48 protein-coding genes and 4 tRNA genes (1 of these 52 cut by a window edge) are annotated in these 56,365 nt (G+C 67.7%); 33 read left to right on the top strand and 19 right to left on the bottom strand.

The genetic code is table 11. The features are described from left to right. Positions 1 to 181: 181 nt before the first annotated feature. The 5 genes from BW990_RS06350 (at position 182) to BW990_RS06370 (ending at position 3,906) form a co-directional block, all read left to right on the top strand. Positions 182 to 658: a CIA30 family protein gene (locus BW990_RS06350; protein ID WP_143526091.1), complete on the top strand. Its 477-nt coding sequence runs from the start codon at positions 182 to 184 to the stop codon at positions 656 to 658. A 59-nt stretch (positions 659 to 717) separates the two neighbouring features. Further along, entirely contained in the window at positions 718 to 1,563 is an 846-nt protein-coding gene (locus tag BW990_RS06355; RefSeq protein WP_076446106.1) for a methyltransferase family protein, read from the top strand. Then, positions 1,556 to 2,266 carry a bifunctional 2-polyprenyl-6-hydroxyphenol methylase/3-demethylubiquinol 3-O-methyltransferase UbiG gene (gene ubiG / locus BW990_RS06360; protein WP_076446108.1) on the top strand — a complete coding sequence of 237 codons (711 nt, stop codon included), beginning with the start codon at positions 1,556 to 1,558 and terminating at the stop codon, positions 2,264 to 2,266. Before BW990_RS06355 ends, ubiG begins: the two co-directional genes overlap by 8 nt. Beyond that, on the top strand, positions 2,263 to 2,652 hold the full coding sequence (locus tag BW990_RS06365; protein ID WP_076446110.1) for a DUF4149 domain-containing protein: 390 nt from the start codon (positions 2,263 to 2,265) through the stop codon (positions 2,650 to 2,652). The genes ubiG and BW990_RS06365 overlap by 4 nt, the downstream gene beginning before the upstream one ends. A 123-nt stretch (positions 2,653 to 2,775) precedes the next feature. Further along, entirely contained in the window at positions 2,776 to 3,906 is a 1,131-nt protein-coding gene (locus tag BW990_RS06370) for a hypothetical protein (RefSeq protein WP_143526092.1), read from the top strand. A 127-nt stretch (positions 3,907 to 4,033) separates the two neighbouring features. Here the strand turns inward: BW990_RS06370 and rimK are convergent, their stop codons facing one another. Then, positions 4,034 to 5,443, bottom strand: coding sequence for a 30S ribosomal protein S6--L-glutamate ligase (gene rimK / locus BW990_RS06375; protein ID WP_076446112.1), 1,410 nt, complete (start codon positions 5,441 to 5,443; stop codon positions 4,034 to 4,036). Between the two features lie 517 nt (positions 5,444 to 5,960). Between rimK and tgt the strand changes: the two genes are divergently transcribed. The 7 genes from tgt to BW990_RS06410 all read left to right on the top strand — a co-directional run bounded on the left by tgt (position 5,961) and on the right by BW990_RS06410 (position 11,948). Further along, positions 5,961 to 7,088, top strand: coding sequence for a tRNA guanosine(34) transglycosylase Tgt (gene tgt / locus BW990_RS06380; RefSeq protein WP_076446395.1), 1,128 nt, complete (start codon positions 5,961 to 5,963; stop codon positions 7,086 to 7,088). Between the two features lie 230 nt (positions 7,089 to 7,318). Further along, the gene (locus tag BW990_RS06385) at positions 7,319 to 7,612 is read left to right on the top strand and encodes a glucose-6-phosphate isomerase (RefSeq protein ID WP_143526093.1); all 294 of its coding nucleotides are present in this window, start codon (positions 7,319 to 7,321) and stop codon (positions 7,610 to 7,612) included. Positions 7,613 to 7,839: 227 nt separating this feature from the next. Continuing rightward, a complete protein-coding gene (locus BW990_RS06390; protein WP_076446116.1) occupies positions 7,840 to 8,277 on the top strand; it encodes a PAS domain-containing protein in 438 nt (145 codons plus the stop codon). A gap of 245 nt (positions 8,278 to 8,522) precedes the next feature. Continuing rightward, entirely contained in the window at positions 8,523 to 10,931 is a 2,409-nt protein-coding gene (gene lon, locus BW990_RS06395) for an endopeptidase La (protein WP_076446118.1), read from the top strand. A gap of 270 nt (positions 10,932 to 11,201) precedes the next feature. Then, complete coding sequence (locus BW990_RS22195; protein ID WP_234990173.1) at positions 11,202 to 11,675, top strand: HU family DNA-binding protein; 474 nt, start codon at positions 11,202 to 11,204, stop codon at positions 11,673 to 11,675. A gap of 19 nt (positions 11,676 to 11,694) precedes the next feature. Next, positions 11,695 to 11,769 (top strand) — tRNA-Val (locus tag BW990_RS06405). A 103-nt stretch (positions 11,770 to 11,872) separates the two neighbouring features. Beyond that, positions 11,873 to 11,948, top strand: a tRNA-Val gene (locus tag BW990_RS06410). A 25-nt stretch (positions 11,949 to 11,973) separates the two neighbouring features. Here BW990_RS06410 and BW990_RS06415 read toward each other — a convergent pair. The 4 genes from BW990_RS06415 to BW990_RS06430 are packed head-to-tail and all read right to left on the bottom strand — an operon-like array spanning position 11,974 to position 17,007. Continuing rightward, entirely contained in the window at positions 11,974 to 13,071 is a 1,098-nt protein-coding gene (locus BW990_RS06415; protein WP_076446120.1) for a lipocalin-like domain-containing protein, read from the bottom strand. Then, entirely contained in the window at positions 13,061 to 15,457 is a 2,397-nt protein-coding gene (locus BW990_RS06420; protein ID WP_076446399.1) for an FtsX-like permease family protein, read from the bottom strand. Before BW990_RS06420 ends, BW990_RS06415 begins: the two co-directional genes overlap by 11 nt. 2 nt (positions 15,458 to 15,459) lie before the next feature. After that, a complete protein-coding gene (locus BW990_RS06425) occupies positions 15,460 to 16,113 on the bottom strand; it encodes an ABC transporter ATP-binding protein (RefSeq protein WP_076446122.1) in 654 nt (217 codons plus the stop codon). 42 nt (positions 16,114 to 16,155) lie between these two features. Further along, complete coding sequence (locus BW990_RS06430) at positions 16,156 to 17,007, bottom strand: LytTR family DNA-binding domain-containing protein (protein ID WP_076446124.1); 852 nt, start codon at positions 17,005 to 17,007, stop codon at positions 16,156 to 16,158. Between the two features lie 214 nt (positions 17,008 to 17,221). On the opposite strand from BW990_RS06430, the gene BW990_RS06435 reads away from it, so the two are divergent. From BW990_RS06435 to BW990_RS06445, 3 genes are all read left to right on the top strand, one after another. Continuing rightward, positions 17,222 to 18,160, top strand: a complete 939-nt coding sequence (locus BW990_RS06435) for a pirin family protein (protein ID WP_076446126.1) — start codon at positions 17,222 to 17,224, stop codon at positions 18,158 to 18,160. A gap of 138 nt (positions 18,161 to 18,298) precedes the next feature. Further along, positions 18,299 to 18,375: transfer RNA gene (locus BW990_RS06440), tRNA-Asp, on the top strand. A 36-nt stretch (positions 18,376 to 18,411) separates the two neighbouring features. Continuing rightward, positions 18,412 to 18,488 (top strand) — tRNA-Asp (locus BW990_RS06445). A gap of 268 nt (positions 18,489 to 18,756) precedes the next feature. Here BW990_RS06445 and BW990_RS06450 read toward each other — a convergent pair. Then, positions 18,757 to 19,326, bottom strand: coding sequence for a YcbK family protein (locus tag BW990_RS06450; protein WP_076446128.1), 570 nt, complete (start codon positions 19,324 to 19,326; stop codon positions 18,757 to 18,759). A gap of 333 nt (positions 19,327 to 19,659) precedes the next feature. On the opposite strand from BW990_RS06450, the gene BW990_RS06455 reads away from it, so the two are divergent. The 4 genes from BW990_RS06455 to BW990_RS06470 are packed head-to-tail and all read left to right on the top strand — an operon-like array spanning position 19,660 to position 23,899. Beyond that, positions 19,660 to 21,273: a L,D-transpeptidase family protein gene (locus BW990_RS06455; RefSeq protein ID WP_234990174.1), complete on the top strand. Its 1,614-nt coding sequence runs from the start codon at positions 19,660 to 19,662 to the stop codon at positions 21,271 to 21,273. Between the two features lie 30 nt (positions 21,274 to 21,303). After that, a complete protein-coding gene (gene lpxD / locus BW990_RS06460) occupies positions 21,304 to 22,395 on the top strand; it encodes a UDP-3-O-(3-hydroxymyristoyl)glucosamine N-acyltransferase (RefSeq protein WP_076446130.1) in 1,092 nt (363 codons plus the stop codon). A gap of 38 nt (positions 22,396 to 22,433) precedes the next feature. Next, complete coding sequence (locus tag BW990_RS06465) at positions 22,434 to 22,694, top strand: acyl carrier protein (RefSeq protein ID WP_076446132.1); 261 nt, start codon at positions 22,434 to 22,436, stop codon at positions 22,692 to 22,694. Beyond that, complete coding sequence (locus BW990_RS06470; protein WP_076446134.1) at positions 22,691 to 23,899, top strand: beta-ketoacyl-[acyl-carrier-protein] synthase family protein; 1,209 nt, start codon at positions 22,691 to 22,693, stop codon at positions 23,897 to 23,899. Before BW990_RS06465 ends, BW990_RS06470 begins: the two co-directional genes overlap by 4 nt. Positions 23,900 to 24,129: 230 nt before the next feature. Here the strand turns inward: BW990_RS06470 and mnmA are convergent, their stop codons facing one another. Beyond that, positions 24,130 to 25,272, bottom strand: a complete 1,143-nt coding sequence (gene mnmA, locus BW990_RS06475) for a tRNA 2-thiouridine(34) synthase MnmA (protein WP_076446136.1) — start codon at positions 25,270 to 25,272, stop codon at positions 24,130 to 24,132. 137 nt (positions 25,273 to 25,409) lie between these two features. Here mnmA and sciP point away from each other — a divergent pair, with 137 nt between their 5' ends. From sciP to recG, 4 genes are all read left to right on the top strand, one after another. Further along, positions 25,410 to 25,688 carry a CtrA inhibitor SciP gene (gene sciP, locus BW990_RS06480; protein WP_076446138.1) on the top strand — a complete coding sequence of 93 codons (279 nt, stop codon included), beginning with the start codon at positions 25,410 to 25,412 and terminating at the stop codon, positions 25,686 to 25,688. 96 nt (positions 25,689 to 25,784) lie between these two features. Then, complete coding sequence (gene ctrA / locus BW990_RS06485; RefSeq protein WP_076446140.1) at positions 25,785 to 26,501, top strand: response regulator transcription factor CtrA; 717 nt, start codon at positions 25,785 to 25,787, stop codon at positions 26,499 to 26,501. A gap of 91 nt (positions 26,502 to 26,592) precedes the next feature. Next, positions 26,593 to 28,728, top strand: coding sequence for an NAD-dependent DNA ligase LigA (gene ligA, locus BW990_RS06490; protein WP_076446142.1), 2,136 nt, complete (start codon positions 26,593 to 26,595; stop codon positions 28,726 to 28,728). After that, on the top strand, positions 28,725 to 30,815 hold the full coding sequence (recG, locus tag BW990_RS06495; RefSeq protein WP_076446144.1) for an ATP-dependent DNA helicase RecG: 2,091 nt from the start codon (positions 28,725 to 28,727) through the stop codon (positions 30,813 to 30,815). Before ligA ends, recG begins: the two co-directional genes overlap by 4 nt. A gap of 543 nt (positions 30,816 to 31,358) precedes the next feature. Here the strand turns inward: recG and BW990_RS06500 are convergent. Beyond that, on the bottom strand, positions 31,359 to 31,811 hold the full coding sequence (locus BW990_RS06500) for an iron-sulfur cluster assembly scaffold protein (RefSeq protein WP_076446146.1): 453 nt from the start codon (positions 31,809 to 31,811) through the stop codon (positions 31,359 to 31,361). A gap of 68 nt (positions 31,812 to 31,879) precedes the next feature. On the opposite strand from BW990_RS06500, the gene hisI reads away from it, so the two are divergent. Then, positions 31,880 to 32,242: a phosphoribosyl-AMP cyclohydrolase gene (gene hisI / locus BW990_RS06505; RefSeq protein ID WP_076446148.1), complete on the top strand. Its 363-nt coding sequence runs from the start codon at positions 31,880 to 31,882 to the stop codon at positions 32,240 to 32,242. A gap of 10 nt (positions 32,243 to 32,252) precedes the next feature. Here hisI and gluQRS read toward each other — a convergent pair whose 3' ends face one another. Genes gluQRS through BW990_RS06525 form a run of 4 tightly spaced genes read right to left on the bottom strand, consistent with a single transcriptional unit; the run spans position 32,253 to position 35,541 of the window. Further along, entirely contained in the window at positions 32,253 to 33,113 is an 861-nt protein-coding gene (gluQRS, locus tag BW990_RS06510) for a tRNA glutamyl-Q(34) synthetase GluQRS (protein WP_076446150.1), read from the bottom strand. Beyond that, positions 33,113 to 33,316: a hypothetical protein gene (locus BW990_RS06515; protein ID WP_076446152.1), complete on the bottom strand. Its 204-nt coding sequence runs from the start codon at positions 33,314 to 33,316 to the stop codon at positions 33,113 to 33,115. The genes gluQRS and BW990_RS06515 overlap by 1 nt, the downstream gene beginning before the upstream one ends. A gap of 5 nt (positions 33,317 to 33,321) precedes the next feature. Then, entirely contained in the window at positions 33,322 to 34,698 is a 1,377-nt protein-coding gene (gene trmFO / locus BW990_RS06520) for a methylenetetrahydrofolate--tRNA-(uracil(54)-C(5))-methyltransferase (FADH(2)-oxidizing) TrmFO (RefSeq protein ID WP_076446154.1), read from the bottom strand. A 54-nt stretch (positions 34,699 to 34,752) separates the two neighbouring features. Then, positions 34,753 to 35,541: an enoyl-CoA hydratase gene (locus BW990_RS06525; RefSeq protein ID WP_076446156.1), complete on the bottom strand. Its 789-nt coding sequence runs from the start codon at positions 35,539 to 35,541 to the stop codon at positions 34,753 to 34,755. Positions 35,542 to 35,627: 86 nt separating this feature from the next. Between BW990_RS06525 and BW990_RS06530 the strand changes: the two genes are divergently transcribed. After that, positions 35,628 to 36,026 (top strand): PaaI family thioesterase, encoded by a 399-nt coding sequence (locus BW990_RS06530; RefSeq protein ID WP_083950502.1) that lies wholly within the window; start codon positions 35,628 to 35,630, stop codon positions 36,024 to 36,026. A gap of 224 nt (positions 36,027 to 36,250) precedes the next feature. Here BW990_RS06530 and BW990_RS06535 read toward each other — a convergent pair whose 3' ends face one another. After that, positions 36,251 to 37,156: a LysR family transcriptional regulator gene (locus BW990_RS06535; protein ID WP_076446160.1), complete on the bottom strand. Its 906-nt coding sequence runs from the start codon at positions 37,154 to 37,156 to the stop codon at positions 36,251 to 36,253. 165 nt (positions 37,157 to 37,321) lie between these two features. On the opposite strand from BW990_RS06535, the gene BW990_RS06540 reads away from it, so the two are divergent. The 3 genes from BW990_RS06540 (at position 37,322) to argC (ending at position 42,791) form a co-directional block, all read left to right on the top strand. Then, positions 37,322 to 40,744, top strand: coding sequence for an indolepyruvate ferredoxin oxidoreductase family protein (locus BW990_RS06540; protein WP_076446162.1), 3,423 nt, complete (start codon positions 37,322 to 37,324; stop codon positions 40,742 to 40,744). A 151-nt stretch (positions 40,745 to 40,895) separates the two neighbouring features. Next, on the top strand, positions 40,896 to 41,708 hold the full coding sequence (locus BW990_RS06545; protein WP_076446164.1) for a glutamate racemase: 813 nt from the start codon (positions 40,896 to 40,898) through the stop codon (positions 41,706 to 41,708). 54 nt (positions 41,709 to 41,762) lie between these two features. Then, positions 41,763 to 42,791, top strand: a complete 1,029-nt coding sequence (argC, locus tag BW990_RS06550) for an N-acetyl-gamma-glutamyl-phosphate reductase (protein WP_076446165.1) — start codon at positions 41,763 to 41,765, stop codon at positions 42,789 to 42,791. Here argC and BW990_RS06555 read toward each other — a convergent pair. Continuing rightward, the gene (locus BW990_RS06555; protein WP_076446167.1) at positions 42,782 to 43,408 is read right to left on the bottom strand and encodes a thiamine phosphate synthase; all 627 of its coding nucleotides are present in this window, start codon (positions 43,406 to 43,408) and stop codon (positions 42,782 to 42,784) included. The genes argC and BW990_RS06555 overlap by 10 nt on opposite strands. A gap of 325 nt (positions 43,409 to 43,733) precedes the next feature. Between BW990_RS06555 and BW990_RS06560 the strand changes: the two genes are divergently transcribed. The 3 genes from BW990_RS06560 to BW990_RS06570 all read left to right on the top strand — a co-directional run bounded on the left by BW990_RS06560 (position 43,734) and on the right by BW990_RS06570 (position 47,164). Beyond that, positions 43,734 to 44,483, top strand: a complete 750-nt coding sequence (locus BW990_RS06560) for an RNA methyltransferase (RefSeq protein WP_076446169.1) — start codon at positions 43,734 to 43,736, stop codon at positions 44,481 to 44,483. Positions 44,484 to 44,546: 63 nt separating this feature from the next. Further along, a complete protein-coding gene (ctaA, locus tag BW990_RS06565) occupies positions 44,547 to 45,692 on the top strand; it encodes a heme A synthase (RefSeq protein ID WP_076446171.1) in 1,146 nt (381 codons plus the stop codon). Further along, the gene (locus tag BW990_RS06570) at positions 45,689 to 47,164 is read left to right on the top strand and encodes a carboxypeptidase M32 (protein WP_076446174.1); all 1,476 of its coding nucleotides are present in this window, start codon (positions 45,689 to 45,691) and stop codon (positions 47,162 to 47,164) included. Before ctaA ends, BW990_RS06570 begins: the two co-directional genes overlap by 4 nt. Positions 47,165 to 47,425: 261 nt before the next feature. On the opposite strand, the gene BW990_RS06575 is transcribed toward BW990_RS06570, so the two are convergent. Both BW990_RS06575 and gyrA read right to left on the bottom strand, forming a co-directional pair. Continuing rightward, the gene (locus BW990_RS06575) at positions 47,426 to 48,292 is read right to left on the bottom strand and encodes a LysR family transcriptional regulator (RefSeq protein ID WP_076446176.1); all 867 of its coding nucleotides are present in this window, start codon (positions 48,290 to 48,292) and stop codon (positions 47,426 to 47,428) included. Between the two features lie 175 nt (positions 48,293 to 48,467). Further along, positions 48,468 to 51,194, bottom strand: coding sequence for a DNA gyrase subunit A (gyrA, locus tag BW990_RS06580; RefSeq protein ID WP_234990175.1), 2,727 nt, complete (start codon positions 51,192 to 51,194; stop codon positions 48,468 to 48,470). 234 nt (positions 51,195 to 51,428) lie between these two features. Here gyrA and BW990_RS06585 point away from each other — a divergent pair, with 234 nt between their 5' ends. Continuing rightward, positions 51,429 to 51,698 (top strand): usg protein, encoded by a 270-nt coding sequence (locus BW990_RS06585; RefSeq protein WP_076446180.1) that lies wholly within the window; start codon positions 51,429 to 51,431, stop codon positions 51,696 to 51,698. A gap of 109 nt (positions 51,699 to 51,807) precedes the next feature. Here the strand turns inward: BW990_RS06585 and BW990_RS06590 are convergent, their stop codons facing one another. Together BW990_RS06590 and BW990_RS06595 are read right to left on the bottom strand one after the other, a co-directional pair. After that, complete coding sequence (locus BW990_RS06590) at positions 51,808 to 52,995, bottom strand: UbiH/UbiF family hydroxylase (RefSeq protein ID WP_076446182.1); 1,188 nt, start codon at positions 52,993 to 52,995, stop codon at positions 51,808 to 51,810. A gap of 93 nt (positions 52,996 to 53,088) precedes the next feature. After that, positions 53,089 to 53,730, bottom strand: a complete 642-nt coding sequence (locus BW990_RS06595) for a pyrimidine 5'-nucleotidase (RefSeq protein ID WP_076446184.1) — start codon at positions 53,728 to 53,730, stop codon at positions 53,089 to 53,091. A gap of 99 nt (positions 53,731 to 53,829) precedes the next feature. Between BW990_RS06595 and BW990_RS06600 the strand changes: the two genes are divergently transcribed. After that, on the top strand, positions 53,830 to 54,474 hold the full coding sequence (locus tag BW990_RS06600) for a GntR family transcriptional regulator (protein WP_076446186.1): 645 nt from the start codon (positions 53,830 to 53,832) through the stop codon (positions 54,472 to 54,474). 52 nt (positions 54,475 to 54,526) lie between these two features. Here the strand turns inward: BW990_RS06600 and BW990_RS06605 are convergent, their stop codons facing one another. After that, positions 54,527 to 56,365: the 3' portion of a glycosyltransferase gene (locus BW990_RS06605; RefSeq protein WP_234990176.1), read on the bottom strand. Its footprint extends 42 nt past the window's final position; only the last 1,839 of its 1,881 coding nucleotides appear in the window; its start codon lies beyond the right edge, outside the window — the gene reads right to left on this strand; it ends in the stop codon at positions 54,527 to 54,529.

Below are 56,365 nucleotides of genomic sequence, written 5' to 3' on the forward strand. Positions count from 1 at the left end.
CCCTTCGCATCAATTCCGACAATTGATATAAGGAATAGCCCCGAGCGGGTAAAGGGCGCGTGCCGTTCTTGGCCGCACCGTGATGTCGCGCTACCTTGCGGGCATGAACCGACGCAATGCCCTTTTCGGCGGAGCCGCCGCTGCCCTTCTTGCCGCCGCTCCGGCAACCGCAGGCCCCTTGATGCAGGACAGTTTTGACGACCGCCCCGAAACCCGCTGGCGCTTCTTCACCGATGGCGTGATGGGCGGCGTTTCCTCGGGGCAGGTAACCTTCCTCTCCGAGGGCGGGCGCCGCATCGCGCGCCTGTCGGGCGAAGTGTCGACCGCCAATAACGGCGGCTTCATCCAGATGCGCCGGGCCCTGTCGGACGTGCCGCCCGGGGCCGAGGGCGTGCGTCTCGTCGTGCGCGGCAACGGCGAACGCTACTTCGTGCACCTGCGCACCGAGGCGATGTACCTGCCTTGGCAGCATTACCGCGCGGGCTTCGTCGCGGGGCCGGACTGGGGCGAGGTGCGCCTCCCGTTCGCGAGTTTCTCCGCGCAGGGCCGCCCGCTTTCGGCCACCCCCGCGCCCGAGACGCTGACCGCGCTCGGCATCGTGGCCTACGGCGCCGATTACACCGCCGCACTCGATATCCGCGAGGTGGCGCTTTACTGAGACGAAATGACCCTGCCGCGCGGCTGGACGCGCCGGGGCAGGGCCATATCTCGTGCGCCATGACAGACACGTCCCGCCCCCCCGAGCACCTCCCTGAGCACCGCACGGAACATCCCATCGCCAGGCTCATCAAGCTGGTCCTGGGCAATTTCGACGCGCCTGCCGGGGCGGGCCGGATCGCCTTCGCCCTTGTCTACGGGCTCGTGTGTCACCTGATCTTCGCGGTCGCGGTGATCTGGATGTTCTGGACGCTCTACAATGGCATGACGACCGGGCTCGGCACGCTGCCCTGGCCCTGGGCGGGGCTCGCGAACCTGCTGCTTCTGGCGCAATTCCCGGTCCTGCATTCGCTCCTGCTGAACGGGCCGGGCGCGAAGCTGCCCGCGCGGCTTTTCCCCGAACCCTACGGATCGGTGCTGGCCTCGACCTCCTACACGATCTTCGCCTCGCTGCAGCTTCTGGCGCTCTTCGCGCTCTGGACGCCCTCGGGCATCGTCTGGTGGCAGGCGGAGGGCTGGGCGCTCTGGGCGATGACCGCGCTCAACCTCGCGGCCTGGGGCTTCCTGATGAAATCCAATCTCGATGCCGGGGCGGAGCTGCAATCGGGCGCGCTGGGCTGGATGTCGCTCCTGCAGAAGATCCGGCCGCGCTATCCCGACATGCCGACCCACGGCATCTTCCGCCATATCCGCCAGCCCATCTATCTGGGCTTCGCGCTGACGCTCTGGACGGTGCCCACATGGACGCCCGATCAACTGGCGCTGGCGCTGGGCCTGACCGCCTATTGCGTCCTCGCCCCCCGCAAGCTCAAGGAAAAGCGCTACGCAAAGCGCCACGGCGCCCGCTTCACCGAATGGCGCGACCGAACGGGCTACATGTTCCCGAAAAGAGGCGACGATGGCTGAGACGCACCGCAACAACCTGAGGATCTACGACGATGTCGCCGACAAGTGGTGGTCGGACGAGATCCGCTGGGTCCGCACCCTGAAAAACCTCGTGCCCGGGCGCCTGCGCTATTTCGACCGCCACGTGGACTGGACCGGCAAGACAGTCCTCGATCTGGGCTGCGCGGGCGGCTTCATGGCCGAGGCGCTGGCCCGGCGCGGCGCCGAGGTGACGGGCATCGACCCCGCCCGCGACGCCATCGCCGCTGCGATCCGACACGCCGAGGCCGAGGGGCTGTCCATCCGCTACGACACCGGCGTGGGCGAGGCGCTGCCCTATGACGACGCAAGCTTCGACGCGGTGGTCTGTGTCGACGTGCTGGAACACGTGGCCGACCTGCAGAAGACGCTGGAGGAGGTGACCCGCGTGCTCCGGCCCGGCGGGCACTTCCTTTACGACACGATCAACCGCAACCCGATCGCGCGGCTGATGGCGATCATCATGGCCGAGGACGTGGTGCGCATCCTGCCCAAGGGCACCCATGATCCGGAGATGTTCATCACCCCCGCCGAACTGCGGGCGGGCATGAAGGCGGCGGGCCTCGACGACGTCGACATGACCGGGCTCGGACCGCGCGGCATCACCCGGCGCGGCGATCTGACCTTCGGGCCGCTGCCCCTGAAAACCGTGCAATACATGGGCATCGCGGAGAAGCCGGCATGACGACCCTCGCACTTCTCGTCACCGCGCTCCTGTTCGGCGGATCGGTGCTCTATTCCTTCGGTTTCGCGGTCTTCCTGCTGAAACACACCGAAGAGAGAGAGGCCCGCCGCCTTCTGCGCGCCGCTTTCCCGCATTTCTACACGCTGGTGATCGGTGTCGCGGCCCTCGCCGCCGCGCTCGCTCTGCCCTTCGACATGCTGTCCGCGGGCATCCTCGCGGCCATCTCGCTCAGCACGATCCCCGCGCGGCAGATGCTCATGCCCGCGATCAACGCCGCCACGGATGCCGGTGACAAGCGCCGCTTCGGGCGCCTGCACGGGCTCTCGGTGGGCTTGGGGCTCGCGCAGATCGCCGCCATGGCCTACGTGCTGACGCGCTTCGTCTGACCGGCGCTTCGCCGCCGGGCGCCGCGCCCGGGCTCGAGGAAAACCGCGTCTTCCATGATCTGCCGCAATCACCGCGCGCTGCGGACAGCGTACCCTGATCCCGTTTTGATTCAGGAGGCCGCCATGCCGCGCATTTTCACATGCCTTTTCACCATATTCCTCGCGCTGCCCGCGCTGCCAGCGCTGGCGCAAGACACCGAGGCCCTGCTCGATTTCGGCGGCGACGTGTTCCGCGCGGGACGGGATGTCGTTTACGACGGCTCGGACGCGGACGATCTCTTCATGGCCGGGGAAACCGTCGCCGCGCGCGGCGCGATTGCCGGATCGGCCTATCTCGCGGGCCGCGAGGTGCGCGTCGCGGGCGATGTCGGCGGCGATGTCTTTGCGGCCGGCGACAGCGTGACCCTCGAGGGCACGGTGACCGGCGATGCGACGCTGGCCGGGCGGGCGGTGAGCGTGCGCGCGCTCGGCGGCGATCTGCGCGTCATGGGCTCCGAGGTGACGCTTCTGGGCGATATCGCCGGCTACGCGATGATCGCGGGCGAGGATATCCGCATCGAGGGCGTCGTCGCGGGCGATGTCCGCCTGACCGGAGAACGGGTGGAATGGGGGCCCGACGCACGCATTGACGGCCAGCTCGTGCTCTACGAGGAGCGCCCGGGCAGCATCGCGGTGCCCGAAGGCATCCCGGTGGAGCGGATCGAGCGGCGCGACATCGCGGAATGGGAAGGCATCGAGGCGCCGAGCTGGGGCGAGGTGATCCTGTCCTTCCTGATGGGGGTTCTGGTCATCACGGCGATCGCGGCACTCATCGCAGCGCTGGTGCCGAAGCGCCTGGCCGAGATGCGCCGCCAGGTGCTGGCACGGCCCTTCTTCACGCTCTGGTCCGGCTTCCTCGTGCAATCGGCGCTGATCGGGTCGGGCATCATCCTCGCGATGACCCTGATCGGTCTGCTGCTGCTGCCCGCGATCGTGGCCGTGGCCCTTGCCGCGGGATTTGCGGGCTACGTGGTCGCCGCCTATTCCTTCGGCGTGGGCCTTCTGCTGGCCTTCGGGCGCGACGAGCCCGGCAGCATCGGCGCGCGGGCGCTGGCGGGGGCGGTGGGCGCGCTCGCGGCGGGGCTTCTGGGCCTCATTCCTTTCTTCGGCTGGATCTTCGTCCTCGCGCTGGTGCTGACCGGGATCGGGGCGATCACCAACCGGATCTTCCGTCCGGCCTTCTTTTCCAAGGACAGCTCTATCCCGGTGGGGTGACTCCACCGGGCTCTTGCGCAAAGCATTGTAAAGATTGGTAAAACCTTTCGCATGCGAAAGGTTTTCCGCGCGCCGGGACGGTGTGGGTCATGCCCTAAGCAACCCCGGCCCGCGGCGCTTGCGCCCGTCAGCCCAGAAGCTTGCGCTTGCGCACCGGGGTGGGGCGGACCCGCTCCTCGATATGATCGTAAAGCCGTCCCGCGATGTTCTTGCTGGTCGCCGCCTCGATCCCCTCGAGCCCGGGGGAGGAATTGACCTCCAGCACCTTCGGTCCCGCCTCGGAACGCAGAAGATCGACGCCCGCGAGGTTCAGCCTAAAGGCCTTGGCCGCGCGCAGCGCCGTCTCGCGTTCCTCCTTCGAGATGCGCACCACCGTGGCCGACCCGCCGCGATGCAGGTTCGAGCGGAAGTCGCCCTCGGCCCCGGTGCGCTTCATCGAGGCCACGACCTTGCCGCCCACCACGAGGCAGCGGATGTCCTCTCCCGCGGCTTCCTTGACGAAATCCTGCACGAGGAAATTGGCGCGCAACCCCCGGAAGGCGTCGATCACCGAGGAGGCGGCCTTCTTGGTCTCGGCCAGCACCACGCCCTTGCCTTGCGTCGATTCGAGCAGTTTCACGATCAGCGGCGCCGTCCCCACGAGCCGCATCAGGCTGTCGGTGTCCTTGGGGCTTGCCGCGAAGGCGGTGTTGGGCATGCCGATCTTGTGGCGCGCCATAAGCTGGTGCGCATAGAGCTTGTCGCGCGAGGCGGTGATGCCTTCGGAGCCGTTCACGCAGAAGGTGCCGATGGTCTCGAACTGGCGGATGACGGCGGTGCCATAGGCGGTGACCGAGGCGCCGATGCGCGGGATCACCGCGTCGTAGCGCGGCAGGCGCTTGCCGTCGTAATGCACTTCCGGGGCCATGGCGTTGATCGCCATGTAGCACCGCGTGGTGTCGATCACCTCGACCGTGTGGCCGCGCGCCTCGCCTTCCTCGACCAGCCGGCGGGTGGAGTAATTGTTCTCGCGGCTCAGGACCGCGATCCGCAGCGCGCGTTTCGGCGCGGCGGAGCGGACCTTGGTGGAGGCATAGATGTCGTAGCTGAGCTCGGGCTGCAGGAAGCGGTCGGTCGCGACGATGGCGATGTGATCCTTCAGCGCCTCGCGGCCGAGGAGCATCCGGCTCGCCATGCCGGACCGGTTGGTGAGCGTCATCTCGATGGGCCAGGCCTCGCCGCCCACGTTGATCGTGGTGCCGATCACGTAGCGGCTTTCGCCCTCGCCGTTGGAGGAGGTGACGACGCGGCGGTCGACGATCTCGGCCGAGCAGGGAATGACGAGGTCCTGCCGTTCGGGCACCGGGTGCACGGTGAAGCGCACCTTGGGTTTCCCGGCCGGGCCGAAGGTCTCGATATCCGAGGCGTGCAGCGCGGAGGTCCGCGCGCCGGTATCGACCTTGGCGCGCAGCGCGGGCAGGCCGAGATCGGGCAGCGAGACCCATTCCTCCCATCCGAAACGGATGAGGTCGGTGGCGGGATCGGTCTCTTCGGTCATGGGCAACGGCTCCTGTCGGATTTGCGCGGAGACCTAACAGCCGGTGTCGGCGGCGGCCAGTGGCCATGGGCTCCGGCCGGGCACTTGATGTCGGATCGGCGCGGGGCAGACCCGCGCCGATCCGCTGGAGGCGCTGCCTCCAGACCTCCGGAGGTATTTTCGGTCCGATAGTGAGGGGGCGACAGGGGCGCGCGGGCGGAATCGGGGCGCGGCGCGGGGATGGGGCGTTGCGGTGGGTTCCGGCCGGGCACGTGATGTCGGATCGGCGCGGGGCGGGCCCGCGCCGATCCGCTGGAGGCGCTGCCTCCAGACCTCCGGAGGTATTTTCGGTCCGATCGTGAGGGGGCGACCGGCGTGCGCGGGCGGGATCGGGGCACTGCGCGGGGATGGGGCGTTGCGGTGGGCTCCGGTCGGGCGGGGCGGGCGCGTCGGCGCCGCGGGGTGGCCCGACAGGTCCGGGGGGAGGCGGGCCGGCCGGGCTTGCGGGGGAGGTCCGTTCCGGGGCATGGAACGCGCCATGACACCTTTCTCCTTCACCCTCGAGGCCCGGTCGGGCGGCGCACGGCTGGGCCGGATCGACACCGCGCGCGGCGCCATCCGGACCCCCGCCTTCATGCCCGTGGGCACCGCCGCGACCGTGAAGGCGATGCTGCCCGAAAGCGTCGCGGCCACCGGCGCCGACATCCTGCTCGGCAACACCTACCACCTGATGCTGCGCCCGACGGCGGAACGCATCGACCGGCTGGGCGGGCTTCACCGGTTCATGAACTGGTCGAAGCCCATCCTGACCGATTCGGGCGGCTTCCAGGTGATGAGCCTCGCGGGGCTCAGGAAGCTCACCGAGAAGGGCGTCACCTTCAAGAGCCATATCGACGGCTCCAAGCACGAGTTGACGCCCGAACGCTCGATGGAGATCCAGCGGCTGCTGGGCTCCGACATCGTGATGGCCTTCGACGAATGCCCCGCATTGCCCGCGTCGCGCGACCGGATCGCCGAGAGCATGCAGCTTTCGATGCGCTGGGCCGCGCGGTCGCGCGACGCCTTCGGCGACCGGCCCGGTCACGCCCTGTTCGGCATCATGCAGGGCGGGCTCGAGAAGGACCTGCGCGAGGAAAGCGCCCGCGCCCTCACGGAGATCGGCTTCGAAGGTTATGCCATCGGCGGGCTCGCGGTGGGCGAGGGGCAGGAGGCGATGTTCGATTGCCTCGATTACGCGCCCGGCTTTCTGCCCGAGGACCGTCCGCGCTACCTGATGGGGGTGGGCAAGCCCGACGATATCGTCGGCGCCGTCAAACGCGGTGTCGACATGATGGATTGCGTGCTGCCCTCCCGCTCGGGCCGCACCGGGCAGGCCTGGACCCGGCGGGGCCAAGTCAACATCAAGAATGCCCGGCACATGGACGACTCCCGGCCCCTCGACGAGGCGTGCAGCTGCCCGGCCTGCCGCCATTACAGTCGCGCCTACCTGCATCATGTGTACCGCGCGGGCGAGATGATCTCGGGCATGCTGCTGACCTGGCACAACCTGCATTACTACCAAGAGCTGATGCAGGCCATGCGCGACGCCATCGCCGCCGATGCCTTCGACGCCTTCGAATCGGCCTTTCACGCGCAGCGCGCCGAAGGGGATATCCCGCCGCTCTGACCGGGCTGCGACCGCGCCCTGACGCGCCGCCCAGACGGCATGTCCCGCGCTTTGCAGGACCTGCGCGCTTGCGCTTCATTCCGCCGAGGTGGCGCGACAGAAACGGCGATATCCCGCCGGTTCTGCCCCGAACGGCTCGGTTATCTGATAACAATCAATCGAAATCGCCTTTCATGCGTTAGGCGATATACCGGATGAGAAAATTCTAACGGACAAAAGGAAGGTCCATCATGAAGAGATCATCGATTGCCGCATTGGCGCTTGGCGCCGCGTTCCTCGCGGGGTGCGCGAACATGTCCTCGGATCAGCGTTACGCCACGGGCGCGCTGGTGGGGGGCGCTGCAGGCCTTGCCGCGGCGGATGCCAACAAGGAGAACAACACCGGCCGCGCCGTGGCCACGCTCGTTGGCGCCGCTGCGGGCGGGGCGATTGCCGCCAATTCCGGCCCACCGGCCCAGAACACGTCGACGGTGCGCTGCGTCTATCCCAACGGCCAGCCCGCACCGTGCCCGCCGGGCTACTGAGCGCGGCATAACGATCAAGCCGCAGAAGGGCGCCGCATCGCACGCGGCGCCCTTTTTCCTGCGCGGTCGCGAGCCGCGAGCGAGGCCGAGGCGCGGCGTTGCGCGCGCGCGCCACCCTCAATTCCGGCAAGGCCCGGCTTGCGGCCCCGTGGCTTTCATTTTCGCCGGATTCGTTTAGCTGGACACCATGGCGCCCCTCCAGGCCGAAGCTGCGAAAGGACCTGGCCATGCTCGACTCGCTCAAGACCGCCCTCGAAGACATCGACGAGGCCCGCGCCACCGGCGTGGCGCTCGATGCGCGCACGGCGATGCTGATGTCCTGTTCGCGCGACTGCGTGAAGCTGATGACCCCCAATGGCAGCCTGCGCTACATGAGCCGGAACGGGCGCTGCGTGATGGAAATCGACGACCTGAACGCCATCCTCGGCAAGAAGTGGTGGTCGCTCTGGCCCGATTCGGCGCGCGGCATGCTGACCCGCGCGGTGGAGGAGGCCAGCGAAGGCCATTGCGTGAATTTCGTGGCCGAATGCCCCACCGCCAAAGGCCGCCCGGCCTGCTGGGACGTCACCGTGATCGGCGTGCCGGACCGCACGGGCGTGATCACCGAGATCATGTCGGTCTCGGCGCTGACCGAGGCACCGGCCCGCGGCCTGACCATCACCTGACCACCGCCTGACCGCCCGATCGCCCGACCGGGCGGCCGCCCGCAGCGGTTTTCCACCGCGGGCGCGGATCTGTCGCGCGGCGCGTCTTGCGCCGGCCGGGCGGCTTGGTCATTCTGCAGGGGATGCGGGGCGCCCGGGAGCTTGAATTGGCCGGGGGATCGCCCCACTTACATAGTCCAGACGGGGACGGATGGGGCTGCCGATTGCCGGGGCCGCGACCGTTCTGCCAGGTACAAGGAACAAGCATGCAACAGCCACTCAACACATCTTATCCGGTGCTGCCGCTGCGCGATATCGTGGTTTTCCCGCACATGATCGTGCCGCTCTTCGTGGGCCGCGAGAAGTCGGTGCGCGCGCTGGAAGAGGTGATGAACGACGACAAGCAGATCCTGCTTGTCAGCCAGATGGACGCCTCCGACGACGATCCGACCGCGGATCGCATCTACAAGGCGGGCGTTCTGGCCAACGTCCTGCAGCTGCTGAAGCTGCCCGACGGCACCGTGAAGGTGCTGGTCGAGGGCCAGGCACGCGTGCGGATCGAGCATTTCACCGACAACGAGGCCTTCTTCGAGGCCTCCGCGGAATACCTGACCGAGATGCCGGGCGACGCCACCGCGATCGAGGCGCTGGTGCGCACGGTCGAGGCCGAGTTCGAGCGCTACGCCAAGGTGAAGAAGAACATTCCGGAAGAGGCGCTGTCGGCGGTCTCGGAGACCGACGAGCCGGCGAAGCTTGCCGATCTCGTGGCGGGCCATCTCGGCATCGAGGTCGACCAGAAGCAGGAGCTTCTGGAGACGCTGTCGATCTCCGAGCGGCTGGAAAAGGTCTACGGCCACATGCAGGGGGAAATGTCCGTCCTGCAGGTCGAGAAGAAGATCAAGACCCGCGTCAAGAGCCAGATGGAGCGGACCCAGCGCGAATATTATCTGAATGAGCAGATGAAAGCCATTCAGAAGGAGCTGGGCGACGGCGAGGACGGCCAGAACGAAGTGGCCGAGCTGGAAAAGCGTGTCTCGGAGACGAAGCTGTCCAAGGAAGCTCGCGAGAAGGCCGAGGCCGAGATCAAGAAGCTCAAGAACATGAGCCCGATGTCGGCGGAAGCCACCGTCGTTCGCAACTATCTCGACTGGATGCTGTCGATCCCGTGGGGCACGAAGTCGCGCGTGAAGAAGGATCTGGGCCGCGCCCAGAAGATCCTCGACGACGACCATTACAGCCTCGAGAAGGTGAAGGAGCGGATCGTCGAGTATCTCGCGGTGCAGCAGCGCTCGAAGAAGCTCAAGGGGCCGATCATGTGCCTCGTGGGTCCTCCGGGCGTGGGCAAGACCTCGCTCGGCAAGTCGGTCGCCAAGGCCACGGGGCGCGAATTCATTCGCATCTCGCTGGGCGGCGTGCGCGACGAGAGCGAGATCCGCGGCCACCGCCGGACCTATATCGGCTCCATGCCGGGCAAGATCATTCAGGCGCTGAAGAAGGCCAAGACCACGAACCCGCTCATCCTGCTCGACGAGATCGACAAGATGGGGCAGGACTTCCGTGGCGATCCGGCTTCGGCGATGCTCGAAGTGCTCGACCCCGAGCAGAATGCCACCTTCGTGGATCACTATCTTGAGGTGGAATACGACCTCTCGAACGTGATGTTCCTGACCACGGCGAACTCCTACAACATGCCGGGCCCGCTTCTGGACCGGATGGAGATCATCCCGCTTGCGGGCTACACCGAGGACGAGAAGGCCGAGATCGCCAAGCGTCACCTGATTGGCAAAGCGATCAAGAACCACGGCCTGAAGAAGGGCGAGTTCGAGATCACCGACGCGGCGCTCACGGACGTGATCCGCTACTACACCCGCGAGGCGGGCGTGCGGAACCTCGAGCGGGAGCTCTCGAAGCTCGCGCGGAAGGCGGTCACCACGATCGTCAAGAAAGAGGCCGACAAGGTCGTCATCACGCCGGAAAACCTGTCCGATTACCTGGGCGTGCGGCGGCACAAATACGGTCTCGCCGAGGAAGAGAACCAGGTCGGTGTGGTCACGGGCCTCGCCTATACCTCCGTCGGGGGCGATCTGCTGCAGATCGAGGCGCTGCGCCTGCCGGGCAAGGGCCGGATGAAGACCACCGGCAAGCTCGGTGACGTGATGAAGGAATCGATCGACGCGGCGTCGAGCTACGTGCGCTCGATTTCGCCCCAGATCGGGGTCAAGCCGCCGAAATTCGAGCGGATGGACATCCACGTCCACGTCCCCGAGGGAGCGACGCCCAAGGACGGCCCCTCGGCCGGTCTCGCGATGGTGACCTCCATCGTGTCGGTGCTGACGGGCATCCCGGTGCGCCGCGACATCGCCATGACGGGCGAGGTGACGCTGCGCGGCAACGCGCTGCCCATCGGCGGCCTGAAGGAGAAGCTGCTCGCGGCCCTGCGCGGCGGGATCAAGACGGTCTTCATCCCGAAGGAGAACGAGAAGGACCTCGCCGAGCTGCCCGACAACGTGAAGGACGGGCTCGAGATCGTGCCGGTCAGCCACGTCTTCGAGGTGCTGGACCGGGCGCTCGTCTCCAAGCCCGAGCCCATCGAATGGGACGAGGCGGCGGAAGAGGCCGCGGCGCAGGCCCTGGCCGAGAAGCGCGGCGAGGAGCCCGGTGCCATCGCGCACTGAGCGCATCGCGCGAGATGAGAACGAACGACGCCGCGGGTCTCTGGCCCGCGGCGTTTTTCATGGGCGCCGGGCCCGGCAGGCGGGCAGGACGACGCTGCGCTCTGCGGTGATCCCATGGCGCGCCCGGACCGCCGCCCGAGGCGGGATCCGACCCGTTTCGCCTCCGCCCCTATACCAATGGGGCGCGACAAGGTTTTGGCTTGACGCGCAGAACCTGCTATCCTGTGCCCGACAGAAGGCCGTCAATGGCCCCAGAGCAAGGAAACAGGCATGACCTCCTCGAAATCCTCGACGCGGACCGGGTCCGCCAAGACCGCGCGCAAACCTGCCAAGACGGCGGTGAAATCCGAAACGAAAAACGCGGCCAAATCGAGCGCGACGCAGCCTGCGCGGGCGCCCCTGGCGGCGGAGGACGCGCTGCATACCGCGGTGGCGGCCACGCTCGATCCGACGCTTCTGCCGCCCGGCATGCAGCCCGAACTGAAGAAGCGCGAGCTGATCGACAAGGTCGTGCGCCGCTCCGGCGTCAAGAAACGCGACGCGAAACCGGCTGTCGAGGCGGTGCTCGCCATCCTCGGCGAAGCGCTGGCCGAGGGCCGCGAGCTGAACGTCAAACCCTTCGGCAAGATGAAGGTGCAGCGCGTGCGCGACACCGGCAACGGGCAGGTTCTGGTCACCAAGGTGCGCCAGCCTGCCGAGGCCGAAAAGGACGCGCCCGACCCCCTTGCGCAGGCGGCGGAGTAAAGCTAAAGACGCCCGCACCGGGTGATTAGCTCAGTGGTAGAGCGCTTCGTTCACATCGAAGATGTCAGGAGTTCGAATCTCTTATCACCCACCAGAATTCCTGAAGGCGCGTCCCGGCCGGGCGCGCCTTTCTCGTGGCGATCGAGGCCGCGAGAGGACTTGAAGGCCACGCGGCGCCGCTCTAGACAGCGGGCCGGGGGCGGTTAGCTCAGTTGGTAGAGCGCTTCGTTTACACCGAAGATGTCGGGGGTTCGAGCCCCTCACCGCCCACCATGCCCCCCGGCGAAGCCTTGCGCCGTCACTCGCGCGGCGGATAGCCGGTCATTTCCAGATAACCGCGCCCGGGATGGCTGCCCGAGAGGCTGATTGGCCCTTCCCAATAGGGAAAGAGCGTGTCCATCCAGGCCTGGGGATTGAGCGGCTCGGTGGTGATGTCGAGCCCTTCCTCGGGCAGCGTCACGCGCCAGCGCACGGGAATGTCGCGCCCGGCCACATCGGCCGTCTCCAGCGGTGTCACGCTGAGCGCGCCGTCGCCGTAGGGCCGCGTCGCGCCGGTGGCCGTGATCCAGGTGGCGGAGGTGAAGTGGCTGCCATCGGTGGAGCGCAGTCCGAAGCCCATCAGCTTGTCGCCGCTGTCGAAATTGAGCGAGAACCAGTCCCAGCCGGTCTGCGTCTCGGACAGGGGCTGCGAGGACCATTCCCGGTCGAGCCAAGCCGTCCCGGTCACCGCCACGTCGCCTTCGGGCAGGGACAGCGTGCCCGCCACCTCGTAGAAGGGTTGCGAATAGTAATAGCTGGCCTGGCCTTCGGGCGATTTCACCGAATAGCCGTCATCGCCCTGGAAGATCAGCGGCCCGGTCGCGTCGAGCGCGAGGTCGTATGCGAAATCCGCGCCCCGCGCGGTCAGCTGCACCGAGGAGAGCGCATCGGCCCCGTCCGCGGCCCGGGAGCGCAGCGTCCAGTCGTCGATGAAGGCCTCGAAGGGCGCCTCGGTCACGCCGGCCTGCCCGGTGCCGCCCCGGCCCAGACGCTCCGCGACGCGGTGCTGCCCGGCGGAGGTCAGCGCGGCATGGCCCATCCAGAGCTGATCCGCCTGCCAGCCCGGCGCGGTGCCGGGCCGCCGGGCGGAGCGGAAGAGCGTCCATTGAACGCCGTAGGGCGTGCCGTCCGCGGCCTCCAGGTTGGCGGTCAGGTACCACCATTCGATGCGGTAATCGGGATGCGGCAGGTGATCGGCGGGAAAGGCGAACTCGGTGTCGGGGTCGGGTACGGCGAAGCTCTCCGCCTCGGCGCCGAGCCCGGCAAAGCCCTGCGCTGTCGCGGGGCCCGGCACGGACAGGGGCAGGGCGAGGCACAGGGCCACGGACAGGGCGGTGAGGCGCGCTTTAACGGTCATTGGCGAAGACCCGCAGAAGGTGGGAGGGCGGCAGCCGCGTCAGCCGGTAGACCGGCCAGAGGCAGGCGAGGATCGCCGCCGCCAGCGCGGCGAGCGCCAGCCACAGCCATTGCGCGGGAAAGAGCACCATGGGCAGGCGCCAGCCGAAGGCCTCCACGTTGGCGATGGCCAGAAGCACCCAGGCGAGCAGCAGGCCCACCGGGACCGCGACCGCCCAGGTGAGCAGCGCCAGAAGCGCGGTGCGCGCCACTTCGAGCCGCCCGAGCCGCCCCGGCGTCAGCCCCAGCGCCCAGACCGGGGCCAGCTGCGGCAGGCGCAGGGTCGACAGCGTCAGCAGGCTGGTGAGGATGGCAAAACCCGCCACGCCCAGCGTCAGCACGTTGAGCGCGCCCGAGACGAGGAAGGTCTGGTCGAAGATGCGCAACGACAGCGCCTTGACCTGCGCCTGGTCGATCACGTTGGCGGCGGGCAGGTCGAACCGGTCGCGCAGCATGGCGACGAGGTCGGGCACCGCCTCGGGGTCGACCCGCAGGGCGAAGCGCAGGCGCGGGCGGTTCGGAAAGCGCTGGTCCAGCGCCTCAATGCCGGTGATGAGCTGGCCCGCCGGGTTGCCGTAATCGGAATAGACCCCGGCGATGGGCAGAGTCCAGTCGGGGGTGATGGCGATGGGCTCGCCCAGGGCCAGCGCCTCGCGCCGGAAGAGCTGTTCGTTGACCAGCACCGCGTCGCCCGCGGCGATCCGGTCCCAGACCTGCGGCTCGGCGCGCAGAAGCGGCCAGTTGTCGCGATAGGTGGGATGATCGACGATGCCGAAGATCTCGGCCGGTTGCGCGGCGACGGTCACGTCCACCGACCAGACCGGCAGGATCGCGTCGACCTCGGGCGCCACCGCGGCGCGGATCGCCTGCGCCTCAGAGGGCGTGCGCGCGGTCACGTAAAGCTCCGCCGCGAGCCGCTGATCGAGCCAGCCGGTGAAGGTGGTGCGGAACGAGCCCACCATCGTGCCGACGCCGATATTGGCCGACAGCGCCAAGAGAAGCGCCATCAGCGCGAGCGACAGGGCGGGCACCTGCTGGCGCGCATCGGCCAAAAGCCAGCCGCCGACCGGGCCGCGCGCCAAGGGGCGCAGCAGGCGCAGCGTGCCGATCAGCACCGGCGGCAGCGCCAGCGCGGCGCCGATCAGCAGGGCGGCGAGGCAGGCGAAGGCGAGAACCAGCCCGTCGCCCCAGATCGCGAGCCCGAGGCTCGCCCCCAGCAGCGCCGCGGCGAAAGCCCCCTGCAGCCGCAGCGCGCGGGCATTGGCCATCGCCCAGGCGCGCGGCCGGGCCGGGGCCAGAAGCGGCATCTGCGCCACCCGCCACAGCGCCTGCGCCCCGGCCAGCCCCGCCCCCAGAAGCGCGATCGCGAGCGCCGACAGCGCCCAGAGCGGATCGAAACCGAGCTGGCCCGACACATCGGCGCCATAGAGCCCGCGCAACGTGCCCGCGACCCCCGGCAGCAGCGTCGCCGCGATGGCATAGCCGAGCGCGATGCCCGCGATCCCCGCCAGAAGCGCGATCAGCGACAGCTCGGCCGCCAGCAGCACCATCAGCCGCGACAGCGGCAGGCCCAGGGCGCGCAGGGTGCGAAAGGTCGCGCGGCGCTGCTCGAAGGCGAGCCCGATGGCCGATTGCACGATGAAAAGACCCACGGCGAAGGACAGCAGGCCGAAGGCGGTGAGGTTGAGGTGAAACGAATCCGTTAGCCGCGCCAGATCGCCGCCCGATTGCCCCTCGATCCGGGTCAGGCGCGTGGCGGTCTCGATTGCGGGCAGGCCGAAAGGCTGCTCGGGCGCGAGCACGAGGGCGGTCAGCTCTTCGACGCCCAGGAGCCGCTGAGCGGTGGTGATTTCGGTGAGCGCCGTGCCCTGGTCGACCTGCCCCGAGAGGCGCAGGGGCGGCAGGCCGTCGCGCGGCAGGCCACGGGCGGTTTCGGGCGCGACCAGCAGCAGGCCGTCTTCGGAGAGAAGCCCGTCGAGCGCGGTGTCGTCGCCCGCGATGGCGGCGTTGCCGAGCCCCGGCGGCGCGGTGAGCGGGTCGATCCCGCGCAGCGTGAGGCGCGTTTCGCCCAAAGCCAGCGTGCCCTCGACAAGCGGCGTGACGACGTAGCCCGCGCGCCGCAGATCGGCGAAATCGCCCAGCGTGACGCCCTCGGCCGAGACCAGACGGTCGAGCGTGCCTTGCCCCAGCGCCCCCGCCGCGCGGTCATAGCTCGCCCGGGCCTCGGCATTGATCGCCTGCACTCCGGACCAGAGCGCGGTGGCGAGCGCGAGCCCGATCAGCAGCGTCGCCAGCTGGATCGGATGCCGCCGCCAATGCGCCAGCAGGGCCGACATCCCGGTGCGCATCATCATGCGATGCGGCCCTGTTCGAGATGCAGCCGCCGGTCCATGCGGGCGGCGTGCCGGTCGGAATGGGTGACCATCAGGAAAGCCGCGCCGGTCTCGCGGGCAAGCTCGAGCAGCAGGTCCAGCACGCGGCCCGCGGTTTCCTCGTCGAGATTGCCGGTGGGCTCGTCGGCCAGCAGCAGGGACGGGCGGTTGGCGATGGCCCGGCCGATTGCGACGCGCTGCTGCTGGCCGCCCGAAAGCTCCTCGGGGTAGCGGTCGAGATAGGGGGTAAGGCCCAGCCGTTCGGACAATTCCGCCTGCCATTGGGGATCGGCCCGCCCCGAGAGCCGCGCTTGGAACGACAGGTTGGCGCGCACGTCGAGCGACGGGATGAGGTTCAGGCTCTGGAAGACGACGCCGATCCGGTCGCGGCGCATGGCCGCGCGGCCCGCCTCGTCGAGGCCCGAGATCCGGGTGCCATCGAGCGTCACCTCACCCCGGTCGGGCGTATCAAGACAGCCGATGCAATGCAGAAGCGTCGACTTGCCGGACCCCGATTCGCCCGTCAGCGCCACGCTTTCGCCGCCCGCCACCTCGAGCGAGACGCCGCGCAGGACGGCATGCGCACGGTCGGCGCCGGTGAAGCTTTTCTCGATATCGCGGACGGTCAGCATAAGCACTCCTCGGTCGTGAGACCGAGGTAGCGGGGGCAGGCGTCAAGGCAAAGGCGCCCGCGCGGCAAGCCAGTCCTCGATGGCGCGGATCCGGCCGCGCGCGACCGGCACATCGCGGCCATCGACCAGACGCAGCACGCATTTGCCGTCCTCGCGGCGCATTTCGGCCACCGCCCGCGCCGCCACCCACCAGGACCGGTGCGGCTGGATGCCGCTGTCGCGGGGGGCCTGCGCCACCGCGTCGCGCAGCCGCCCGCGCAGCGTGCGCTTGCCGTTTTCCTCGATGATCCGGAGGTGATGCTGCCGCGCCTCGATGGCAATGAGCCGGTCGATCTCGAAGGCGATGCCGTCGATGACGATCGCGCCCTCGCCGGGGGCGGGCTCGGCGGCAGGTTCCGCGTCGGCGTCGGTTGCTGCGTCGCGGCGGGTCTCCTGCGGCAGGACGAAGCGCAGGAACAGCGTCTCGAACACGCCGAGAAGAATTGCGTAGAGCACCGCCCGGCTGGCGGTCATGGCCCAGCTCACCTCGCCGGTCCAGAGCAGGAGCGGCGTCGTGACCGCCACCGCGGAGATCAGCGAGGAAAGCAGGATCGGCCAATGCGCCAGCAATCCCGCCTGCCGCAGCCAACGGCTGCCATGCAGGATCGCCCAATGGCAGAGCGCATAGACCCAAAGCAGCACCGCGTAGCCCACCGCCGTGGCCGGCCCGCCGAGGAGTCCCGCGATCCGCAACGGGTCGGCGATGATGACCACGATCAGCAGTAAGCCGAGGAAGATCTGCCCGCTGGGCGACAGCAGGCAGCGGCGAATCCGGGCGGATTCGCAGACATGCACCCGGCCGAGAAGGTCGCGGATGTGCCATTCGGGCTTCGGGTTGAACGCAGACTCGGTCACGGCGGCAACATTTCACGCAGGAAAGTGTCTTTTGAGTGCAGCAGAGGCGGTCGGGAAGGCGCAAAATTGAGACAACAATGACGCCAATGCGCGTCAGGTGGCGCAGTGGCCGGGTCGGTCTGCGCATCTTCGCACAGAAGCCGCTCGGCGGTGGCGGTTTTCGAACGGGCGATCTCTGCCAATATCGGGGTGGAACCCAAAGGAGTGTCACCCCATGAGCTGGAACCCCGCCCTCGATCCGCATTGCCCCACCGGCGACGATGTGGATGCCATCGACACCGTCATCATCCCGCGCGCCCGCGATCTCGGCGGCTTCAAGGTGCGCCGCGCGCTGCCCGCGCCCAAGCGGCAGATGGTCGGGCCGTTCATCTTCTTCGACCAGATGGGCCCGGCGGAATTCCTGCCCACCAAGGGCCTCGACGTCCGCCCGCACCCGCATATCGGGCTCGCGACCATCTCCTATCTCTTCCGGGGGCGGATGCACCATCGCGACAGCCTCGGGACCGATGCCTGGATCGAGCCCGGCGCGGTGAACTGGATGGTGGCGGGCCACGGCATCACCCATTCCGAGCGCACCGACGACGCGACCCAGACCGACCCGATGCCCTTTTTCGGCATCCAGACCTGGGTGGCGCTGCCCAAGGATCACGAGGACCGCGCGCCGGACTTCGAACATGCGCCGGCCTCGGCGCTGCCCTTCATGGAAGGCGAGGGCAAGGAGGTGCGGCTCATCCTCGGCTCCGCCTGGGGCGAGACCGCGCCGGTCAAGACCGCCTCCGAGATGTTCTATGCCGATGCGGTGCTTGAGCCGGGCGCGCAGATCCCGCTGCCCGAGGATCACGAGGATCGCGGCGTCTACGTGGTCTCGGGCGCGGTCGAGATCGCGGGTGAGACCTATGAGGCCGGGCAGATGATGGTCTTCCGCCCCGGCGACCGGGTGTCGCTGAAGGCGGGCGGGCAGGGCGCGCGGGTGATGCTGCTGGGCGGCGAGACGCTGGAGGGGCCGCGCTATATCTGGTGGAACTTCGTGGCCTCCTCGAAGGAGCGGATCGAGGAGGCGAAAGAGGCCTGGCGGCGCGAGGATTGGGCCGATGGCCGCTTCCATCTGCCCCCGGGCGACGACGCGGAATTCATCCCGCTGCCCGACCGCTGAGCGGAGCGCCGCGCGGGGCGCGGAAAAAACGCCGCCGGGCGTGCCGATGATCTGCGTTTCGCCGCCAATTCCGCTTGACGGGGCAGGAGACCGGCCATAGAACGCCCGACACGTCCGGGGCACCCGGGCGGGCAGCGAGCGGTTGTAGCTCAGTTGGTTAGAGTACCGGCCTGTCACGCCGGGGGTCGCGGGTTCGAGCCCCGTCAACCGCGCCACCGCTGTCCCGTCCCGATCCACCCCGCACGCGATGCGCGGTTGTAGCTCAGTTGGTTAGAGTACCGGCCTGTCACGCCGGGGGTCGCGGGTTCGAGCCCCGTCAACCGCGCCACTTTCCCTCGATGTTCCGAAAATCCCGCGCATATTCTGCGCGCCGCCCCGACCGCCGCCGGGCGTCCCACCTCTGCGGGAAGCGCCGCGCCCCTGTCACGGCCGGACCGAAAATACCTCCGGAGGTTTGGAGGCAGCGCCTCCAACGCGGCCGCAGGACGCGCCCGCCGCCGAGCCGGTCTGAAGGCGCCGCGCCGGCCCGGACATGCGGCACGAAAAAAGGCGCCGAACCCGGCGCCTCGTTTCACAATCCCCTGCGGTTCCGGCGCTTATCCGCCCCAGCTGCGCACCGGGCCGCAATCCATATGCACGAAGTTCGAACCCGAATAGCGCCCGACCCCGCCCGCGCGGCAGGCCGCGGCGGCGCGGGCGATCTGGCTGACCGAGCGGGAATTGAGTCGCAGATCCGCGGCCTCCCCGCGCAGGTGACGCGAATTCTTCGCCACGCCCGAAGAGCGGCGGCGCAGCATCGCGTTCGTCTCGGGGCTGCGGTAGCCCGAGATCAGCATGTAGGGATCGGACGCGTCGAGCAGGTTGTGCGACGCCGCCATGATGTCGATCGTGCGCAGGTCGATCGACTTCACCTTGTTGTTGCGCCAGTCGCGCATGAAGTAATTGATCTCGTTCACGGCGTCGGCGATGTAATCGCCATCCACCCAGTAGATCATGTCGATGCGTTCTCCGGTGCGCCCGGAATACATCTTGATGCGGCGGATGTCGCCGCCCCCGCGAAGGAACCCCGCGGCGTTCGCGAAAGTCGGTGCGGCTGTGATCGTCGTCGCGGCGAAGGCCTGTAAAAGCCCACGGCGCGTAATGCCGCCAAAGCGTGCTTGAGTCATCGGAAGCCTGTCCCGTTGTTCTGTCCTGTATCGCGCGCCTCGTTGGGCACGCCTGCCATCTATCCCCAGATGTCTTAAATTTTATTGCATAAACCGAATCTAACCGAAACCCGGCCCGGGGATGTTCACGAAGCGTACAATACTTTTCGGCGAAAAGTTGCCCAAAGTATCGCGCCGTGTCCGGATTGTCGCAGTCATGTCACAGACCCGGTGCAGCGAGGCGGCGCAGCGCAAAAGAGGCGGCCCGTGCATGCATTTGTGAATGGACAGCAGGAACTTTCCGGCTTCTGATGGGGTAACCCCTTTGTGTCAAAGTCTTTTGAGGTGCCTCGCATGTCCGTCCGTCTTCCCCGCGCGCTGAAACCCCTTGCCATGGCGGGCGCGCTGGCCCTGGGTGTCGCGGTCGCGCCGGCACCCGCAACGGCGCAGGTCACCGCGTTCAAGCAGGCCGTGGCCGAAACGGTGGCCGATCACGACGGGCTCAGCGATTTCTACCGGACGCGCCTCTTCGAGCCGGTCTGGACCGGCCCCGGCGAGCTCGACCGCCAGCGCCGGGCCTTCCTTCTCGACGCGATGCGCCGCGCCCCGTCCCACGGGATTCCCGCCGCGCGCCACGATGCCGACGCGCTTTACCGGAAATTGCGCGACGCCCGCACCCCCCGGGATCGCGGCCTGGCCGAGATCGCGCTGTCGAAGGCTTACCTGCGGCTGGCCCATGACCTGCAGACCGGCATCCTCGATCCGCGCGAGGCCGCCAGCGGCATCAAGCGCGACCCGCAGCAGCGCAGTCCCGAGGAACTGCTCGCGCGGCTGATGAACGAGGACCCGCGCGCGCTTTTCCGCTCGCTCGCGCCGCAAAGCCCCGAATACATCCGCCTGATGGCGACCCGCGTAGCGCTCGAGACGCGGCGCGCGAGGGGCGGCTGGGGCAAGCCCGTCAACGCCTCCAGCCTCGAGCCCGGCCAGTCCGGTGCGGCGGTGGTCGACCTGCGCAACCGGCTCATCGCGATGGGCTATCTCGGCCATACCTCGACCGCGCTCTACGACAAGGCGATCGAGGCGGCGGTGCGCGACTTCCAGCGCGATCACGGCATGGAGGAGGACGGCGTCGCGGGCGCGGCCACCCTGAAGGCGATCAATGTCGGCATCGACGAACGGCTGAAATCGGTGATCGTCGCGATGGAGCGCGAGCGCTGGATGAACATGCCCGGGGGCCTCGGCGACCGGCACATCAAGGTCAACCTGACCGAGTTCGTGGCCCGCATCTACGACGACGACAAGGTCACCTTCGAGACCCGGTCGGTCATCGGCAAGAACCTCTCGACGCATCAGACGCCCGAGTTTTCCGACGTGATGGAGCATATGGAGATCAATCCGAGCTGGTACGTGCCGCGCTCCATCATCGTGAACGAATACCTGCCCGCGTTGCGGCGCAACCCAGGGGCCGCGGGCCATCTGCGCATTGTCGACAGCCGCGGCCGGACGGTGAACCGGGGGCGGGGCTTCTCGCAATATTCGGCCTCGAGTTTCCCCTACTCGATGCAGCAGCCGCCGGGGCCGAAAAACGCGCTCGGGACCGTGAAGTTCATGTTCCCCAACCGCTACAACATCTACCTGCACGACACGCCCGCCAAGAGCCTGTTCAGCCGCGATGTGCGCGCCTTCTCGCATGGCTGCATCCGGCTGAACGATCCGCATGACTTCGCCTATGCGCTCCTGGCCCCGCAGGAGGCCGATCCGGAGAGCTTCTTCCAGGCCAAGCTGCGCACCGGCGTGACCCAGCGGGTGGTGCTGGACAAGCAGGTGCCGGTGCACCTGATCTACCGCACCGCCTTCACCACCGCCAAGGGCCGCACCCAGTTCCGCGACGACATCTACGGGCGCGATGCGCAGATCTGGCGGGCGCTGGAAGCGGCAGGGGTTTCGCTGGGCGACCTTCAAAGCTAACACTCCGGGCATATCTGCCCGGAGACCGCCATGCGCCACACCATCGCCGAGATCGCCCGTGCCACGGGACTGGACGCCGTGGGCGACGGCAGCATCGCGGTCGTCGGCGTGGCCGAGCCCGCCGATTGCCCGCCCGACCGGCTGGCCATCGCGCTGAAGCCCGCCTTCGCCGAACAGCTGGGCCAGGGCGGCGCGCGGGTGGCGCTTTTGTGGGAGGGCGCGGATTGGCAGGGCTTCGGCCTCGAGGCCGCGATCCTCGCGAAGCGGCCGCGCTACGCGCTGTCGGGCGTCTCGGCGGCCTTCGATCCGGGGCAGGGCTACGGGCCGGGCGTGCATGAAAGCGCGGTGATCGATCCCAGCGCGAAGCTGGCGCCGGATGTCGCCGTGGGGCCCTTTACCATGATCGGCGCGGAGGTGGAGATCGGCGCGGGCAGCGTGATCGGCCCGCAGGTCTTCATCGGGCGCGGCGCGCGGATCGGGGCGGGCGCGCTCATCCATGCGGGCGCGCGGATCGGGGCGGGCGTCACCGCCGGGGACCGGCTCATCGCGCAGTTCAACGCGGTGATCGGCTCGGACGGCTTTTCCTTCGTCACCCCCGAAGTCTCGGGCGTCGAGCGCGCCCGCGAAAGCCTCGGCGATCAGGGCGGGACAGAGGCGCAAAGCTGGGCGCGCATCCATTCGCTGGGCGCGGTCACGCTGGGCCACGATGTCGAGGTTGGCGCCAATTCGTCCATCGACCGGGGCACCGTGCGCGACACCGCGATCGGAACCGGGACCAAGATCGACAACAACGTGCAGGTCGGCCACAACGTGGTGATCGGGCAGCATTGCCTGCTCTGCGGCCTCGTCGGCATCGGCGGGTCCACGGTGATCGGCGATCACAGCGTGCTGGGCGGCGCGTCGGGGGTCGCGGACAACCTGCGGATCGGCGCGCGCGTCATCCTGGGCGGCGGCACGATCGCGCTCTCGAACGTGCCCGAGGGGCGGGTGATGATGGGCTACCCGGCAATGAAGATGGATCAGAACATCGAGGTCTATAAGGGACTGCGCCGCCTGCCGCGGCTCTTCCGCGACGTCGCTGCGCTGCGGAAAGCGGTTTCAAAGTCTTCGGGGAATGACTAAATCGCAGGCGAATGCGTGACAGAGCGGACAGACGCCCCATGGATGTGAAGACGAAGGTTGTGGAAATCCTGGCCGAGCAGGCGGTGCTCGAGCCGTCCGACGTGGAGATGGACATGACACTCGAGGATCTGGGCATCGATTCGATGGCGCTTGTGGAATCGATCTTCACCATCGAGGAAGCCTTCGACATCTCCGTGCCCTTCAACGCCAACGCTCCGGGCGAGAGCGGTTTCGACATCTCCTCGGTCTCGCGCATCGTGGCGGAGGTGGAGCGGCTCGTCGCCGAACAGCACGCGTGAAGCGCGTCGTCATCACCGGCGCGGGCACGATCAACGCGCTGGGGCACGACGTGGCCACGACCTGTGCCGCGATGCGCGAGGGCCGGTCGGGGATCGGCCCGCTCGATATCCGCGACGCGGACCGGCTGTCGATCCGGATCGGCGGGCAGGTCACCGGCTACGAGGCCGAGGCGCGCTTCAACCGCCAGCAGATCGCGCTTTACGACCGCTACACGCAGTTCACCCTGCTCGCCGCCGCCGAGGCCATCGGCCAGTCGGGCCTCAGCTTCGAGGGCGAGCTTGCCGCGCGTTCGGGCGTGGTGCTGGGGACCTCCGGCGGCGGGCTGACCACGCAGGACGAGAATTACCGGGCGGTCTACGAGGAGGGCAAGAACCGGGTGCATCCGTTCATCGTGCCCAAGCTCATGAACAACGCTGCCTGTTCGCATGTCTCGATGCAATACAACATCAAAGGGCCGTCCTTCACCGTGGCCTCGGCCTGCGCCTCGTCCAACCACGCCATGGGCCAGGCCTTCTGGTTCGTCCGGTCGGGCATGGCGCCGGTCATGGTCACCGGCGGCTCCGAATCGATGCTCTGCTTCGGTGGGATCAAGGCCTGGGAAGGGCTGCGGGTGATGTCGAAGGACGGCTGCCGGCCGTTCTCGGCCAACCGCAACGGCATGGTGCAGGGCGAGGGGGCGGGCATTTTCGTCTTCGAGGAATACGAACATGCCCGCGCGCGCGGCGCCGAGATCCTGGCCGAGGTGGTGGGGGCGGCGATGTCCTCGGACGCCGCCGACATCGTCATGCCGTCGAAACAGGGCGCGGCGCGGGCCATGCGCGGGGCGCTCGCCGATGCCGGGCTCGCGCCCGAGACCATCGGCTACATCAACGCCCACGGCACCGGCACCGCCGCCAACGACAAGACCGAATGCTCCGCCGTGGCGGATGTGTTCGGCGCGCATGCGGACCGGCTGATGATCTCGTCGACGAAATCCATGCACGGCCACGCCATCGGCGGCACCGGGGCCATCGAGGCGCTGGCTTGCCTCATGGCGTTGCGCGAGGGCGTGATCGCGCCCACCATCAATTACGACGAGCCGGATCCGGAATGCGCGCTCGACGTGGTGCCGAACGAGGCGCGCGAGGCGCGGGTCGAGGCGGTGCTCTCCAACGCTTTCGCCTTCGGGGGGCTCAACGCGGTGCTGGCCTTCGCACGGGTCTGAGCCGGATTTGCCGATCCCGCGGTGCGGGCATGCCGCCAGCGCATGGCGTCTCGCCCGGGGCCTATGGCCCCGGTCTCGGGTGAAGGGGGCGCTGCCCCCTCTTGGCCTTCGGCCAATTCACTCCCGGCGGTATTTGTCCAAGAGGCAAGCGCAAGGGGGCTTGGCGCGCCTGTCGGCCGTCCCGCCCGGCGCGGGGGCCGAGGCGCGCCCGGGCCCGGGGTGGCGCGAGGTCAATGCCCGCGCCAGATCCATCCGCCGCCCAGGATGCGGCTGCCGCCGGTTTCGTAGAACACGCAGGCCTGGCCCGGCGAGACACCTTCCTCGGGGCTGAGAAGTTCGACCTCCGCCTCGGTCGCCGAGAGCGGGCGGATCACCGCCTCGCGCGGGGGACGGGTGGAGCGGACCTTGACCGAGACATGCCATTCGGCCCGGCTCTCGAAGGCCGCATCGCCCAGCCAGTTGATCTCGCGCACCGGGATGGTGCGGGTGGCGAGCAGGCTTTTCGGGCCGACGATCACGCGTTTCGCGTCGACGTCGAGCCGGACGACGTAGAGCGGCTCGTCGAGGCCGCCGATGCCGAGGCCGCGGCGCTGGCCGATCGTGTAATGGATCACGCCCTTGTGGCTGCCGAGAACGCGGCCATCGGCATGCACGATCTCGCCCGGCTCCGCAGCACCCGGGCGCAGTTTCTCGATCACCGCCGCGTAATTGCCGTCGGGCACGAAGCAGATGTCCTGGCTGTCGGGCTTGTCGGCCACCGTGAGCCCGTATTTCGCCGCGAGCGCCCGGGTCGCGTCCTTCGAGGGCAGGTGGCCCAGCGGGAAGCGCAGGTAGTCGAGCTGCTCGGGCGTCGTGGAGAACAGGAAGTAGGACTGGTCGCGATTGGCATTGGCGGCTGAATGCAGCTCCGGCCCCGCCGCACCCATCTTGCGCTGGATGTAATGGCCGGTCGCCATGCAATCGGCGTCGAGATCGCGGGCGGTCGCCAGGAGGTCCTTGAACTTCACCCGCTCGTTGCAGCGGATGCAGGGCACCGGCGTCGCGCCACCGAGATAGCTTTCGGCAAACTCGTCGATCACCGCGTCGCGGAAGATGTTCTCGTAATCGAGCACGTAATGGGGAAAGCCCATCTCCTCGGCCACGCGGCGGGCGTCGTGGATGTCGATGCCGGCGCAGCAGGCGCCCTTCTTGGCCAGGGCCGCGCCATGGTCGTAAAGCTGCAGCGTCACGCCCACCACGTCGTAGCCTTCCTCGGCCAGCTGGGCGGCCACGACCGAGCTGTCCACGCCGCCCGACATGGCGACCACCACGCGCGTCTCGGACGGGGGTTTCGCGAAGCCGAGGGAATTCGGGGTCGATGCGTCGAAGGCCATGTTCTTCCTGCCAGCTGGAGCGTTGGGTAAGACCGGCGGAATATATGAAAATCCAACCTATTCTCAAGGGCGCGGTTCATGCAGCGTTAAGCGCGGCTGCGCGAGGGTCTGATCCGGACGAACAAGGGATCAGACGGATGTACCTCAAAAGGATCGATGGGCCGCGGGCGGTGCGGTTGCCGGATGGCAGCACGATGACACGGGCGGACCTGCCGCCGGGCGATACGCAGCGCTGGGTGGCCTCGCGCAAGCTGGCGGTGGTGAAGGCGGTGCTGTTCGGGCTGATCACCGAGGCCCAGGCGCAGGAGCTTTATGCGCTGTCCGAGGAAGAGTTGCAGGAATGGATCGGTGCTGCGCGGATGCACGGCCCGGATGCCCTGAAAACAACAGCTTTGCAGAAATATCGACAACTTTAGGTTGTATTTGATGCTTTTGCGGGTATGTTTAGGAGTGGTTAACTCTTTTCGTCGCAGATTGAGCATAGCCGGGACAGCTCAATCGGAGACACCAAAATGCGTGTTCTACTCGTCGAAGACGATCTGACGACGTCCAAGAGCATCGAAATGATGCTTACCCATGCGAACCTGAACGTCTATGCGACGGATATGGGGGAAGAGGGCGTCGATCTTGCGAAGCTTTACGATTACGACCTCATTCTGCTCGATATCAACCTGCCCGATATCACCGGTCATGACGTGCTGCGGCAATTGCGCACGGCGCGGATCAACACGCCGATCCTGATCCTGTCGGGCGACGATGATACCGAAAGCAAGCTGAAAAGCTTCGGATTCGGCGCCGACGATTACCTCACCAAACCGTTCCACCGCGACGAGCTGGTGGCGCGGATTCACGCGATCATCCGCCGCTCCAAGGGGCATTCGCAATCGGTGATCCGCACCGGCAAGATCTCGGTCAATCTCGACGCGAAGACCGTCGAAGTGGGCGACACCCAGGTGCACCTGACCGGCAAGGAATACCAGATGATCGAGCTTCTGAGCCTGCGCAAGGGCACGACCCTGACCAAGGAGATGTTCCTCAACCATCTCTATGGCGGCATGGACGAGCCGGAATTGAAGATCATCGACGTGTTCATCTGCAAGTTGCGCAAGAAACTCTCAGTGGCGACCGGCGAGGACAGCTATATCGAGACCGTATGGGGCCGCGGCTACGTGCTGCGCGATCCCGAACCCAATGGCGAGACCGCCGATCCCATCGCCATCGGCGCCTGATCCGAGGCTGGACGCCGCACTGCCCGGGCTGGACCCCCGACGCCCTGCGACCTATCACTTGGCCCATCTGTGACGAAACGAGACGGGCAGCATGGCCGGGCAAGCGGACGGGCAAGAGATCGCGGTCGAGGCATTGACCAAGGAGGCGGCGGCGCAGGAACTCGCGCTGCTGTCGCAACGGCTCGCCACGGCCAATGACGAATATTACCTGCAGGACGCGCCCACGCTCAGCGACGCGGAATACGACCGGCTGAAACGACGCAACGCCGCGATCGAGGCGCGCTTTCCCGATCTCAAGCGCAGCGATTCGCCCTCCGAACAGATCGGCGCCGCGCCCTCCGATGGCTTCGAGAAGGTGCGTCACCGCGTGCGCATGCTCTCGCTCTCGAACGCCTTCGAGGATGCGGAGATCGCCGAGTTCGACGCGCGTATCCGCCGCTATCTCGGGCTCGGCCCCGAGGACAGCCTGGCCTATACCGCCGAGCCCAAGATCGACGGGTTGTCGCTCAGTCTGCGCTACGAGGGCGGGCGCTTGACCGAGGCCGCGACCCGCGGCGACGGTGCCGAGGGTGAAAACGTCACCGCCAATGCCCGGACCATCGACGATATTCCCGACCGGCTCGAGGGCGTGCCGGACATCCTTGAGGTGCGCGGCGAGGTCTATATGAGCCATGCCGATTTCGCCGATCTCAATGCGCGCCAATCCGAGAAAGGCGCCAAGACCTTCGCCAATCCGCGCAACGCCGCGGCCGGATCGCTGCGCCAGCTGGACCCGGAGATCACCCGCTCGCGGCCCCTGCGCTTTTTCGCCTATGCCTGGGGAGAGCTGTCCGCACCGCTCGCGGAGACGCAGAAAGCGGCCATCGACCGGCTGCAAGCACTGGGTTTCCAGACCAATCCGCTGACCCGGCTGTGCGACGGCCCGGACGAGATGATCGCGCAATACCGCAGGATCGAGGAGGCCCGGGCGACGCTCGGCTACGATATCGACGGCGTCGTCTACAAGGTCGACGACCTCGCGCTGCAGGGGCGGCTCGGGTTCCGGTCGACCACGCCGCGCTGGGCGATCGCGCACAAGTTTCCCGCCGAACTGGCCTGGACCTGGCTCGACGCAATCGACATCCAGGTCGGCCGCACCGGTGCGCTGTCGCCGGTGGCACGGCTTCGGCCGGTGACCGTGGGCGGGGTCGTCGTGTCGAACGCCACGCTGCACAACGAGGATTACATCGCCGGTCGCGACGCGAACGGGGCACCGATTCGCGACGGCAAGGACATCCGCGAGGGCGATTGGGTGCAGGTCTACCGCGCCGGTGACGTGATCCCGAAGATCGCCGATGTCGACCTGGAAAAGCGGCCAGACGACGCCCAACCCTATGAATTCCCGAAAGTTTGTCCGCGCTGCGGATCGGATGCCATCCGCGAGGAGGGCGATGCGGTCCGGCGCTGTTCGGGCGGGCTGATCTGCCCGGCCCAGGCGGTCGAGCGGCTCAAGCATTTCGTCGGCCGCGCGGCCTTCGACATCGAGGGCCTCGGCGCCAAGCAGGTCGAGCAATTCTACGAGGACGGCTGGGTGCGCGAACCCGCCGACATCTTCGCACTGCGCGAGAATTACGGCACCGGCCTGCAGCAACTGAAGAACCGCGAGGGCTGGGGCGAGAAATCGGCCGAGAACCTCTTCGCCGCCATCGAGGCGCGCCGCCGCATCCCGCTGGGCCGGCTGATCTTTGGGCTCGGCATTCGCCACGTGGGCGAGGTCGCCTCGAACCTGCTCGCCCGGCATTACGGCACCTGGGAGTCCTTCGATGCGGCAATGCGTGAGGCGGCGCAGTGCGATGGGCCGGCCTGGGAGACGCTGATCGGCATCGACGGGGTGGGCCGGACGCTGGCCACCTCGCTGGTCACCACGATGAACCAGGAGGCGGAGCGCGCCTCCATCGACCGGCTGCTTGCGCATCTCGAGGTGCAGGAGGCCGCCCGGCCCGCGACCACCGACAGCCCGGTCGCGGGCAAGACGGTGGTGTTTACCGGCAGCCTCGAGAAGATGACCCGCGCCGAGGCCAAGGCCCGCGCCGAAGCGCTCGGCGCGAAGGTCTCGGGCTCGGTCTCGTCGAAGACCGATCTCGTGGTGGCGGGGCCCGGGGCGGGCTCAAAGGAGAAAAAGGCCCGCGATCTGGGCATCGAGATCCTCGACGAGGATGGCTGGCTCGACCTGATCGGCGCCGCATGAGCACGCGGCCCGAGGCGCTGTTTCCGCTGTTCGGCGACCTGACCGCGCTGGAGGGCGTGGGGCCGAAAACCGCGCAGGCGCTGGAGGGGCTCGATGTCGAGGCGCCGCGTGACCTGTTGTTCTTGCTGCCTTATTCTGGCATCGATCGCAGCCTGCGCGACACCATCCAGGGCGCGGACCTGCCCGCCACCCTGACCGTCGAGGTGACCGTGGGCCTGCATCGCGCGCCGCGCTCGCGCACCGGCGCTTACCGCATCGAGGTGCGGGACGGCGCGATGAGCTTCGAGCTGGTCTTCTTCCGCGGGCGCGCGGATTACCTGCAGAAAATCCTGCCCACGGGGCAGCGCCGGATCGTCTCGGGCCGGGTCGAGCTGTTCGACGGTCGGGCGCAGATGGTCCATCCCGACCACGTCCTGACCCGCGCCGAGGCCGAGCATCTGCCGGGCTTCGAGCCGGTCTATCCGCGGACCCATGGCGTCACGCAGAAGACCATGGTCAAGGCCGTGCACGCGGCCCTCGCGCGGGCGCCGGATCTGGCCGAATGGATCGATCCCGCGCAGAAGGCCAAGGCGGGCTGGCCGGATTGGCGCGCGGCCCTGCAGGCGGCGCATGCGCCCGGGGCCGCCGCCGACCTCGCCCCGGAGGCCCCGGCGCGGCAGCGGCTCGCCTATGATGAATTCATGGCGCATCAACTGACGCTGGCGCTGGCGCGCGCCGACCGCCGGAAACGGCCGGGACAATCGACGCGCGGCGATGATCGGCTGGCGAAAAAGGTGCGCGCCGCCTTGCCCTATACCCCGACCGGGGCGCAGGAGCGCGCCATCGCCGAAATCGCCGCCGACATGGCCGCGCCGGAGCGGATGAGCCGGCTTTTGCAGGGGGACGTGGGCTCCGGCAAGACCCTCGTGGCCTTCATGGCGCTTCTGATCGCGGTCGAGGCGGGCGGGCAGGGCGTGATGATGGCGCCGACCGAAATCCTCGTCCGGCAGCATCTGGACGGCTTGCGGCCGTTTGCCGAAAGCGCGGGCGTGACGGTGGAAATCCTGACCGGGCGCGACAAGGGCCGCGAGCGCGCGGAGAAACTCGCGGCGCTGGCCGAGGGGCGCATCGACATCCTCGTGGGCACCCATGCGGTCTTTCAGAAGGACGTGGCGTTCCGCGATTTGCGGCTGGCCATCGTCGATGAACAGCACCGCTTCGGCGTCAATCAGCGGCTGGAGCTCGGCGAAAAGGGGCCTGTCGCGGACGTTCTGGTGATGACCGCGACGCCGATCCCGCGCTCGCTCTCGCTGGCGCAATACGGCGATATGGACATCTCGGTTCTCGACGAGAAACCGCCCGGGCGCAAACCCGTGCGCACCGCGCTCGTCTCGACCGGGCGGATGGACGAGGTCGTGTCGCATCTTGCCAATGCAGTGGCGGAGGGGCGGCAGGTCTACTGGGTCTGTCCGCTCGTGGATGAAAGCGAAGCGGTGGACCTGACCGCGGCGGAGGACCGGTTCAAGCATTTGCGCGCAGCCCTGGGCGAGGGCGTTGTGGGCCTCGTGCACGGCCAGATGCCGGCGGCGGAGAAAGACGCTGCCATGGCGCGCTTCGTTGCGGGCGACACGCAGGTTCTCGTGGCCACCACGGTGATCGAAGTGGGGGTGAACGTGCCCAATGCGTCGATCATGGTGATCGAGCGGGCGGAATGGTTCGGCCTCGCGCAATTGCACCAGTTGCGCGGACGGGTCGGACGGGGGGCGGCCGAATCGACCTGCCTTCTGATGTACCGTCCGCCCTTGAACGAGGCGGCGGAGCGTCGCTTGACCACCCTGCGCGAGACCGAGGACGGCTTCCGCATCGCGGAGGTCGATCTCGAGATGCGCGGCGCGGGCGATCTGATCGGCACCGCGCAATCCGGGCTTCCCCGGTTCCGCATCGCCGACCTGGAGGCGCAGGCGGGATTGATGCGCATCGCCCAGAGCGATGCGCGGCTCTTGCTGGCAGAGGACCCGACGCTGACCTCCGCACGCGGACAGGCGGCGCGAACGCTGCTTTGGCTGATGCGGCAGGATCGCGCGATCCGCCTGATTTCCGTGGGTTGAACCGGCGCCTGTTCCTCAGTGTTCACGAATGTTCTTAAAAAGTTCTTTACAGAATCGACCATACGTGAGAACAAAAGAGCAACCAGAACGAAAGGATGCTCCGATGATCCACCAGATCAAGACCACGATCCGCCGCTCCCAGGACACGCTGTGGATGGATACGCTTGGCGTGTTGTCGCTGGTCGTCATGCTGGTGGCGGGGCTGCATTTCGGCGCGTGAGTCTTCTGTTTCTGCCTGCGTAGCTTGTACCGGACCCCTGTTCGACCGCATCCACTGTCCCCGATGCATCGCCACCGACACTGCCTGTCCCCCATGTGCGCGATCCCGAACGTCCCCATTGTCCGCAAGACACGCCACTGGCCGCTGCGTCCCCCAAGACGCAGCGGTTTTTTCTTGCCATGACGGCGGGGCCGCATGCTGACGTGCCAGCGACGCGCCTGAGCTTTCCTGCCGGCCAGTCCCTGACCGCATTGCGCTGCGCGCAAACGGCATTCCGGGCAGGCGGACCTGCCCTTCCTGACGCCGTAACTCGAAAGATCCGGTTAAGCCGTTTCGCGCGCGCGGACGATTTCCATCGCCTCCGCCGCCGCATCGAGTGCCAGCATGATCGAGGCATGCCGGTTCTTGTAGGCGGCCGCCGGGCGCAGCACTTCGAGCCCGTCGAACGGCGCGTCGGGCGCGGGGCCGCCGTCTTTCAGCATCGCCTTGAGCGCATCGCGCGCCGCGGTGATCTGGTCCGCGTCGCAGCCGACGATCGCGCCGCCCACGACCGAGGCCGCGGCCTGGCCCAGGGCGCAGGCCTTCACGTCCTGGCCATAGGCCGTCACGCGCCCGTCCGCGACGTTCAGATCGACCGTCACGGTTGACCCGCAGAGCGGCGAGCGTTTCTTGACCGTCGCATCCGGCGCCTCCAGCCGCGTGGTGCAGGGGATATCCGCCGCCAGCGCGAGGATGCGATCGGAATAGAGCTTGATGAGATCCTGTTCGGCCGACATGGCTTTCCCTTTTCGTGCTTCCTCCATAAATAGGCGTTCGACCCATTTGTGCAAAAAGGTTTCTTGCCATGACCTTCGATCCCGAGACCTTGGTCTATGACCAGCGCGGCCTTTTGCCGGCCATCGCGCAGGATGCAGAAACGGGCGAGGTCCTCATGCTGGCTTGGATGAACGCCGAGGCGGTGGCGAAAACGCTTGAAACACACCGCGTAACCTATTGGTCTCGATCGCGAAAAGCGTTCTGGGTGAAGGGCGAGACCTCGGGCCACACGCAAGAACTGGTCGAGATGCGCGTCGACTGCGACCGTGATTGCCTGCTGCTCCGTGTGCGACAAAGCGGCCCGGCCTGTCACACCAACCGGCGCAGCTGCTTCTATACTGCCATCGAACACGGCGCGGAACGCGAGTTGATGACGCCGATGGTCGAATGATATCAGGCCATTAGAGGCCGACTTTCGCGCGAATATCCGCAGGGGTCAGGCCCTCGTCGCGATAGGTCCGGATGGCACGGGCATCGTCGCGCTTGGCAAGCCGTTTGCCGGCGGCGTCGCGGATCAGGCGATGATGGTGGTAGATGGGTGAGGTAAAGCCCAGAAGGCGTTGAAGAAGAACGTGAATCGGCGTTGCTTCGAACAGGTCCTCGCCCCGGACCACATGGCTGACGCGTTGCTCGGCGTCGTCCACGACCACCGACAGATGATAGGACGTGCCCATGTCGCGCCGGGCCAGAACCACGTCTCCGGCGGCGCGCAGCAGGCTGTCGCCGGGGATGGCGATCTGCCCGGTTTCGCCGCCGGGGCCGCGGCCGGTTTCCTCATGGCGCAAAGGCGCATCCAGCACCGAGAGCGCGCGGGCCATGTCCAGCCGCAGCACCGCGCGGTCGGGCATCGGACCTTGCGGTGGCGCCTCCGGGCGGCAGGTGCCGGGATAGACGAGCCCGTCCGGCCCGACCGAGGGTTCGGCCCCTTCCTGCGGGGCGGATACGGCGTCCTGGATGTCCCGCCGCGTGCATGAACATGGATAGAGAAGCCCTCGGGACCAAAGGGTTTCGAGCGCCGCGCGATAGGCCGGAAGGCGCTCGGACTGGCGCATGACCGGCGCTTCCCAGTCCAGACCGAGCCAGCGCAGATCCTCGTAGATCAGGGCCTCCCATTCGGGGCGCGCGCGGCTCTGGTCGATATCCTCGATCCGCAGCAGAAAAGTGCCGCCAGCGGCCTGCGCCATGTCATGGGCCAGAAGCACCGAATAGGCGTGGCCGAGATGCAGCGGACCCGTGGGCGACGGCGCGAAGCGCGTGCGCATCAGGGGTCGCGGCGGCGCGCGCGGGCCTCTTCGCCGGATTGATAGATCAGGATCCAGGCCAGCAGGATGAACATCGGATGGGTCAGCCCGCCCGAGAAGATGATCGCGGGCACCCAGATGATGAAGACCACGATGGCGGTGATGATCCGGCCCGTGAGCAGGATCGACAACGGCGGCAGGAAAAGGGCGAGGACGTAGTTCATGGGCGTTACTCCGCGGCGGCGGCGGGCGCGCCCGCCTGATCGGACAACCAGCCCTGCCACGCGTATTTCGCGCGGTCGGTATAGGCCTTGTAGCGCTCGCGGCGTCCGCGCCGCCCGCCCTTGATTCCGGCGCTGTCGTCGAGCGGGCGGAACAGGCCGAAATTGACGTTCATCGGCTGGAAGGTCTTGGCCTCAGCGCCGCCGGTGATGTGGTGGACCAGCGCGCCATGGGCGCTGTCTTGGGGCACGGTGGCGAGCGGCTGGCCCAGTATCTCGGCAGCAGCCATGCGGCCCGCGAGAAGCCCCATCGCGGCGCTTTCCACGTAGCCCTCGACGCCGGTGATCTGGCCCGCGAAGCGGATATTCGGCTGCGATTTCAGCCGCATCTGGACATCCAGCAAGGTGGGCGAATTGAGGAAGGTGTTGCGGTGGATGCCGCCCAGCCGGGCAAAGCGCGCCTCTTCGAGGCCGGGGATCATCCGCAGCACCTCTTTCTGCGCGCCGTATTTCATCTTGGTCTGGAAGCCCACGATATTATAGAGCGTTCCCAAGGCGTTGTCGCGGCGCAGCTGCACGACGGCCCAGGGTTTCACATCCGGCTGATGCGGGTTCGTCAGGCCGACGGGCTTCATCGGACCGTGGCGCAGGGTTTCGCGGCCGCGCTCGGCCATGACCTCGATGGGCAGGCAGCCGTCGAAGTAGCCGGCGGTCTCGCCTTCGTGGAACTCGGTCTTGTCGGCGGCGATCAGCGCGTCGATGAACGCCTCGTAAGTGGTCTTGTCCATGGGACAATTCAGGTAGGCGCGCTGCTCTTCCTCGGTCTCGCCCTTGTCGTAGCGCGACTGCATCCAGGCCTTCGACATGTCGATGCTGTCGGCATAGAGGATCGGCGCGATGGCGTCGAAAAACGCGAGGCTTTCCTTGCCGGTGGCGCGCGCGATGGCACCGCCGAGCCCTTCGGAAGTGAGCGGCCCGGTGGCGATGATCCACTGTCCCTGATCGGGAAGCTCGGTCACTTCCTCGTAGCTGACCTCGATATTGGGATGGGCGTTGAGCGCCGCGGTGATCTGTTCCGAGAATGCCTCGCGGTCCACGGCCAGTGCGCCGCCGGCGGGCAGGCGGTGATCGTAAGCCGTTGAAATCACGAGACCGCCCGCCGCCTTCATTTCCCAATGAAGAAGGCCCACGGCGTTCTGTTCATGGTCGTCCGACCGGAACGAATTGGAACACACCATCTCGCCCAGTTTGCCGGTCTTGTGCGCGAAGGTCTCGACCTTGGGGCGCATCTCGTGGATCACCACGCGCAGCCCCAGATTGGCGGCCTGCCATGCGGCCTCGGACCCGGCCATGCCGCCGCCCACGATATGCAATGTCTCTGTCATGGCGCCGAGATAGTCATTCGCGCGGACCTTGTCACGGGGTGGTCAGCGCGCGCGTCACTCCTGCGACCAGGCGGGCGCGCGCTTTTCGAGGAAGGCCTGGATGCCTTCCTCGGTGTCGCGGTCGAGCATGTTGGTCACCATCACGTCGCCGGTATAGCGGTAGGCCTCGTCGAGGGGCATCCGCGCCTGGGCGTAGAAGGCTTCCTTGCCGATGCGCACGGCGGTGGCGAGCTTGGCCGCGACCGTCTCCGCAAGCTCGGTCGTGGCGCTGTCGAGCGCGTCCTCCGGCACCACGCGGTTCACGAGGCCCAACTCCTGCGCGCGGAAGGCATCGACGAAGGCACCGGTGGTCAGCATCTCGAAGGCGTGCTTGCGCGGGATGTTGCGGGTCAGCGCGACCATGGGCGTGGAGCAGAAGAGGCCGATATTCACCCCGTTCACGCCGAAGCGCGCGGTCTCGGCGGCGACGGCCATGTCGCAGGTCGCGACCAGCTGGCAGCCCGCGGCGGCGGCCAGTCCGTGCACCTGCGCGATCACCGGCTGCGGCAGGCGCTGCAGGCTCTGCATCATCGCCGCACAACGGTCGAAGAGATCGGCGAAGGCCGCGCGTCCCTTGTCGTCGCCGGCGCGCGCCGCGGTCATCTCTTTGAGGTCGTGGCCCGCGCAGAAGGCCCGGCCCGCGCCCTTGATGACCACCACGCGGATGCTGCGATCTTCGGCCAGCCGGGCGATTTCCTCGGACAGGGCGGCGAGCATCGCGTCGGACAGGGGGTTGAGCTTGTCGGGCTGGTTCAGCGTCAGATGCGCCACCGGTCCGATGTCGTTGCGTAACAGATGCGCCATCTTGCCCTCCGCTCGTGTCGGCGGCAGCTTAAGGGTCCGAGAGACGGGAGGAAAGCCGGGTGACGATAAAGATTTCCGCCGACGAGATGGCGGTGTTTCTGGACGAGGTCTTTCCGCAGGTGCGGGGCATGTTCGGCATCGACCGTCTGGACGAGGAGCTGCTGGTGATGCGGCTTTTCGCGCATGAGCGGCATCTGCGCCCGGGCGGCACGGTGTCGGGGCCCGCGATGTTCAGCCTCGCGGACGTGTCGGCCTACGTCGCGACCATGGCGCGGATCGGGCGCGAGGCGCTGGCGGTGACCACCAACTGCTCCATCGATTTCATGCGCAAGCCGGTGGCGGGGCAGGACGTGCTGGCCGAATGCCGCGTGCTGAAGCTGGGCCGGGCGCTGTCGGTCTGCGATGTGCTGTTGTTCTCGGAGGGGCAGGCGGCGCCGGTGGCGCGGGCGAATCTGACCTATTCCCTGCCGCCCGCGAAGGGCTGAGCCCGCCCCGGTCCGGCAGCCGGGGTGTCAACCGCTTGGGCCAGCGGCAAAAAAAAAGGCCGAGCACAAAGCTCGGCCGAAGTCCAACAGGGAGGTATGAAGATGATGCGCTGTGCAGCGTCTCATCGCCATAACGATGAAATAGTTGGCAGGGTTGAGTCGATCAAGCCAGAACATGCCGCAGGTGCAACATGCCCGCTATGCTGTGGCGTCATGGCTGCAGGTCAGATGGCTCCCATGGCCTTGCGGGTCTTGCGATGGGCGATGATTTCGTCCTGAACGAAGTCACGGAAGGCCTCTATGCGTTTGGAATGGCGCAATTCTTCCGGATATGCCAGAAAAACGGGCACCTCGATGCTCTCCACGTCGGGCAAAACCCGCACGACCGAGGGGAAATCCTCGATGATGTAGTCGGGCAACACGCCGATGCCGAGATTGGACATCACCGCCTGCAGTACGCCGAAATAGTTGTTGACCGACAGCGTCGCCTGGATGTCGTGCGTCAGCAATTGCTGGACGAGCTGCAGACCCGCGGAGACCTGCGCCGAGCGGGTGTTCTGACAGATCAGCCGGTGCGAGGCCATGTCGTCGAGCGATTTGGGCGCGCCGTTCTTCTCGATATATTCCTCGGAGGCGTAGAGCCGCATGCGGATGTTCATCAGCCGCTTGCGGATGAGGTCGGCCTGCGACGGCTCCTTCATGCGGATCGCCACATCCGCCTCGCGCATGGGCAGGTCCAGCACGCGCTCTTCGAGCATCAGGTCGATATTGAGGTCGGGATACTTGTCGTAGAGCTTCGACAGGCGCGGCGCGAGCCAGAGCGACCCGAAGCCCGTCGTCGTGGTCACGCGCAATTCGCCGAAGACTTCCTCTTCGCTGTCGCGGATGCGCGCGGTGGCGGCGTCGATGCGCTTGACCATCGCGACCGTCGCATCGAACAGCAATTCGCCCTGTTCGGTGAGAATCAGCCCGCGCGCATGGCGGTGGAACAGCGTGGTATCGAGCGATTCCTCCAGCGACCGGATCTGCCGGGACACCGCCGATTGCGACAGGTGCAGCGCATCCCCGGCATGGGTGAGGCTGCCCGCATCCGCAACCGCGTGAAAGATTCTGAGCTTATCCCAGTCCATGCGTCGTGCTTTCGGTTGTCTTGCCGTCTGATGTCGAAACTTTGTTGGATGGTACGGACCTAGTGCACAAAACTGTTAAAGTTCCAGTGAAAACGCTATGCGGGTCAGATATTTTGACCTAAAATCGGTCGTGAAGCCCGCACATTTGGCGACTGGAGGCGCAGAATGTCGAAGCATCGGATTTCTCTTGAAGATCGGTTCGACCTGCAATCGGAGCAGGTTCTGCTGAACGGCACGCAGGCGCTTGTGCGGCTCATGCTGACACAGGCCGCGCGCGACCGCGCTGCGGGGCTGAATACCGCCGGATATGTCACCGGGTATCGCGGCTCGCCCCTGGGCGCGGTCGACCTGCAAATGAACAAGGCCGCCCGGCACCTGGAGGCCGCCAATGTCCGTTTCCAGGAGGGCCTGAACGAGGATCTGGCGGCGACCGCGCTCTGGGGCAGCCAGCAGGCGGAACTGCGCGGCGAGGGGAAGTATGACGGGGTTTTCGGGCTCTGGTACGGCAAGGGGCCGGGGGTCGACCGGTCGGGCGACGTGATGCGGCACGCCAACATGGCGGGCACCTCGCCCCATGGCGGCGTGCTGATGGCCATGGGCGACGATCACACGGGCGAATCCTCCACCGTGCTGCACCAGTCCGAATGGGCGATGGTCGATGCCTACATGCCGGTCGTCTCGCCCGCGGGCGTGCAGGAAATCCTCGATTACGGCATCTACGGCTACGCGTTGTCGCGGTATTCCGGCCTCTGGGTCGGTCTCAAGACCATGAAGGACACGGTCGAGGCGACGGCGGTGGTCGATGGCCGCGTGGACCGCGTCGCGCTGACCACGCCGGCTGATTTCGCCATGCCCGAAGGCGGGCTGAACATCCGCCTGATCGACACGCCGCACGCGCAGGAAGCGCGGATGATCGACTACAAACGCTTCGCCGCCGAGGCGTTCAGCCATGCCAACCGGATGGACAAGCGCGTCTGGGGCAAGGCCGGGGCCAAGATCGGCTTCGTCGCGGCGGGCAAGAACTGGCTCGACCTCGTGCACGCGCTGTCGCTTCTCAATATCGACGAGGCCGAGGCCGAGCGGCTGGGCCTCACCACCTACAAGATCGGGCAGACCTTCCCGCTCGACATGCAGGGCTTTCACGACTGGGCCGAGGGGCTCGATCTGATCGTCATCGTCGAGGAAAAGCGCAAGCTCATCGAGGTGCAGGTCAAGGAGGCGATCTTCGACGACCGCCGTGGCCGCCGCGTCTATGGCTGGTACAAGGGCGGCGCGGGCGGCATGCACCGCGAGGAGCTGTTCCCGACCCGCGGCGCGCTCGATCCGGTCTGGATCGCCGAGAAGCTGGGCGGCATCCTGCTGGAAGAGGGCCGCGAGACGGACGGCATCAAGGCCGGGCTCGCGCAGCTGGCCGAGGCCCGCCGCGCCGACAATGCCGAGGAGATCGCGGCCCGGCTGCCGTATTTCTGCTCGGGTTGCCCGCATAATACCTCGACCAAGGTGCCCGAGGGCAGCCGCGCCTATGCCGGGATCGGCTGTCACTACATGGTCCAGTGGATGGACCGCCAGACGACGGGCTTCACCCATATGGGCGCCGAGGGCGCGAACTGGATCGGCGAGGCGCCGTTCTCGAGGACCGAGCACGTCTTCCAGAACCTGGGCGACGGCACCTACAACCATTCGGGCGTGCAGGCGATCCGGGCGGCCCTCGCGGCGGGCACCAACATCACCTACAAGATCCTCTACAACGACGCGGTCGCCATGACCGGCGGGCAGAAGAACGAAGGCGGCCTGACCCCCGACCGCATCGCCCGCGAGCTCGAGGCGATGGGCGTGCCGCGGATCGAGGTGGTGTTCGACGAGAAGGAAGAGCCGCTGCGCGACGGCTTCCCCCCGACCGTGGGATGGAGCAGCCGCGAGCATCTCGACACGATCCAGAAGGAGCTGCGGGAGGCCAAGGGCGTCTCGGCGATCATCTACGTGCAGACCTGCGCGGCCGAGAAGCGCCGCCGCCGCAAGCGCGGCCAGTTTCCCGACCCCGACCGGCGCGTCTTCATCAACACCGATGTCTGCGAGGGCTGCGGCGATTGCGGCGTGCAGTCCAACTGCGTCTCGATCGTGCCGGTGGAGACCGAGTTCGGGCGCAAGCGCGCCATCGACCAATCGTCCTGCAACAAGGATTTCTCCTGCCTCAAGGGCTTCTGCCCGTCCTTCGTGACCCTCGAGGGCGCGCATCGCAAGAAGGGCGGCGGCACCGGGCTCGACCTGCCGCATCTGCCCGAGCCCGAGCTGCCGCAGATCGACAAGACCTGGAACATGGTCGTAACCGGCGTCGGCGGCACCGGCGTCGTGACCGTGGGCGCGGTGCTGGCGCAGGCCGCGCAGATCGCGGGCAAGGGCGCGGGCATGATGGAGATGGCCGGTCTGGCCCAAAAGGGCGGCGCGGTGCATATCCACCTGCGGCTCGCCGAGCGTCCCGACGACATCAGCGCGATCCGGGTCGCGACCGGCGAGGCCGATGCGCTCATCGGCGGCGATCTGGTGGTCTCGGCGGGGGCGAAGACGCTGGGACTGACCGCCGAGGGCCGCACCGGTGCCGTGGTGAACAGCCACGAGATCATCACCGGCGATTTCACCCGCGACACCGAGTTCACGCTGCCCGCAGACCGGCTGCGCCTGTCGCTCGAGCGGCGGATGGGCGCGCGCGCCACCTTCTTCGACGCGACCGAGCTCGCGCGCGTGGTGATGGGCGATTCGATCTATTCCAACACGATGATCCTTGGCGCGGCCTGGCAGAACGGGCTCATCCCGCTGCCCCAGCAGGCGATCGAGGACGCGATGCGCCTCAACGGGGCCGCGGTGGAAAAGAACCTCGAGGCCTTCGCCATCGGGCGCTGGGCGGCGCTGCATCCCGAGGAGGCGGCAGCGCGCGTCGCCGCCAATGTCGTGCAGAAGCCGAAGACGCTCGAAGAGCGGATCGAGGTGCGCGCGGCCCATCTGACCGCCTACCAGTCGGCGCGGCTCGCGCGGCGCTACCGCAAGCTTGTGGACCAGGCCGGCGAGGCGCGCCTGCGCGAGGCCGTCGCCAAGGGCTACCACAAGCTTCTGTCCTACAAGGACGAATACGAGGTCGCCCGCCTGCATCTCGCGACCCGGGCGAAAGCCGCCGAGCAGTTCGACGGCGATATCACCATGACCTTCCATCTCGCCCCGCCGCTTCTGTCGAAGACGGGCCCCGACGGTCGCCCGCAGAAGAAGGAATACGGCGCGTCGATGCTGCGCAATTTCCGTCTTCTGGCAAAGCTCAAGGGCCTGCGCGGCACGCCCCTCGATCCTTTCGGCTATACCGCCGAACGCCGGGCCGAACGCGCGCTCATCCGGCAATACGAACGCGACATGGCCGAGTGGCTGCCGCAGGCCGATGCCGCGCGGATGGACGCGCTGGTGGCACTGGCCGAGCTGCCCCTGCAGATCCGCGGTTTCGGGCCGGTGAAGATGGCCAATCTCGCCCGCGCCGAAAAGCGCCGGGAAGAGCTGCTGGCGGCCCTCTCCGAACCGGCGGCACCGATGCGTCAGGCGGCGGAGTAAACCCTCAAGGCGCATGGATTTTTCCCGCGATCCGCCGTAAGAGCGAAACCAATGCCGCAGGGGCCTCCTGCAGGCGCGCCGTGGCGGGACGGAAAGCCGCAGGCGCGCATGCGGGCTAAGCCCCTGATCTGCCGCGTGAAAGGGACGGGCCATGGCCATCGGGGTTTTCGATTCGGGTTTGGGCGGGCTCACCGTGCTCGACGCGGTCAGCAAGCGTCTGCCGGACACGCCGCTCATCTATCTCGGCGACAATGCCCACACGCCCTACGGCGTGCGCGAGGCCGATGACATCTACGACCTGACCACCAAGGGTGTCGAGCGGCTCTGGCAGGAGGGCTGCGATCTGGTCATCCTCGCCTGCAACACCGCCTCGGCGGCGGCCCTCCGGCGCATGCAGGAATCCTGGGTGCCGCGCGACAAGCGCGTGCTCGGGGTCTTCGTGCCGCTGATCGAGGCGCTCACCGAACGGCAATGGGGCGACAATTCGCCCCCGCGCGAGGTGGCGGTGAATTCCGTGGCGCTTTTTGCCACGCCCGCCACCGTGCGCAGCCGGGCCTTCCAGCGGGAGCTTTCGTTCCGCGCCGTGGGCGTCGATGTCGAGGCGCAGGCCTGCGGCGGGCTCGTCGATGCGATCGAGGAGGGCGACATGATCCTCGCCGAGGCGCTGGTGCGCTCCCACGTGGACGCGCTCAAGCGCAAGATGCCCGAACCCGACGCCGCGATCCTGGGCTGCACGCATTATCCGCTGATGGAAGACGTCTTCCGCGACGCGCTGGGGCCCGACGTATCGGTCTATTCCCAGCCCTCGGTGGTGGCCGAAAGCCTGGCCGATTACCTCGCGCGCCATCCCGAAATGGCCGGCAAGGGCGCGGAGACGAAATTCCTGACCACCGGCGATCCGCGCAAGGTCTCGGGCCAGGCCACGACCTTTTTGCGACGACGGATCGCCTTCGAGGCGGCCTGAGCCGCCCGATCCATCCAACCCTTTTTTCTTTTCGTTCCTGACAGGAGCCCCGCCATGCCGTACAAAATCGCCATCATCGGAGCCTCGGGCTATACCGGCGCCGAACTTCTGCGCATCATCGCGACCCATCTCGAGCTGGAGGTCGCGGCCCTCGCCGCCAATTCCAAGGCCGGGCAGACCATGGCCCAGGTCTTTCCGCATCTGCGCCATCTCGACCTGCCGACCCTCGTGACCTGGGAAGAGATCGACTTCTCGCAGATCGACCTGTGCTTCTGCGCGCTGCCGCACAAGACGAGCCAGGAGGTCATTTCCCGGCTGCCCGGGCATCTGAAGATCGTCGATCTTTCGGCGGACTTCCGGCTGCACGATCCGGGCGCCTACAAGCGCTGGTATGGCAACGATCACGCCGCGCCCGAGATGCAGAAAGAGGCGGTCTACGGCCTGACCGAGTTCTACCGCGCCGAGATCGCCGCGGCGCGGCTGGTCGCGGGCACCGGCTGCAATGCGGCCACGGGGCAATTTATGCTGCGCCCGCTGATCGCGGGCGGCGTGATCGGGCTCGACGACATCATCCTCGATCTGAAATGCGGGGTGTCGGGGGCAGGGCGGTCGCTGAAGGAAAACCTGCTGCATGCGGAGCTTTCCGAGGGCACGCATGGCTACGCGGTGGGCGGTACGCACCGGCATCTGGGCGAGTTCGACCAGGAGTTCTCCGCCCTCGCGGGCCGCGATGTGAAAATCCAGTTCACCCCGCATCTGCTGCCGATCAACCGCGGTATCCTCGCCACCGGCTACGTGTCGGGCGAGGCGCAGGCGGTGCATGCGGCCCTTGCCGCGGCCTATGCCGACGAGCCCTTCATCGAGGTGCTGCCCATGGGCGAGACACCGTCGACGCATCATGTCCGCGGCTCGAATTTCTGCCATATCGGGGTGGCGGGCGACCGCATCCCGGGCCGCGCCATCGTGGTGGCGGCGCTCGACAACCTGACCAAGGGCTCGTCAGGCCAGGCCGTGCAGAACGCCAACCTGATGCTCGGGATCGCCGAGACGACGGGGCTGATGTTCGCGCCCTGTTATCCCTGATCCATCGCCGCGATCAGGGCGCCGAGGGCCCCCGCGGGGTCCTCGGTGCGCCAGATCTCCTCGCCCACCGAGAAGAAATCGACGACCGGTGCGAGGTCGCGGATGACGGCCTCGGTCAGCCCGCCTTCGGCCACGACCGGCAACTCGATCATCTGCGACCACCATTCGAACAGCTCGCGTTCGGCGACCGAGCCATCGCCGAGCGCGGTCTCCGCCACCGGCCCGAAGGCCACGTAATCGGCGCCCGCCTCGCCCGCATTCATGCCGTCATGGCGCGACGTGCCGCAGAAGGCGCCGACGATGGCGTCTGGGCCAAGCTCCTTGCGGGCGGCGCGCACCGACCGGCCGCCATCGGGAAAATGCACCCCGTCGAGGCCCAGCCGCTCGGCCAGAACGATATGGGTGTCGATCACCAGCGCCACGTCATGGGCATGGGCGACCTCGCGCACCGCATCGGCGGCGCGCAGCAGCGTGTCCTCGTCGCGGGTGGCGAGGCTGAGGCGCAGGCAGGCCACCGCATGGGCATCGAGAACCGCCGCCAGACGGTCCGGGAAGGCCATCAGGTCGATATCGGGCGGGGTGACGAGGTAGATTTGCGGGCGGTCGTCCTCGGCCATGGCGCGGGGGTCCTTCGTTCGTTTCCGCCGTCATATCCGAGGCTTGGCGCGGATGCCAGCGGGGCCGTCGCCGCATTGGCCTGCCGGGGCGCGGGATTGCGCCGCCGCGGTCGCGTTTTTTCGGAAAGGTGAAGCGCAAAGGGGCGTCCCCGGGATCGCCGGCAGGGCGCGGGCGGCGGGGTGGGGAGCCGTGGCATCCTCAAGGGCGGCACGCCGCCCGGGACCGCGCGCGTTTTCGCGGAACGCCGCGACCGGGGTCCGCCTGCGATCTTGCGGGCGCGGGCGCGGCGCCGTAGATGCGGGCCGCAAGCCGCAAGGAGCCGTCATGCCCACCCCACCCGCATCCCAGCCCGCCTTCGTCCTCGTTGAGCCGCAGATGGGCGAGAATATCGGCGCCGCGGCGCGGGCGATGTGGAATTTCGGGCTCGACCGGATGCGCCTCGTGGCGCCGCGCGACGGCTGGCCCAATCCCAAGGCCGTGGCGATGGCCTCGGGCGCGGGGCGGCTTCTGGACGCGGCGCAGGTCTTCGAGACGACCGCCGAGGCGGTGGGCGAGGCCGATTTCGTGCTGGCCACCACCGCGCGGCCGCGCGGCCTGACGAAACCCGTCTATTCCCCCGAGGCGGCCATGGCCGAGATCGCCGCGCGCATCCGGGACGGGCAGAAGGCCGCGGTGCTCTTCGGTCCCGAACGCGCGGGTCTCGAGAACAGCGATATCGCGCTGGCCAACGGCATCATCTCGGTGCCGGTGAACCCCGATTTCCCGTCGCTGAACCTTGCGCAATGCGTGCTGCTGACGGGCTATGAATGGCGCCGCGCGACAAGCGAGGTTACGCCCCGGACCGTCGAGATGGCCGGAACCGAATGGGCCAACCAGGCCGAGATCGACGCGTTGTCGCGCCATTACGAGGAGCGCATGGAGGAGGCCGGGTTCTTCTTTCCCGACCACAAGGCCGAAACCATGAAGCGCAACCTGCGCAACCTCTGGAGCCGCATGCCGTTGACCCGGTCGGACGTGCAGACCTTCCACGGCATGCTGCGTCAAATAGTGCGGTGGAAAGACCGGGGCGGCTGACTTGAAGCGCCCCGGCGCGAGGCATAGTGTCTGGCGCGACACGACAAGAGGTGCGCAAGCCGCATGAGCAAATCCCGCAAGCTGTTCGAGGAGGTGGGCGCAGAGACGCCCGCCCGGACCCCCCGCGAGACCGGGTTGATCGACAAGGGCCGCCGCGGCGCGCGCGGTGCGATCCGCATCTGGCTGATGATGCTGTTCGTGCTGGTGATGGCGATGATCGTGGTGGGCGGTCTGACGCGGCTGACCGATAGCGGACTGTCGATCACCGAATGGGCACCGGTATCGGGCGCGCTGCCGCCGATGAGCGACGCCGCCTGGCAATCCGAATTCGACAAGTATCGCGCGATCCCGGAATACCGGCTGCAGAATGTCGGCATGTCGATGGCCGAGTTCAAGGTCATATATTGGTGGGAATGGGGTCACCGGCAGCTTGGCCGCTTCGTGGGGCTGGTCTGGGCGCTGGGCTTCGTGGGCTTCCTCGTGACCCGCAAGATCCCGCCGGGCTGGACCGGGCGGCTTCTGATGCTGGGCGCGCTGGGCGGACTGCAGGGGGCGATCGGCTGGTGGATGGTGGCCTCGGGCCTCACCGGCGACCGGATCGACGTGGCAAGCTACCGGCTGGCCACCCATCTGGGCCTCGCCTTCGTCATCCTCGGCGTCATCGCCTGGTTCACCTTCCAGCTCGGCCGGTCCGAGGGCGACCTGATGCAGCAGCGCCGCGTGCGGGAGGGCAAGCTCTTCTCGATGTCCACGGGGCTCATGCACTTCACCTTCCTGCAGATCCTGCTCGGCGCGCTGGTGGCGGGGATCGATGCGGGGCGGAATTACACCGACTGGCCGCTGATGGCGGGCGGAATCTTCCCGCCGACCCCGTTCGAGATCGAGCCGCTCTGGCGCAATTTCTTCGAGAATTCCGGCACGGTGCAGTTCATGCACCGCGTCGCGGGCTACCTGTTGATGGCGTTCGGCGTGGTGGTCTGGCTGCGCGCGCGCCGCTCGCCCAATGCCGAGACGCGCTTCCGGTTCAACGCGGTGCTGGCGATGATGGTGGTGCAGATGGTCCTCGGCATCGTCACGGTGATCTACGGCGCGCCCCTCGAGATTGCCATCGTGCACCAGCTTGGTGCGGTGCTGCTGTGGGTGCTGGTCATCCGGGCGCGCTTCGGCGCAGGGTATCCGAAATCCCAATCCCTGCGAGGCCCTGCATGAGCGATCCCTTTTCCGACCTGATGGCCTTCCAGCGCGAGACGGAGGCGCTGTCACAGGTCGCGGGGCGTCTTTCCTGGGATCAGGAAACGGTGATGCCGCGCGGGGCCGCCGCGCAGCGGTCCGACGAGATGGCGGCGATCGAGGGCGTGCTGCATGCCCGCCGGACCGATCCGCGCGTGGGCGAGTGGCTGGCGGCGATCGACGGGGCCGCGCTCGATCCAGCGGGGCAGGCCAATCTGCGCCATATCCGCCGCAGCTACGACCGCACCATGAAGGTGCCCGCGAAGCTGGCCGCGGCGCTGGCGCGGCTCACTTCGGTGGCGCAGGGCGTCTGGGCCGAGGCGCGGGCCAATGACGATTTCGCGGCCTTCGCACCCACCCTGCGCGAGGTTCTGGCGCTGAAGCGCGAGGAGGGCGCGGCGCTGGCGGATGGCGGCAATGTCTACGACGCGCTGCTCGACGATTACGAACCGGGCGCCACCGCCGAGAGCCTCGAGGCGATGTTCGGCGCGCTGCGCCCGCGGCTCGTGGCCCTGCGCGACAAGGTGCGGGGCCGTCCGGCCCCCGCCGCGCTGAGCGGGCAATTCGACGAGGCGGCGCAGATGAAGCTGGCCCGCCACATCGCCCGGACCTTCGGCTACGACATGAGCCGGGGCCGGGTCGACAAGGCCGTGCATCCCTTCTCCTCCGGCTCGGGCAACGATGTGCGGATCACCACGCGCACCGCCGCCGAGGACCCGTTCAACTGCCTCTACTCGACGATCCACGAGGTGGGCCATGCGAGCTACGAGCAGAATATCGACGCCGCGCATCTGCTGACGCCGGTGGGCGCCGGGGTGTCGATGGGCGTGCATGAAAGCCAGAGCCGCATCTACGAGAACCAGCTTGGCCGCAGCCGGGCCTTCTGCGGCTACCTCTTCGGCCAGATGCGGGAGACCTTCGGCGATATCGGCATCGCGGATGCGGAGGCCTTCTACGGCGCCGTGAACCGGGTGCATGGCGGCTTCATCCGCACCGAGGCGGACGAGGTGCAGTATAACCTGCATGTGCTTCTGCGCTTCGACCTGGAGCGCGCGCTCATTGCCCGCGACCTCGAGGTCGATGACCTGGAGGCGGCCTGGAACGACCGGTTCGAGGCGGATTTCGGCTACAAGGTGGACCGCGCGTCGAATGGCGTGCTGCAGGATGTGCATTGGTCGGTGGGGCTGTTCGGCTATTTCCCGACCTACACGCTGGGCAATGTCTATGCGGGCTGTCTGCATGCGGCCCTGCGCGCGGCGCGGCCCGAGCTTGACGCGGAATTGTCCTCGGGCGACCTCGCCGGGGCGACGGAATGGCTGCGCGCGCACGTGCAGGTCCATGGCGGGCTCTACGAGCCGCGCGCCCTGATCGAACGGGCGACCGGACGCGCGCCCGACGAGGGGCCGCTTCTCGATTATCTCGAAGAGAAGTTCACGGCGATCTACGGATGAAAAAAGCGCGGCCCTGAGGCCGCGCAGTCTACGGTGTGCCCGTTGCGATGCCGTGGCATCTATGAGGGTCCGGAGCGGCCTCCGAAAAGCTTGCACCGCGCCCGCTGCAGAGGGAAACACCACGGCGAGGGCGGTTCGGGCGCGCGACGAGAGCAGCGGCGCCCCTACAACCTATCGGGGAATACTGGAACACGAGCGCGGGCGTTTCGCAAGCATCCGCGCATCAATCTCGGCTTTGCATTTTTCGCGAAACGTCGCGGCTCAGGCGGATTTCGGAACGCTCGTGCGCTGCTCCCGCTCGAGCGCGGAGAAGCAGGACATGATCCAGTCCACGACCCGGCGCATGACCGGATCGGAGCGGCGCGTCTCGTGGTACATCACCCAGAATTCCGCCGGATAGGACGGCATCGACTGGTCGAGATAGGTCAGTTCCGGATCGCGCAACGCCATGATATCGGGCAGGGGGCCGGGCAATCCGGTCGCGTGCACGAGCGCGTTGACGGCGGCGAAATTCTCCACCCGGACGCGGGGCGGGCGGCGGAACCGCTCGAATCCCATCTGCTGCGCGGGGACGTTCTCGAAGGTCTCCGACAGCCCGATCCAGTCGTCGAGCGCGCTGTCCGCCGAGACGGTGCGGAAGAAGTTGAAGTTCAGCGTGCCGGCTTTCCGGGTCATGATGCGCCCGGCTTCCGGGGCGCCCATCTGCACCACGATGTCGTGCTCGCCCAGCCCTTCGCGCAGAAGCCTGTCGCTGAAGGTCAGCGTTATCCCGTTCAACTCATTGAGGGATCTGGCGTAGCCCGGCACCAGCACCTGGGTCGTGACGATCTGCGGCGCGCCGAGGCTGATCGCGGCCTCGGTGAACGGATTTTCCAGATCCCGGGCATTGAGCGTGCTCTGCAATTCGCCGTCGAAGGTCTGCGCAAGCTCGATCAGCTTGGTCACCGAGGGCGAGGGCTGCCAGCCCGACGCGGTCTTGACGAAGGCCGCTTCGCCCAGCGTCTCCGACAGGCGGTCGATCCGACGCGACACGGTCGCGGTGTTCGTGCCGAGCATCTTCGCCGCGGCGGTCATTGTCCCGGTGCGCGACAGCGCCACGAGAAATCTCAGGTCGTCCCAATTGTCCATCTCGTCCCACCATCCGCGATGCCGACAGGTCCCGGCGACAGGCGCGGCTCCGGGTCGGGACTGCGCATCCGGCATCGGCGTCTTCCGAACCGCCGCATTCGAAAAAGGTAAATGCGAAATTGCGCATGCGCAATACGGTTCGGAATTGCCGTGCGGGAAGGTCGCGCAGTCCGACTCAGCTCTCGTCCGGGTCGTCTCCGTCGGAATCGGCGATCAGCCCGACCTCATCCTCCGGTTGATCAGCGATCCAGGCCACCGAGACGACCTCCTCGCCCTTGGCGGTGTTGAACACCCGCACGCCGCCCGCGGAGCGGGACCGGAACGAGATGCCTTCGACCGGCACGCGGATCGACTGGCCCTTCGAGGTGGCCAGCATGATCTGGTCGTCGAGATCGACCGGGAAGCAGGCCACGACCGGCCCGCCGCGCATCGCCTTGTCCATCGCCTGCACGCCCATGCCGCCGCGTCCGCGGATCGGGTAATCGTGGCTGGAGCTGAGCTTGCCCGCGCCCTCGCGGGTGATGGTCAGGATCAGGTTCTCCGCTGCCGACATCTCGGCGTAGAGCTCGGTCGAGAAGTTGGGATCGGCGACCACGCCCTCCTCGTCGCCGGCCTCGGCCTCGTCCGACAGGCCCGCCATGGCGCGGCGCATCTTGAGATAGGCGGTGCGTTCCTCGGGCGTGTAGCGCGAATGGCGGATCACCGCCATGGACACCACATGATCGTCGCCCGAAAGCTTGATGCCCCGGACGCCAGTGGATTTCCGGCCCTTGAAGACCCGCACATCGGTGGTGCGGAAGCGGATCGCGCGGCCCGAATCCGTGACCAGCATGATGTCGTCATCCTCGGACGCGATGCGCGCATTCACGAGGCTCACGCCCTCGCTCAGATCCATCGCGATCTTGCCGTTCCGCTTGACGTTGGTGAAGTCCGACAGCGCGTTGCGGCGCACATCGCCCGCCGAGGTGGCGAAGACGATCTGCAGATCGTCCCAGTCTTCCTCGTCACGGTCCACCGGCATGATCGCGGCGATCGACACGCCCGTCGGAATCGGCAGGATGTTGACGATGGCCTTGCCCTTCGAGGTGCGCCCGCCCAGGGGCAGACGCCAGGTCTTGAGCTTGTAGACCATGCCTTCTGTGGTGAAGACCAGAAGCTGCGTGTGGGTGTTGGCGACGAAGAGCGTGGTGACCGCGTCGTCATCCTTGAGCGTGCCGCCCGACAAGCCCTTGCCGCCGCGCTTCTGCGACCGGAAATCCGCAAGCGGCGTGCGCTTGATGTAACCGCCGGCGGTCACGGTGACGACCATGTCCTGACGCTCGATCAGGTCCTCGTCCTCCATGTCGCCCGACCAGTCGACGATCTCGGTCCGGCGCGGCACGGCGAAGAGCTCTTTCACCTCGCGCAGCTCGTCGGAGATGATCCCCATGATCCGCTCGCGGCTGCCGAGGATCTCCAGGTATTCCTTGATCTTGCCCGCCAGCTCCTCGAGCTCGTCGGTCACTTCCTTCACGCCGAGCTGCGTCAGGCGCTGCAGCCGCAGCTCGAGGATCGCGCGCGCCTGCGCCTCGGAAAGGTTGTAGGTGCCGTCGTCGTTCATCGTGTGCGTCGGATCGTCGATCAGCCGGATGAAGGGCGCGATCTCGCCCGCGGGCCAGCGCCGGGTCATCAGCTTCTCGCGCGCCTCGGCGGCGTCCTGGCTGGCGCGGATGGTGGCCACCACCTCGTCGACGTTCGACACCGCGACCGCGAGGCCGCAGAGGATGTGGCTGCGCTCGCGCGCCTTCCGGAGCAGATAGGCGGTGCGCCGCGCCACGACATCCTCGCGGAAGTCGATGAAGGACGTGAGGAAGCGCCGCAGCGTCAGCTGCTCGGGCTTGCCGCCATTGAGCGCCAGCATGTTGCAGCCGAAATAGGTCTGCATCGGGGTGAAGCGGAAGAGCTGGTTCAGCACCACGTCGGGCGTCGCGTCGCGCTTCAGCTCGACCACGACGCGCACGCCGTTGCGGTCGCTCTCGTCCTGCACATGGGCGATGCCCTCGATCTTCTTGTCGCGCGCGGCCTCGGCGATCTTCTCGATCATCGCGGACTTGTTCACCTGGTAGGGGATCTCGTCGATGACGATGGCATAGCGATCCTTGCGCAGCTCCTCGATCCGGGTCTTGGAGCGCACGATGACCGAGCCGCGTCCCTCGAGGTAAGCCTTCCGCGCGCCCGAGCGGCCCAGCATGATGCCGCCGGTGGGGAAATCGGGGCCAGGGATATACTCGATCAGCGCCTCGGAGCTCAGATCCGGCTCGTCGATCAGCGCCAGCGTCGCGTCGATCACCTCGCCCAGATTGTGCGGAGGGATGTTGGTGGCCATGCCGACGGCGATACCGCCCGCACCGTTGACCAGCATGTTCGGAAAGCGCGCGGGCAGGACCGTGGGTTCGCGGTCCTTGCCGTCGTAATTATCCTGGAAATCGACCGTGTCCTTGTCGATATCCGCCAGCACATAGGCCGCGGGCTTGTCCATGCGCACTTCGGTGTAGCGCATGGCCGCGGGGTTGTCCCCGTCCATGGAGCCGAAATTGCCCTGGCCGTCCAGCAGCGGCAACGACATGGAGAAATCCTGTGCCATCCGCACCAGCGCGTCGTAGATCGCGCTGTCGCCATGCGGGTGATACTTGCCCATCACGTCGCCCACGGGGCGGGCGGATTTGCGGTAGGACTTGTCATGCGTGTTGCCGGTCTCGTGCATCGCGTAGAGGATGCGCCGGTGCACCGGCTTCAGACCGTCGCGCAGGTCCGGAATCGCGCGGCTCACGATCACCGACATGGCATAATCGAGATAGGAGGATTTCATCTCCTGCTCGATCGAGATCGAGGGGCCGGTCTTCGGCGCCGGCGGAGGCGGCATATCGTCTGCGTTTTCAGGGGGTTCGGGCGTATCGGTCACGGGTAGGTCCGCCTGTCGTTTTTCTATATGTTGTTGCCGGGACTATAACAGAACGCAAGAGAGAGGCGCAATGCCGGAGCCGCCCGGCGCGCGGATTGGCAGCCATCGGGGCGCATTGATAACAACCTGTTTTTGTTGATTTTTAATGAAGATCGGGCAGGATTCTCCTCCGAGGCAAACGAGGAGAAAAACACGATGCCGCAAAGCGAGACGGAGTTGATGCTCAAGGGCTACGGTCTGACCACGGCCGAGATCTTCTATCGCATGCCGGATTACCGGAATGTGCTCAACACGTTCGTCTGGCAGGATTACGACCTGGCGCCGGATCACCCCAAGCTCTTCGACTTCATCGACTTCTGGCAATCCGAGATCGAGGGCCCGCTGCATTCGGTGCGCTTCACCCACCGCAAGATGATCTCGCCCGGGGAATGGCGCCATATCACCGGGGAGTTTTCCTACCACTAGGGGACGGGCAAGGGCGCGGCCCCCCTCACGATCGGACCGAAAATACCTCCGGGGGTTCGGGGGCGGAGCCCCCGACGGATCGGCGCGGGCTTGTCCCGCGTCGATCCGATCAGCGCGCCTTCGCCCCGAGGCCGAGCTCCATGACCGACCGGCGCACCGGTGCAAGGTCGTGCAGCAGGCTCAATCCCCGCGACCGCGCGGCCTGCAGCACCGGCGCGCCCTGCATCGAGGCGCGGTTCAGCGCGGAAATGCCGGACATGCGCAGGTGGATATCGGGGCCGCGAGCCTTCTCGTAGGCGTCCAGCATGGGCTGGTCGCCCAGCCGTTCCGGCGCCGCGACCGCGAGGTCGAGCAGCGTCTCGAGATCGCGCAGCGACATGTTCAGCCCCTGCGCGCCGATGGGCGGCATGACATGCGCGGCCTCGGCGACAAGCGCGAGGCGCTGGGCGGTCAGCCGGTCTGCGCCCTGCGTGATGATTGGCCAGAGATTGCGCTTCGAGGCCAGACGTAGCGGCCCGTACAGCCCCGCGGAGCGGTCGGTCATCTCGGCCTCGAACGTCGCCACGTCGAGCGCCGCGCGCCGCTCGGCGGCGCGGGCCTCCATCATCCAGACCACCGCCGAGGACGGACGCCCGTCGTGATCGGGCAGCGGCACCAGCGTGAAGGGGCCGCCCGCGCGATGGACCTCGGTCGAGACATTGCCGTGCGGGGCGTCATGCGTGACCGCGAAGGCGAGCGCCTTCTGGCAGTAGCGCGTGGTCTTCACGCCGATGCCCGCCGCCTGCCGCATTGGCGAGCCGCGCCCGTCGGCGGCGATGACCAGCCGCACCTTCACGCGGCTGCCGTCCGACAGCCCGACCCGCGCCTCGCCGGTGCGGGTGAAGAGCGACGTGGTCGCGGTGCCGGGGCGGTAATCGACGCCCGGCATGGCACCGAGCGCCGCCGCCATCTCGCGCCGCAGCAGCCAGTTCGGCAGGTTCCATCCGAAGGGCAGGTCCGAGATGTCGGAGGCGTCGAAATCGCGCGTGACGGGCGGCGACTGGCTGGCATCGGCGATGCGCATCACCTGCAAGGGCGTCGCGTGGTCCGCCAGCCTGTCCCACAATCCCGCCCGGTCGAGAAAGGCGCGCGCGGGCTGCAGGAAGGCGGTGGTGCGCAGATCGGCGCCCTCGGCGTCGCGCTCGGTGACCGGGGGCGCCGGATCGACGATCAGCACCGAGAAGCCCGCGCGCCCGAACGCCGCCGCCGCAGTCATCCCGGCGATCCCGCCGCCCGAAATCAGGATATCGAAGTCCATTCGTGACGCCTCCTTCGGGTCTTCGCGTCCAAAGATGGGGCGGGCGGGCCGCCCGTGCCAGTGGGCGCTTGGTCGCGGCAGCCCCGCGCGCGGCTAGAGCACGCGCGACAGGAACTCCGACAGATCGTCGGTATGGTGGTGGATATGCGGCGCCGGCCGGGCCTCGGGGGCGACGTGGATCGTGCGCATGCCCATCGCATGCGGCGCCGCGAGGTTGCGCGGCTCGTCCTCGAACATCGCCGCGCGCGCGGTGTCGGTGCCGTCCTTGGCGAAGACCCGCTCGAAGGCGGTGCGCTCGGGTTTCGGGGCGAAGCCCGCGTGCTCGACGCCGTAGATCGCGTCGAAAAGCCCCGTGAGCCCGCGCGCCTCAAGCACCCGCGACGCATAGGGCGCCGAGCCGTTGGTGTAGACGATGCGCCGCCCGGGCAGGGCGCCGATCCGCTCCGCCAGCACCGGATCGGGCGAAAGCGGCGCGAAGGAAATGTCGTGCACCTCATGCAGGTAGCCGTCCGGATCGACGCCATGCACCTGCATCAGCCCGGCCAGCGTGGTGCCGTATTCCGCCCAGTAGACCTTGCGCAGCCGGTTCGCCTCTTCGGCATCGACGGAGAGTTCGCGCATCACCCAATCGGTCATGCGCGTCTCGATCTGGTCGAAGAGCCGCGCCTCGGGCGGATAGAGCGTGTTGTCGAGGTCGAAGACCCAGTGGCGGATATGGGAAAAACTGTCGCGCATGGGGCTGAGCTAATGCGCGCGGCGGCCCGGGGCAATGGCTGGCTTGCCAGAGTGCTGCGAACCTGCGTATTTTTGTATTGCGTACAAAGGAATACCGTCATGCGAGACCGCGCCACCCCCAATCGCGACGCCTATTCGCTGATCCTCGAGGCGATCGACGTGGGCACCTTCAAGCCCGGCGACCGACTGGTGGAAAGCGATCTGGCGGAGCGTTTCGGCGTCTCGCGCACGCCCATCCGCGAGGCGCTGCAGCGCCTCGAGACGCAGTCGCTGCTGGCGCGCGACGGGCGCTCGCTGATCGTGGCCTCGCTCGATCACAACCAGATGGCCGAGCTTTACGCGGTGCGCACCGAGCTCGAAGGGCTGGCCGCGCGGCTGGCCGCGCGCCACGCCACCGAGGAGGAGATCGCGGTGCTCGCCGACATGGTCGAGGAGGACCGCGCCCGGCTCGACGATCCCAAGGCGCTGGCGCGGGCGAACCGGCGGTTTCACAAGCAGATCCACCTGGCCTCGCACAACCGCTACCTCGTGCAGCAGCTCGACCTCGTGCACCGCTCCATGGCGCTGATGGCGACGACCTCGCTGGCGGCGGAGGGGCGCGGCACCCGCGCGCTCGAGGAACACGGCGCCATCGTCGACGCGATCCGCCGCCGCGACGAAGAGGCCGCCTACAAGGCGCTCCGCGACCATATCTCGGTGGCCTTCGTCACGCGCCTGAAGCTCGACGCCGCCACCGAGCGCTGATCCGCCCGCAGCGCGCCGATTGATCCCGTCCAAGACGCCCGGTCCCGAAGGCTCAGTCCGGCACGCGATCCGCGTCGGGCCGGTCGGGGGCGGAATGGCCGTGCTGGGTCTTGTCCCAGTGAAAGGGCCGGGTGACGAGTTCCCAGGCGGCGCGGTACATGGCGATCGTGCCCAGCGGAAAATACAGGATCAGCCCCGGCACCCAGGCCATCAGATGCGGATGCGGGCTGCGCGCCACGGCGATCAGGCCCGCGAGCACCGTCACCGCCTCGCCCGCGATGAAGATCGCGAAAAGCCCGGCCAGCGCCTCGGGCAACAGGAGCCCCGCCACCGGGTGCGGCGCGCCCGCAAGCAGCAGCCAGAAGGACCAGAGCACCGGCGCCAGCAGGAATTGCAGAAGCGTGCCGAGAAACAGGACCTGCACCGCGCCCGCGCGCCACGGCCCGAGATCGCGCACCAGCGCAGCCGGATCGCGGCTATGGGTGGCCCAGGTCATGGCGTAGCCCTTGAGCCAGCGCGCGCGCTGCTTGATCCAGGGCCAGAGCCGGTTGTTGGCCTCTTCGCGGGTGACGGTCTGCACGATCTCCGTGCGAAAGCCGTGCCGCGCAAGGCGCAGGCCCAGATCGGCATCCTCGGTCACGTTGTGGGCGTCCCAGCCGCGCACCGCCTCGAGCGCCTCGCGCCGGAAGTAGACCGTCGTGCCGCCGAGCGGGATCGGCACGCCCAGCCGCGCGAGCCCCGGAAGGACCAGCCGGAACCAGGTGGCGTATTCGATGGCGAAGCAGCGCGACAGCCAGTTCGCGCGCGGATTGTAGAAATCGAGGATGCCCTGCAGGCAGGCCACCTCGGGCGGGGCGGTCTGGAAGCGCGCGACGACCCGTTCGATCTGGTCGACCGCCGGGGCGTCCTCGGCATCCAGAATGCCGATCACGCTGCCCTTCGAAAAGCGCAGCGCGTAGTTCAGCGCGCGCGGCTTGGTGCGGATCGTGCCGCCCGGCACGACGATGGTGCGGACCCAGCCCGGCAGCTCTGCCGCGGCGAGAAGGCGGGCGGTCTCGGCGTCGATATCCTCGAGCACGAGCAGCACGGAGAGGCAGGATTTGGGATAGCTGAGCCGCCGCAGCCGCTCGACAAGGGCGCCCGCGATGGCCGCCTCGCGAAAGAGCGGCACGAGGATCGTCACATGGGGCAGGGGATGCGTCGGCGGGCCGGGCAGGGGCACCGGTTTGCGGCTGGCGATGAGTGCGGCGAATTTCAGCGTCTGGGTGGCGATCAGCGTCACCACCGACAGCGCCAGAAGGGCCGCGAAGAAGCTGACCGGCGCCAGCGCCAGAAGCCCCACGCTGCCGATGGCGAGCGCGCTGGCGACGGCGACCCGCGCGGCGCCCGCATGGCCCAGGTCGCGGCAGGCCTCGGCATCGGGCACCGAGGTTTCGGCCTCTGCGATCAGCTGCTGTCCGTGGCGCTGGCCGATCTCCGCATGGATGTCGGTCTCCGAGGCGACGGCCATGACGACCGCGTACCCCGCCGCTTCCAGCCCGCCGCGCACCGCCTCGAAACCCTGCCGGGCCGTGGCCGCGACGACCAGCGTCGCCCCGATCCACATCCAGGGCAGGACGCCGTGGGTGATGCAGATCTCGGCCGACAGGATCCGGTCGAGCCCGCGATCGGGCGGATGTTCCTCGCGGTTGAGCGCCATGACCCCGTAGCGCCGCGCGAGCGTCGAGACGTATTCGCTCTCGTCCACGAGGTCCTGGGCCAGCAGCACATGGCGCAGCGGCGCGCCGGTCGCGACCGCCTCGCCCAGGGCCTCCACCATCTGCGATGCGGAGACCTGGCGCGCGTCGACCATCAGACCCGCGACCGAGCGGCCGCGATCATCGACGCTGGC

The sequence above is a fragment of the Roseivivax lentus genome (genome assembly GCF_900156805.1).
GTDB lineage: Bacteria > Pseudomonadota > Alphaproteobacteria > Rhodobacterales > Rhodobacteraceae > Roseivivax > Roseivivax lentus.

Excerpts from the sequence above, each read along its gene's own strand:
- BW990_RS06350 (WP_143526091.1), top strand. The coding sequence starts at position 182 with ATGCAGGACAGTTTTGACGACCGCCCCGAAACCCGCTGGCGCTTCTTC.
- BW990_RS06355 (WP_076446106.1), top strand. The coding sequence starts at position 718 with ATGACAGACACGTCCCGCCCCCCCGAGCACCTCCCTGAGCACCGCACG.
- ubiG (WP_076446108.1), top strand. The coding sequence starts at position 1,556 with ATGGCTGAGACGCACCGCAACAACCTGAGGATCTACGACGATGTCGCC.
- BW990_RS06365 (WP_076446110.1), top strand. The coding sequence starts at position 2,263 with ATGACGACCCTCGCACTTCTCGTCACCGCGCTCCTGTTCGGCGGATCG.
- BW990_RS06370 (WP_143526092.1), top strand. The coding sequence starts at position 2,776 with ATGCCGCGCATTTTCACATGCCTTTTCACCATATTCCTCGCGCTGCCC.
- rimK (WP_076446112.1), bottom strand. The coding sequence starts at position 5,443 with ATGACCGAAGAGACCGATCCCGCCACCGACCTCATCCGTTTCGGATGG.
- tgt (WP_076446395.1), top strand. The coding sequence starts at position 5,961 with ATGACACCTTTCTCCTTCACCCTCGAGGCCCGGTCGGGCGGCGCACGG.
- BW990_RS06385 (WP_143526093.1), top strand. The coding sequence starts at position 7,319 with ATGAAGAGATCATCGATTGCCGCATTGGCGCTTGGCGCCGCGTTCCTC.
- BW990_RS06390 (WP_076446116.1), top strand. The coding sequence starts at position 7,840 with ATGCTCGACTCGCTCAAGACCGCCCTCGAAGACATCGACGAGGCCCGC.
- lon (WP_076446118.1), top strand. The coding sequence starts at position 8,523 with ATGCAACAGCCACTCAACACATCTTATCCGGTGCTGCCGCTGCGCGAT.
- BW990_RS22195 (WP_234990173.1), top strand. The coding sequence starts at position 11,202 with ATGACCTCCTCGAAATCCTCGACGCGGACCGGGTCCGCCAAGACCGCG.
- BW990_RS06415 (WP_076446120.1), bottom strand. The coding sequence starts at position 13,071 with ATGACCGTTAAAGCGCGCCTCACCGCCCTGTCCGTGGCCCTGTGCCTC.
- BW990_RS06420 (WP_076446399.1), bottom strand. The coding sequence starts at position 15,457 with ATGCGCACCGGGATGTCGGCCCTGCTGGCGCATTGGCGGCGGCATCCG.
- BW990_RS06425 (WP_076446122.1), bottom strand. The coding sequence starts at position 16,113 with ATGCTGACCGTCCGCGATATCGAGAAAAGCTTCACCGGCGCCGACCGT.
- BW990_RS06435 (WP_076446126.1), top strand. The coding sequence starts at position 17,222 with ATGAGCTGGAACCCCGCCCTCGATCCGCATTGCCCCACCGGCGACGAT.
- BW990_RS06450 (WP_076446128.1), bottom strand. The coding sequence starts at position 19,326 with ATGACTCAAGCACGCTTTGGCGGCATTACGCGCCGTGGGCTTTTACAG.
- BW990_RS06455 (WP_234990174.1), top strand. The coding sequence starts at position 19,660 with ATGTCCGTCCGTCTTCCCCGCGCGCTGAAACCCCTTGCCATGGCGGGC.
- lpxD (WP_076446130.1), top strand. The coding sequence starts at position 21,304 with ATGCGCCACACCATCGCCGAGATCGCCCGTGCCACGGGACTGGACGCC.
- BW990_RS06465 (WP_076446132.1), top strand. The coding sequence starts at position 22,434 with ATGGATGTGAAGACGAAGGTTGTGGAAATCCTGGCCGAGCAGGCGGTG.
- mnmA (WP_076446136.1), bottom strand. The coding sequence starts at position 25,272 with ATGGCCTTCGACGCATCGACCCCGAATTCCCTCGGCTTCGCGAAACCC.
- sciP (WP_076446138.1), top strand. The coding sequence starts at position 25,410 with ATGTACCTCAAAAGGATCGATGGGCCGCGGGCGGTGCGGTTGCCGGAT.
- ctrA (WP_076446140.1), top strand. The coding sequence starts at position 25,785 with ATGCGTGTTCTACTCGTCGAAGACGATCTGACGACGTCCAAGAGCATC.
- ligA (WP_076446142.1), top strand. The coding sequence starts at position 26,593 with ATGGCCGGGCAAGCGGACGGGCAAGAGATCGCGGTCGAGGCATTGACC.
- recG (WP_076446144.1), top strand. The coding sequence starts at position 28,725 with ATGAGCACGCGGCCCGAGGCGCTGTTTCCGCTGTTCGGCGACCTGACC.
- BW990_RS06500 (WP_076446146.1), bottom strand. The coding sequence starts at position 31,811 with ATGTCGGCCGAACAGGATCTCATCAAGCTCTATTCCGATCGCATCCTC.
- hisI (WP_076446148.1), top strand. The coding sequence starts at position 31,880 with ATGACCTTCGATCCCGAGACCTTGGTCTATGACCAGCGCGGCCTTTTG.
- gluQRS (WP_076446150.1), bottom strand. The coding sequence starts at position 33,113 with ATGCGCACGCGCTTCGCGCCGTCGCCCACGGGTCCGCTGCATCTCGGC.
- BW990_RS06515 (WP_076446152.1), bottom strand. The coding sequence starts at position 33,316 with ATGAACTACGTCCTCGCCCTTTTCCTGCCGCCGTTGTCGATCCTGCTC.
- trmFO (WP_076446154.1), bottom strand. The coding sequence starts at position 34,698 with ATGACAGAGACATTGCATATCGTGGGCGGCGGCATGGCCGGGTCCGAG.
- BW990_RS06525 (WP_076446156.1), bottom strand. The coding sequence starts at position 35,541 with ATGGCGCATCTGTTACGCAACGACATCGGACCGGTGGCGCATCTGACG.
- BW990_RS06530 (WP_083950502.1), top strand. The coding sequence starts at position 35,628 with ATGGCGGTGTTTCTGGACGAGGTCTTTCCGCAGGTGCGGGGCATGTTC.
- BW990_RS06535 (WP_076446160.1), bottom strand. The coding sequence starts at position 37,156 with ATGGACTGGGATAAGCTCAGAATCTTTCACGCGGTTGCGGATGCGGGC.
- BW990_RS06540 (WP_076446162.1), top strand. The coding sequence starts at position 37,322 with ATGTCGAAGCATCGGATTTCTCTTGAAGATCGGTTCGACCTGCAATCG.
- BW990_RS06545 (WP_076446164.1), top strand. The coding sequence starts at position 40,896 with ATGGCCATCGGGGTTTTCGATTCGGGTTTGGGCGGGCTCACCGTGCTC.
- argC (WP_076446165.1), top strand. The coding sequence starts at position 41,763 with ATGCCGTACAAAATCGCCATCATCGGAGCCTCGGGCTATACCGGCGCC.
- BW990_RS06555 (WP_076446167.1), bottom strand. The coding sequence starts at position 43,408 with ATGGCCGAGGACGACCGCCCGCAAATCTACCTCGTCACCCCGCCCGAT.
- BW990_RS06560 (WP_076446169.1), top strand. The coding sequence starts at position 43,734 with ATGCCCACCCCACCCGCATCCCAGCCCGCCTTCGTCCTCGTTGAGCCG.
- ctaA (WP_076446171.1), top strand. The coding sequence starts at position 44,547 with ATGAGCAAATCCCGCAAGCTGTTCGAGGAGGTGGGCGCAGAGACGCCC.
- BW990_RS06570 (WP_076446174.1), top strand. The coding sequence starts at position 45,689 with ATGAGCGATCCCTTTTCCGACCTGATGGCCTTCCAGCGCGAGACGGAG.
- BW990_RS06575 (WP_076446176.1), bottom strand. The coding sequence starts at position 48,292 with ATGGACAATTGGGACGACCTGAGATTTCTCGTGGCGCTGTCGCGCACC.
- gyrA (WP_234990175.1), bottom strand. The coding sequence starts at position 51,194 with ATGCCGCCTCCGCCGGCGCCGAAGACCGGCCCCTCGATCTCGATCGAG.
- BW990_RS06585 (WP_076446180.1), top strand. The coding sequence starts at position 51,429 with ATGCCGCAAAGCGAGACGGAGTTGATGCTCAAGGGCTACGGTCTGACC.
- BW990_RS06590 (WP_076446182.1), bottom strand. The coding sequence starts at position 52,995 with ATGGACTTCGATATCCTGATTTCGGGCGGCGGGATCGCCGGGATGACT.
- BW990_RS06595 (WP_076446184.1), bottom strand. The coding sequence starts at position 53,730 with ATGCGCGACAGTTTTTCCCATATCCGCCACTGGGTCTTCGACCTCGAC.
- BW990_RS06600 (WP_076446186.1), top strand. The coding sequence starts at position 53,830 with ATGCGAGACCGCGCCACCCCCAATCGCGACGCCTATTCGCTGATCCTC.